At 67.2% G+C, this 56296-nt stretch carries 51 protein-coding genes and 1 other RNA gene (2 of these 52 running past the window's edge); 14 read left to right on the top strand and 38 right to left on the bottom strand.

What is annotated here, in order from left to right:
• Nucleotides 1-574, bottom strand: the 5' portion of a protein-coding gene (locus tag WT24_RS13595) for a hypothetical protein (RefSeq protein ID WP_060033985.1). 176 nt of this gene lie to the left of the window's left edge; only the first 574 of its 750 coding nucleotides appear in the window; it begins with the start codon at nucleotides 572-574; its stop codon lies beyond the left edge, outside the window.
• A gap of 160 nt (nucleotides 575-734) precedes the next feature.
• Here WT24_RS13595 and WT24_RS13590 point away from each other — a divergent pair, with 160 nt between their 5' ends.
• Nucleotides 735-3059, top strand: coding sequence for a Tex family protein (locus WT24_RS13590; RefSeq protein ID WP_060033982.1), 2325 nt, complete (start codon nucleotides 735-737; stop codon nucleotides 3057-3059).
• A gap of 112 nt (nucleotides 3060-3171) precedes the next feature.
• Here WT24_RS13590 and WT24_RS13585 read toward each other — a convergent pair whose 3' ends face one another.
• From WT24_RS13585 to ndk, 17 genes are all read right to left on the bottom strand, one after another.
• Entirely contained in the window at nucleotides 3172-5088 is a 1917-nt protein-coding gene (locus tag WT24_RS13585; protein WP_034207430.1) for a potassium transporter Kup, read from the bottom strand.
• Nucleotides 5089-5360: 272 nt separating this feature from the next.
• Nucleotides 5361-5957: a phosphoribosyltransferase gene (locus tag WT24_RS13580; RefSeq protein ID WP_006485899.1), complete on the bottom strand. Its 597-nt coding sequence runs from the start codon at nucleotides 5955-5957 to the stop codon at nucleotides 5361-5363.
• 7 nt (nucleotides 5958-5964) lie between these two features.
• Nucleotides 5965-7311 (bottom strand): adenylosuccinate synthase, encoded by a 1347-nt coding sequence (locus WT24_RS13575; RefSeq protein WP_059504911.1) that lies wholly within the window; start codon nucleotides 7309-7311, stop codon nucleotides 5965-5967.
• A 113-nt stretch (nucleotides 7312-7424) separates the two neighbouring features.
• Nucleotides 7425-8573, bottom strand: a complete 1149-nt coding sequence (locus WT24_RS13570; RefSeq protein ID WP_060033978.1) for an ATP phosphoribosyltransferase regulatory subunit — start codon at nucleotides 8571-8573, stop codon at nucleotides 7425-7427.
• A 111-nt stretch (nucleotides 8574-8684) separates the two neighbouring features.
• Complete coding sequence (locus tag WT24_RS13565) at nucleotides 8685-8876, bottom strand: DUF2065 domain-containing protein (protein WP_034207433.1); 192 nt, start codon at nucleotides 8874-8876, stop codon at nucleotides 8685-8687.
• A gap of 36 nt (nucleotides 8877-8912) precedes the next feature.
• Nucleotides 8913-9812, bottom strand: coding sequence for a protease modulator HflC (gene hflC / locus WT24_RS13560; RefSeq protein ID WP_060033975.1), 900 nt, complete (start codon nucleotides 9810-9812; stop codon nucleotides 8913-8915).
• A 15-nt stretch (nucleotides 9813-9827) separates the two neighbouring features.
• Complete coding sequence (gene hflK, locus WT24_RS13555; protein WP_060033972.1) at nucleotides 9828-11174, bottom strand: FtsH protease activity modulator HflK; 1347 nt, start codon at nucleotides 11172-11174, stop codon at nucleotides 9828-9830.
• Between the two features lie 47 nt (nucleotides 11175-11221).
• Nucleotides 11222-12394, bottom strand: coding sequence for a GTPase HflX (gene hflX / locus WT24_RS13550; protein ID WP_179949341.1), 1173 nt, complete (start codon nucleotides 12392-12394; stop codon nucleotides 11222-11224).
• A gap of 72 nt (nucleotides 12395-12466) precedes the next feature.
• A complete protein-coding gene (gene hfq, locus WT24_RS13545) occupies nucleotides 12467-12706 on the bottom strand; it encodes an RNA chaperone Hfq (RefSeq protein ID WP_006399927.1) in 240 nt (79 codons plus the stop codon).
• Nucleotides 12707-12847: 141 nt separating this feature from the next.
• Nucleotides 12848-14185: a ribosome biogenesis GTPase Der gene (der, locus tag WT24_RS13540; protein WP_060033969.1), complete on the bottom strand. Its 1338-nt coding sequence runs from the start codon at nucleotides 14183-14185 to the stop codon at nucleotides 12848-12850.
• Nucleotides 14186-14432: 247 nt separating this feature from the next.
• Nucleotides 14433-15578, bottom strand: a complete 1146-nt coding sequence (gene bamB, locus WT24_RS13535; protein WP_059504919.1) for an outer membrane protein assembly factor BamB — start codon at nucleotides 15576-15578, stop codon at nucleotides 14433-14435.
• Nucleotides 15579-15619: 41 nt separating this feature from the next.
• Nucleotides 15620-16249: a tetratricopeptide repeat protein gene (locus WT24_RS13530; protein ID WP_059504921.1), complete on the bottom strand. Its 630-nt coding sequence runs from the start codon at nucleotides 16247-16249 to the stop codon at nucleotides 15620-15622.
• A gap of 55 nt (nucleotides 16250-16304) precedes the next feature.
• A complete protein-coding gene (gene hisS, locus WT24_RS13525) occupies nucleotides 16305-17645 on the bottom strand; it encodes a histidine--tRNA ligase (protein ID WP_059790772.1) in 1341 nt (446 codons plus the stop codon).
• Between the two features lie 20 nt (nucleotides 17646-17665).
• Entirely contained in the window at nucleotides 17666-18970 is a 1305-nt protein-coding gene (gene ispG, locus WT24_RS13520) for a flavodoxin-dependent (E)-4-hydroxy-3-methylbut-2-enyl-diphosphate synthase (RefSeq protein ID WP_034207441.1), read from the bottom strand.
• A gap of 112 nt (nucleotides 18971-19082) precedes the next feature.
• Nucleotides 19083-20105 carry a helix-turn-helix domain-containing protein gene (locus WT24_RS13515; RefSeq protein WP_060033966.1) on the bottom strand — a complete coding sequence of 341 codons (1023 nt, stop codon included), beginning with the start codon at nucleotides 20103-20105 and terminating at the stop codon, nucleotides 19083-19085.
• A 163-nt stretch (nucleotides 20106-20268) separates the two neighbouring features.
• A complete protein-coding gene (gene rlmN / locus WT24_RS13510; RefSeq protein WP_059781063.1) occupies nucleotides 20269-21408 on the bottom strand; it encodes a 23S rRNA (adenine(2503)-C(2))-methyltransferase RlmN in 1140 nt (379 codons plus the stop codon).
• Between the two features lie 55 nt (nucleotides 21409-21463).
• Complete coding sequence (gene ndk / locus WT24_RS13505; RefSeq protein ID WP_040144283.1) at nucleotides 21464-21889, bottom strand: nucleoside-diphosphate kinase; 426 nt, start codon at nucleotides 21887-21889, stop codon at nucleotides 21464-21466.
• Between the two features lie 249 nt (nucleotides 21890-22138).
• On the opposite strand from ndk, the gene WT24_RS13500 reads away from it, so the two are divergent.
• Nucleotides 22139-22837 carry a Bax inhibitor-1/YccA family protein gene (locus WT24_RS13500; RefSeq protein ID WP_059790770.1) on the top strand — a complete coding sequence of 233 codons (699 nt, stop codon included), beginning with the start codon at nucleotides 22139-22141 and terminating at the stop codon, nucleotides 22835-22837.
• A gap of 63 nt (nucleotides 22838-22900) precedes the next feature.
• Here the strand turns inward: WT24_RS13500 and rlmD are convergent, their stop codons facing one another.
• Entirely contained in the window at nucleotides 22901-24424 is a 1524-nt protein-coding gene (gene rlmD / locus WT24_RS13495) for a 23S rRNA (uracil(1939)-C(5))-methyltransferase RlmD (RefSeq protein ID WP_373557228.1), read from the bottom strand.
• A gap of 96 nt (nucleotides 24425-24520) precedes the next feature.
• Here rlmD and WT24_RS13490 point away from each other — a divergent pair, with 96 nt between their 5' ends.
• Nucleotides 24521-25375 (top strand): endonuclease/exonuclease/phosphatase family protein, encoded by an 855-nt coding sequence (locus WT24_RS13490; RefSeq protein ID WP_060033963.1) that lies wholly within the window; start codon nucleotides 24521-24523, stop codon nucleotides 25373-25375.
• Nucleotides 25376-25406: 31 nt separating this feature from the next.
• Here the strand turns inward: WT24_RS13490 and WT24_RS13485 are convergent, their stop codons facing one another.
• The 10 genes from WT24_RS13485 to ffs all read right to left on the bottom strand — a co-directional run bounded on the left by WT24_RS13485 (nucleotide 25407) and on the right by ffs (nucleotide 34969).
• On the bottom strand, nucleotides 25407-26183 hold the full coding sequence (locus tag WT24_RS13485) for a 3'-5' exonuclease (RefSeq protein WP_060033960.1): 777 nt from the start codon (nucleotides 26181-26183) through the stop codon (nucleotides 25407-25409).
• 3 nt (nucleotides 26184-26186) lie between these two features.
• Complete coding sequence (gene rpoS, locus WT24_RS13480; RefSeq protein WP_060033957.1) at nucleotides 26187-27275, bottom strand: RNA polymerase sigma factor RpoS; 1089 nt, start codon at nucleotides 27273-27275, stop codon at nucleotides 26187-26189.
• An 11-nt stretch (nucleotides 27276-27286) separates the two neighbouring features.
• On the bottom strand, nucleotides 27287-28192 hold the full coding sequence (locus WT24_RS13475; protein ID WP_060033954.1) for a peptidoglycan DD-metalloendopeptidase family protein: 906 nt from the start codon (nucleotides 28190-28192) through the stop codon (nucleotides 27287-27289).
• A gap of 5 nt (nucleotides 28193-28197) precedes the next feature.
• Nucleotides 28198-29130: a protein-L-isoaspartate(D-aspartate) O-methyltransferase gene (locus tag WT24_RS13470; protein ID WP_059505033.1), complete on the bottom strand. Its 933-nt coding sequence runs from the start codon at nucleotides 29128-29130 to the stop codon at nucleotides 28198-28200.
• Nucleotides 29127-29888, bottom strand: coding sequence for a 5'/3'-nucleotidase SurE (gene surE, locus WT24_RS13465; protein ID WP_034207450.1), 762 nt, complete (start codon nucleotides 29886-29888; stop codon nucleotides 29127-29129). The genes WT24_RS13470 and surE overlap by 4 nt, the downstream gene beginning before the upstream one ends.
• Nucleotides 29889-30105: 217 nt before the next feature.
• Nucleotides 30106-31311 carry a CaiB/BaiF CoA-transferase family protein gene (locus WT24_RS13460; RefSeq protein ID WP_059504938.1) on the bottom strand — a complete coding sequence of 402 codons (1206 nt, stop codon included), beginning with the start codon at nucleotides 31309-31311 and terminating at the stop codon, nucleotides 30106-30108.
• 48 nt (nucleotides 31312-31359) lie between these two features.
• Nucleotides 31360-31956: a recombination mediator RecR gene (gene recR / locus WT24_RS13455; RefSeq protein ID WP_034207452.1), complete on the bottom strand. Its 597-nt coding sequence runs from the start codon at nucleotides 31954-31956 to the stop codon at nucleotides 31360-31362.
• Nucleotides 31957-31987: 31 nt separating this feature from the next.
• Nucleotides 31988-32314: a YbaB/EbfC family nucleoid-associated protein gene (locus WT24_RS13450; RefSeq protein ID WP_006482124.1), complete on the bottom strand. Its 327-nt coding sequence runs from the start codon at nucleotides 32312-32314 to the stop codon at nucleotides 31988-31990.
• Between the two features lie 95 nt (nucleotides 32315-32409).
• Nucleotides 32410-34743, bottom strand: coding sequence for a DNA polymerase III subunit gamma/tau (locus WT24_RS13445; protein WP_060033952.1), 2334 nt, complete (start codon nucleotides 34741-34743; stop codon nucleotides 32410-32412).
• A 127-nt stretch (nucleotides 34744-34870) separates the two neighbouring features.
• Nucleotides 34871-34969, bottom strand: an RNA gene (gene ffs, locus WT24_RS13440) — signal recognition particle sRNA small type.
• 387 nt (nucleotides 34970-35356) lie between these two features.
• Here ffs and trxA point away from each other — a divergent pair.
• From trxA to WT24_RS13400, 8 genes are all read left to right on the top strand, one after another.
• Entirely contained in the window at nucleotides 35357-35683 is a 327-nt protein-coding gene (gene trxA, locus WT24_RS13435) for a thioredoxin TrxA (protein WP_006402348.1), read from the top strand.
• 195 nt (nucleotides 35684-35878) lie between these two features.
• Nucleotides 35879-37141 carry a transcription termination factor Rho gene (gene rho, locus WT24_RS13430; protein WP_006478662.1) on the top strand — a complete coding sequence of 421 codons (1263 nt, stop codon included), beginning with the start codon at nucleotides 35879-35881 and terminating at the stop codon, nucleotides 37139-37141.
• Between the two features lie 127 nt (nucleotides 37142-37268).
• Entirely contained in the window at nucleotides 37269-37769 is a 501-nt protein-coding gene (locus tag WT24_RS13425) for a MerR family transcriptional regulator (protein WP_059504942.1), read from the top strand.
• Nucleotides 37766-39322, top strand: a complete 1557-nt coding sequence (locus WT24_RS13420; protein WP_060033948.1) for an MFS transporter — start codon at nucleotides 37766-37768, stop codon at nucleotides 39320-39322. The genes WT24_RS13425 and WT24_RS13420 overlap by 4 nt, the downstream gene beginning before the upstream one ends.
• 38 nt (nucleotides 39323-39360) lie before the next feature.
• On the top strand, nucleotides 39361-40194 hold the full coding sequence (locus tag WT24_RS13415) for a zinc-dependent peptidase (RefSeq protein ID WP_059504945.1): 834 nt from the start codon (nucleotides 39361-39363) through the stop codon (nucleotides 40192-40194).
• A 157-nt stretch (nucleotides 40195-40351) separates the two neighbouring features.
• Nucleotides 40352-40618 (top strand): type B 50S ribosomal protein L31, encoded by a 267-nt coding sequence (locus tag WT24_RS13410; protein ID WP_011549676.1) that lies wholly within the window; start codon nucleotides 40352-40354, stop codon nucleotides 40616-40618.
• A 143-nt stretch (nucleotides 40619-40761) separates the two neighbouring features.
• A complete protein-coding gene (locus WT24_RS13405) occupies nucleotides 40762-42594 on the top strand; it encodes a glycosyltransferase family 39 protein (protein ID WP_156441789.1) in 1833 nt (610 codons plus the stop codon).
• A gap of 2 nt (nucleotides 42595-42596) precedes the next feature.
• Nucleotides 42597-43952 (top strand): MATE family efflux transporter, encoded by a 1356-nt coding sequence (locus WT24_RS13400; RefSeq protein ID WP_060033941.1) that lies wholly within the window; start codon nucleotides 42597-42599, stop codon nucleotides 43950-43952.
• Between the two features lie 11 nt (nucleotides 43953-43963).
• Here the strand turns inward: WT24_RS13400 and lipA are convergent, their stop codons facing one another.
• The 6 genes from lipA to WT24_RS13370 form a co-directional block, all read right to left on the bottom strand.
• Entirely contained in the window at nucleotides 43964-44929 is a 966-nt protein-coding gene (lipA, locus tag WT24_RS13395; RefSeq protein ID WP_060033938.1) for a lipoyl synthase, read from the bottom strand.
• A gap of 2 nt (nucleotides 44930-44931) precedes the next feature.
• A complete protein-coding gene (locus tag WT24_RS13390; protein WP_060033935.1) occupies nucleotides 44932-46047 on the bottom strand; it encodes an acetoin dehydrogenase dihydrolipoyllysine-residue acetyltransferase subunit in 1116 nt (371 codons plus the stop codon).
• Nucleotides 46048-46051: 4 nt separating this feature from the next.
• Nucleotides 46052-47056, bottom strand: a complete 1005-nt coding sequence (locus WT24_RS13385) for an alpha-ketoacid dehydrogenase subunit beta (protein WP_060033932.1) — start codon at nucleotides 47054-47056, stop codon at nucleotides 46052-46054.
• Nucleotides 47057-47110: 54 nt separating this feature from the next.
• Nucleotides 47111-48094: a thiamine pyrophosphate-dependent dehydrogenase E1 component subunit alpha gene (locus WT24_RS13380; protein ID WP_060033929.1), complete on the bottom strand. Its 984-nt coding sequence runs from the start codon at nucleotides 48092-48094 to the stop codon at nucleotides 47111-47113.
• Nucleotides 48095-48171: 77 nt separating this feature from the next.
• Nucleotides 48172-48948 (bottom strand): SDR family NAD(P)-dependent oxidoreductase, encoded by a 777-nt coding sequence (locus WT24_RS13375; RefSeq protein ID WP_060033926.1) that lies wholly within the window; start codon nucleotides 48946-48948, stop codon nucleotides 48172-48174.
• A 54-nt stretch (nucleotides 48949-49002) separates the two neighbouring features.
• A complete protein-coding gene (locus WT24_RS13370) occupies nucleotides 49003-50061 on the bottom strand; it encodes an ATP-NAD kinase family protein (protein ID WP_059504961.1) in 1059 nt (352 codons plus the stop codon).
• 521 nt (nucleotides 50062-50582) lie between these two features.
• Between WT24_RS13370 and WT24_RS13360 the strand changes: the two genes are divergently transcribed.
• Complete coding sequence (locus WT24_RS13360; RefSeq protein ID WP_060033920.1) at nucleotides 50583-52502, top strand: sigma-54-dependent Fis family transcriptional regulator; 1920 nt, start codon at nucleotides 50583-50585, stop codon at nucleotides 52500-52502.
• 19 nt (nucleotides 52503-52521) lie between these two features.
• On the opposite strand, the gene WT24_RS13355 is transcribed toward WT24_RS13360, so the two are convergent.
• Together WT24_RS13355 and WT24_RS13350 are read right to left on the bottom strand one after the other, a co-directional pair.
• The gene (locus WT24_RS13355; RefSeq protein ID WP_060033917.1) at nucleotides 52522-52956 is read right to left on the bottom strand and encodes a carboxymuconolactone decarboxylase family protein; all 435 of its coding nucleotides are present in this window, start codon (nucleotides 52954-52956) and stop codon (nucleotides 52522-52524) included.
• A complete protein-coding gene (locus WT24_RS13350; protein WP_059504969.1) occupies nucleotides 52940-53401 on the bottom strand; it encodes a MerR family transcriptional regulator in 462 nt (153 codons plus the stop codon). Before WT24_RS13350 ends, WT24_RS13355 begins: the two co-directional genes overlap by 17 nt.
• A 275-nt stretch (nucleotides 53402-53676) precedes the next feature.
• Between WT24_RS13350 and WT24_RS13345 the strand changes: the two genes are divergently transcribed.
• Nucleotides 53677-54288: a helix-hairpin-helix domain-containing protein gene (locus WT24_RS13345; RefSeq protein ID WP_006496393.1), complete on the top strand. Its 612-nt coding sequence runs from the start codon at nucleotides 53677-53679 to the stop codon at nucleotides 54286-54288.
• A gap of 88 nt (nucleotides 54289-54376) precedes the next feature.
• Nucleotides 54377-54808: a YidB family protein gene (locus tag WT24_RS13340; RefSeq protein ID WP_059504971.1), complete on the top strand. Its 432-nt coding sequence runs from the start codon at nucleotides 54377-54379 to the stop codon at nucleotides 54806-54808.
• A 115-nt stretch (nucleotides 54809-54923) separates the two neighbouring features.
• Here the strand turns inward: WT24_RS13340 and clpB are convergent, their stop codons facing one another.
• Nucleotides 54924-56296, bottom strand: partial view of an ATP-dependent chaperone ClpB gene (clpB, locus tag WT24_RS13335; protein ID WP_059504973.1) — the 3' portion only. It continues 1225 nt past the right edge of the window; 1373 of the gene's 2598 nt are visible here — the last part of the coding sequence; its start codon lies off the right edge, out of view; its stop codon occupies nucleotides 54924-54926.

The raw sequence follows: 56296 nt of genomic DNA, 5'->3' as shown, positions 1-56296 counted from the left end.
AATCCGCCTGCTTCTGGTCGTATGCCTGCCTGTTCGCCGCGCGTTGCGGGCCTTCCGCGCCGCGCTGCGCCTGCTTCAGTGCATTCTGCTCCTGCTTGTCGCGGAATGCAGCCGCGTTCGCCGCGTCGGTCGCCGCCCGCTGCGGCGCTTCCGCCGCGTTCCGGGCCTGCTTCAGCGCCTGCTGCTGGTCGCGCTGCTGCGCCCGCACCGCGCGCTGCTCGTCGTTGAGCGCGAGCTGCTCCTGGCGAATGCTCGCGCGCTCCTCGCGCATCTGATCGCGCGCCTTGCCGAGACAGTGGTTGACGAAGAACTTGCTGTAACAATCGTGCTCCGCCACCGCATAACGATAATCGTTTTCCGCGGAGCGTTGATTGAGCACTTTTTGACGGGCGTCGAAATCCGGGGCGGCGGAGGCTGCAACGGGCGCGGACGCGGCAGCGTCCGGCGCGCTGGCGCCCTGGGCCTGCGCGAATGCGCCGGAAGGCCCGGCAGACAAAGCCGCGGCGAGCGCTGCGCCGAGCGCGACGAGAGAAATGCGGGAAGTTGGCAACGTCGTAGGAAAGCTGCGGGACATGTGTCAAATTCTATCACCCCCGGCTGGACGCTCCGCCATTTATGGCAAAATGCCCCGCTTCATTCACCCGCGGCCTCTGGCCCGGCGGGCCAGCCGGGCAGCCCGCCGCTCCGGGCCTGCCGGCCCGCGCCGCGATTTCAGCAGGCAGACCATCCACGACATGACGGAAACCGTAGCACTCAAGATCGTACAGCGCATCGCCACCGAACTGTCCGTCCAGCCGCGCCAGGTCGCGGCGGCCGTGCAACTCCTCGACGAAGGCTCGACCGTTCCGTTCATTGCCCGGTACCGCAAGGAAGTGACCGGCAACCTGGACGACACGCAGTTGCGCCAGCTCGAGGAACGCCTCCTGTACCTGCGCGAGCTCGAGGATCGCCGCGCCGCGATCCTGTCGAGCATCGACGAACAGGGCAAGCTGACCGACGAACTGCGTGCCGCGATCGACGCGGCCGACAGCAAGCAGGTGCTCGAGGACCTTTATCTGCCGTACAAGCCGAAGCGCCGCACGCGTGCGCAGATCGCCCGCGAGGCCGGCCTCGAGCCGCTCGCGCAGGCGCTGCTCGCGAATCCGCTGCTCGACCCGCAGACCGAGGCGGCCGCGTATGTCGATGCCGACAAGGGCGTCGCCGACGTGAAGGCCGCGCTCGACGGCGCGCGCGACATCCTGTCCGAACAGTTCGGCGAGACGGCGGAGTTGCTCGGCAAGCTGCGCGACTACCTGCACGCCCAGGGCGTCGTGTCGTCGGCGGTCGTGGAGGGCAAGGAAAACGAGGAAGGCGAGAAATTCCGCGACTATTACGACTACGCGGAAACGATCAAGACCGTGCCGTCGCACCGCGCGCTCGCGCTGTTCCGCGGCCGCAACGCGGGCGTGCTGACGATCAAGCTCGGCCTCGGCGAAGAGCTCGACGCGCAGGTGCCGCATCCCGGCGAGGCGATGATCGCGCGCCATTTCGGCATCGCGAACCAGAATCGCCCGGCCGACAAATGGCTGTCCGACGTCTGCCGCTGGTGCTGGCGCGTGAAGGTGCAGCCGCATATCGAAAACGAACTGCTCACGCAACTGCGCGAAACGGCCGAAACCGAAGCGATCCGCGTGTTCGCGCGCAACCTGAACGACCTGCTGCTGGCCGCACCGGCCGGCCCGAAGGCCGTGATCGGTCTCGACCCCGGCCTGCGCACCGGCGTGAAGGTCGCGGTCGTCGACCGCACCGGCAAGGTGCTCGCGACCGACACGATCTACCCGCACGAACCGCGCCGCGACTGGGACGGCTCGATCGCGAAACTCGCGCGCCTCGCCGCGCAGACGCGGGCCGAACTGATCAGCATCGGCAACGGCACCGCGTCGCGCGAAACCGACAAGCTCGCGAGCGAACTGATCGCGAAACACCCGGAGCTGCGGCTGCAGAAGATCGTCGTGTCGGAAGCCGGCGCGTCGGTCTACTCGGCGTCCGAGCTCGCCGCGAAGGAATTCCCGGAACTCGACGTGTCGCTGCGCGGCGCCGTGTCGATCGCCCGCCGCCTGCAGGACCCGCTCGCGGAGCTCGTGAAAATCGAGCCGAAGGCGATCGGCGTCGGCCAGTACCAGCACGACGTGAACCAGCGCGAACTTGCCCGCTCGCTCGACGCGGTCGTCGAGGATTGCGTGAACGCGGTCGGCGTCGACGCGAACACGGCGTCGGCCCCGCTGCTCGCCCGTGTGTCGGGCCTGAACGCGACGCTCGCGCGCAACATCGTCGACTATCGCGACGCGAACGGCCCGTTCCCGTCGCGCGAGCACCTGCGCAAGGTGCCGCGCCTCGGCGACAAGACCTTCGAACAGGCCGCCGGCTTCCTGCGCATCAATGGCGGCGAGAATCCGCTCGACCGCTCGTCGGTGCACCCGGAAGCGTATCCGGTCGTCGAACGGATGCTCGCGAAGATCAACAAGCGCATCGACGACGTGCTCGGCAACCGCGAGGCGCTAGCGGGCCTGTCGCCGATGGAATTCGTTGACGAACGTTTCGGCCTGCCGACCGTGCGCGACATCCTGGCCGAACTGGAAAAGCCGGGCCGCGATCCACGCCCGGAATTCAAGACGGCCACGTTCCGCGAAGGCGTCGAGAAGGTCTCGGATCTCGTGCCGGGCATGACGCTCGAAGGCGTCGTGACGAACGTCGCCGCATTCGGCGCGTTCGTGGATATCGGCGTGCACCAGGACGGCCTCGTCCACGTGTCCGCGATGTCGACGAAGTTCATCAAGGATCCGCACGAAGTCGTGAAGGCCGGCCAGGTCGTCAAGGTGAAGGTGATCGACGTCGACGTGAAGCGCCAGCGCATTGCGCTGACGATGCGCCTCGACGACGACGCGGCAGCACCCGGCACGTCGTCGCGCGGCGGCCAGGATCGCGGCAACGCGGGGCGCGGCGCAGCCCGTCCGCAGCGTACGCGCGAGCCGGAACCGGCCGGCGCGATGGCCGCGGCATTCGCGAAGCTGAAACGCTGAATCGAAAGCGTCGACGCACAAAAAAACCCGCCGAAAGGCGGGTTTTTTATTGCTTCGGCGAAGCGCGCAGCCCGATTCGGCATGGGCCGCATACGCGGCCCGCTCGCGCCCGTCAGATCTCGATCTTCGTCCCGAGCTCGACGACGCGATTCGCCGGAATCGAGAAGAAATCGGTCGGTTTCGCCGCGTTCTGATGCATCCACGCGAACACGCGCTCGCGCCAGATCGACATGCCGGGCAGATGCGTCGGCACGACCGTTTCGCGCGCGAGGAAGAACGACGTGTCCATCAGCTCGAACGTCATGTCGTGCGTGCGGCCGAATTCCTCGAGCACGGCCTTCACGTCCGGCGTCTCGTTAAAGCCGTACTCGGCCTTGACGATGTACAGTCCGCCGCCCGCATCACGCGAACTCAGGCGCCTGTCGTCGCGCACGTACGGAATGTCGCGCGTGACGAACGTCAGGAAAATGGTCCGCTCGTGCAGCACCTTGTTGTGCTTCAGGTTGTGCAGCAGGCTGACGGGCACGAGCTTGTCGTTGCCGGTCAGGTAGATCGCGGTGCCCGACACGCGGTGCGGCGGATGCGCGAGCAACCCCTGCAGGAACGGTTCGAGCGGAATACCGTCGGCCGCCGTGCGCTCCTTGACGATGTGACGCCCCTTGTACCAGGTCATCAGCAGGAAGAACAGCAGCGCGCCGATGCCGAGCGGCAACCAGCCGCCCTGCGCGACCTTCAGCAGGTTCGCGCCGAAAAAGCCGAGGTCGATCGCGAGGAACACCGCGATGATCGCGCCGACCAGCAGCCGGTTCCAGTTCCACACCTTCACCATCACGACGCACGCGAGCACGGTCGTGATCACCATCGTCGCCGTCACCGCGATACCGTACGCGGCCGCGAGGTTGTCCGAACTCTTGAAACCGACGACGATACAGAGGATCACGAACAGCAGCAGCCAGTTCACAACCGGCACGTAGATCTGGCCGATCGCGAGCTCGGACGTATGCAGCACCTTCATGCGCGGCACGTAGCCGAGCTGGATCGCCTGCGACGTCAGCGAATACGCGCCGGAGATCACGGCCTGCGACGCGATCACGGTCGCGACCGTCGACAGCACGACGAGCGGCAGCAGCCCCCATTCTGGCGCCAGCAGGAAGAACGGGTTTTCGATCGCTTTCGGATTCTGGATCAGCAGCGCGCCCTGGCCGAAGTAGTTCAGCACGAGCGACGGCATCACGAGCCCGTACGCGGCCAACCGGATCGGCTTTGCACCGAAGTGGCCCATGTCCGCGTAGAGCGCTTCCGCACCGGTCAGCACCAGCACGACCGAGCCAAGCACGACGTACGCCTGCAGCAGGTGGTCGGCCATGAACGACGCCGCGTAATACGGATTGATCGCCGCGATAATGCCCGGCACGCGAACGATGTGGTACACGCCGAGCGCCGCGATCACGACGAACCACAGCACCATGATCGGGCCGAACAGCTTGCCGACCAGCGCGGTTCCGTGCCGCTGGATCCAGAACAGCGCGATCAGGATCACGATCGTGATCGGCAGCACGAGATGGGACAGGTGCGGCGTCGCGATCTCGAGACCTTCGACGGCCGACATCACCGAGATCGCCGGCGTGATCACCGCGTCCCCGTAGAACATGCACGCGCCGAATATCCCGAGCGCCATCAGCGCGCCCGCGACACGGGTTTTCGAGTCGAGCGGCCGCAGCGACAGCGCCATCAGCGCGAGCACGCCGCCTTCGCCGTTGTTGTCCGCCCGCATCACGAACAGCAGGTACTTGACGCCGACCACCAGCACGATGGCCCAGAACAGCAGCGAGATCACGCCGAGAATCGACCCTTCGGTCAGCGGAATGCCGTGCGCGGGGCTGAACGCCTCCTTGAGCGAATACAGCGGACTGGTGCCGATGTCGCCGAACACGACGCCGATGGCTGCTATCGCTAGCGCCCGCATCGAGTGTTGTTGCGTCGAATGCGGCGCGTGTGCGGCGTCGGTCGCGTGAGTCGTGTCGTTCATATGAAGCGTAATAATCGGGTCCGGGTCGGACAAAACGAGCGCTATTCTACTCGCGCCCCCGTGAAACACCGCCCTGCCGTGTTGCCGTGGAGCCACGTGATCCACGCTGCGCATGCAATCCGGCGCGACCTGTGGCAGGGCTGCCATCATAGCCGGCGCCGCGCCGCCTGCCTATCGGGTCCGCGGCGCGGCCGCGCGGCGCCCCGGCGCGCCAATGAAAAACGGCGCCGCAAGCGGCGCCGTACAAGGCTTTCGTTCGATCGGCCGGCCGCTTACGCGCCCGAACCGTCGCGCTGCGCGCGACCGCGCTTGATCCACGCCTCGAGGTTGTGCGGCCGAACCGTATCCCATTCCTCGAACGGCTGATGAATCCACGGATTCGTCGGCAGGAACTGCGTGTGATAGTCGGGCTTAACCTTCGAGCAACCCTTGTACCAGAGCACCGCCGAACGCACGGCCGTCACGGACGGATAGCGCTCCTTCAGGTGCTCCTGCACGCGCGCGAGCGTGACGCCCGAATCGACGAGATCGTCGACCAGCAGCACGTTGCCCGCCAGGTTGCCGCGCGTCATCGTGATGTACTGCGCGATGTCGAGCTCGCCCTGCTCGGTGCCGGCCGCTTCCCGGTACGAACTCGTCGCGAGAATCGCGAGCGGCACGTCGTAGATGCGCGACAGCTGGTCGCCGACGCGCAGGCCGCCGCGCGCGAGGCACAGGATCTGGTCGAACTTCCAGCCCGAGGCGTGCACCTGGAGCGCGAGCAGCTCGATCAGCCGGTGGTACTCGTCCCAGCCTACCCACAGGTTCTTGTCGTCGTTGCGCGGATCGGTCATCAAGTCTGCCGCCGTCATCGTGATTTGCTGCGTCATCTGGGAATTACACCTTGAACGGATGGCGGAGCAGGATCGTTTCGTCGCGGTCCGGGCCCGTCGACACCATGTCGACCGGCACGCCAGCCACTTCCTGGACGCGGGCGAGGTATGCCTGCGCGTTCGCCGGCAGTGCGTCCCACGTATTGATCCCGACGGTGCTTTCCTTCCAGCCGGCGAACGTCTCGTACACCGGTTCGCAACGCGCGACATCGACCGCGCCGCGCGGCAGGATGTCGACGTCCTTGCCGTCGACCTGGTAGCCGACGCACAGCTTGACTTCGTCGAGGCCGTCGAGCACGTCGAGCTTCGTCATGCACAGGCCCGACACGCCGTTGATCTGGATCGAGCGGCGCAGCGCGGCCGCATCGAGCCAGCCGGTGCGGCGCGGACGGCCGGTGACCGAACCGAATTCCTTGCCGACGTTCGCGAGCGTGACGCCGATCTGGTCCTGACGCTGCGGGTTGTCCGCATCGTACAGTTCGCTCGGGAACGGACCCGAACCGACGCGCGTGCAATACGCCTTCGTGATGCCGAGGATGTAGTTGAGCTTCTGCGGACCGACGCCCGCGCCGGCCGATGCCGCACCTGCGACGCAGTTGCTCGACGTGACGAACGGATAGGTGCCGTGGTCGATGTCGAGCAGCGTGCCTTGCGCGCCTTCGAACAGCAGGTTCTGGCCCGCATTGTTCGCGTCGTACAGGCGGCGCGACACGTCGGCCACCATCGGCTTCAGGCGGTCGGCATAGCCGAGCATCGTGTCGAGCGTGGCCTGGAAATCGACGGCCGCGCCGCCCAGATACTGGGTCAGCACGAAATTGTGGAAATCGAGATTTTCGCGCAGGCGATCGGCGAAGGTCTTCGCATCGAACAGATCCTGCACGCGCAGCGCGCGGCGGCCGACCTTGTCTTCGTATGCAGGGCCGATGCCGCGGCCGGTCGTACCGATCTTGCCCGCGCCCTTGCGCGCTTCGCGCGCCTGGTCGATCGCGATGTGGTACGGCAGGATCAGCGTCGTGGCTTCGGAGATGAACAGGCGATCGCGCACGTTCACGCCGGCTTCTTCGAGCTCGCCGATTTCCTTGAACAGTGCTTCGGGGGACAGGACGACGCCGTTGCCGATGTAGCAGGCGACGCCTTCACGCATGATGCCCGACGGAATGAGGCGCAAGATCGTTTTCTTGCCGCCGATGATGAGGGTGTGGCCGGCGTTGTGACCGCCCTGGAAACGCACGACGCCCTGAGCGTGGTCCGTCAGCCAGTCGACGATCTTGCCCTTGCCTTCATCACCCCATTGCGTTCCCACGACGACGACATTGCGCCCGGGAGTCACGTTCACTGCGCTGGCAGACATGTTGATTCGTTAGCTGGTTAAAAACGTATTCTACCTATGTTCGCGGGCGATTCCGAATTTTTCCGTTTCGCTTCAACGATATGCACGCCGAAGCACGGCCCGCGAGCACCTCTTTATCGGGGTTCGACCACCCACGCGCCGTTGCGCTCGACGAGCGAACGATCGCACGCGAATTCGTCGAGCACGTGATCGTGGCCCGGCAGCGCCTGGATCACGACCTCGCCCGCATCGCGCAGCGCCGCGACGGCCGCGCCCAACGCATCGTCCTGCGCCCACGGCGCGAGGATCGCGGTGCCGCGCGCCTCGACCGGCGAGATTCGTGCGAGCTCGCGCAGGTCGAGCGAGAAGCCGGTCGCCGGACGAGCCCGGCCATAGGCCTGCCCCACGTGGTCGTAACGGCCGCCGCGCGCGATCGCGTTCGGCACGCCGTCGATGTATGCGCTGAACATCGCGCCGCTGTGATACGCGTAGCCGCGCAGGTCGGCCAGATCGATCGCGACTTCGACGCCCTTCGCCTGCGACGCGAGCTGCGCGAGATCGTCGAAAGCCCGTGTGATTTCAGGCAGTACCGGCAGGCGCGTACGCGCCTCGGCGAGCACGCTCGCGTCCCCGTAGAGGTTCGGCAGCGCGCGCAACGCGGCGCGCGTATCGGCGCCGAGATCGTCGGTGAGTTCGTTCAACAGCGGCACATCCTTGCCCGACAGCGCGTCGTACAGCGACTCGCCACGCTCGGCGGCCTGCGCGTCGCGCGCCAGCAGCGCCGCGAGCACGCCCGCGTGGCCGAGGTCGAGACGGATGCGCGACAGGCCCGCGAGATGCAGCGCGTCGAGCATCAGTTGCTGGATCTCGAGATCGGCTTCGAGCCCGGCGTGGCCGTAGATTTCGGCGCCGATCTGGATTTGTTCGCGCGTCGCGTGCAGGCCGCGCGGACGCGTATGCATCACGTGGCCCGCGTAGCAGAGACGCGTCACGCCCTGACGGTTCAACAGATGCGCGTCGATCCGCGCGACCTGCGGCGTGATGTCCGCGCGCAGGCCGAGCGTGCGGCCCGACAGCTGGTCGACCAGCTTGAAGGTGCGCAGGCGCAGATCGGCGCCGCCGCTCGTCAGCAGCGACTCGAGATACTCGAGCAACGGCGGCATCACCATTTCGTAGCCGTACGAACGGAAGCGGTCGAGCAGCCTGCGGCGCAGCTCCTCGATCTTGCGCGCTTCCGACGGCAGTACGTCGGCGATATTCTCGGGAAGTAACCAGGTCGACATCGGTACGGTCCTACGACGGGAAACGGCGCGACACGCGCGCCGCGAGTTGAATCGGAACTTCGAAATCGGGCGGAACGAACGGCGGATGCGCCGTCCGGATCGGGGCTACGGTCAGGTCGCGAGCAGCAGCAGCGCGAGCCCGAGCACCATCACGATCAGCCCGCCGATCCGGATATGATGCGGCGGCCGCTCGGCTATTCTACGAAACGTGTCGCGCCAGGCGACGGGAAACACAAAGGGGAACGCCCCCTCGATGATCAGCATCAGCGCTACTGCGAGCAACAACGAGCCAGCCAGGTCCATGCGAGCGACGGCGCCGCTCGACGCGGCGCCCCAAGGTCAATGTTTGCGGGGAGCGGGCGCCGCCGGTGCGGCACCGCCCGTCGGGCTGCGCATGAAGCGGAAGAACTCGCTGTCGGGATCGACGACGATGATGTCGTTGCGCTTGAACGTATTCCGGTAGGCCTGCAGGCTCGCGTAGAACTGATAGAACTGCGGATCGCGGCCGAACGCATCGGCGGCGATCGTCGCGGCCTTCGCGTCGCCCTCGCCCTTGATCGTCTGCGCGGACTTGTACGCGTTCGCGAGCACGGCCTGCTGCTCGCGTTCGGCGTCGGCCTTGATCTGCTCGACGTCGGCCGCGCCTTGCGCACGCACCTGGGCCGCCTGATCGCGCAACGCGCCGATCATCCGTTGATAGACGGCGTCCGTCTGCGCAGCCGGCAGGTCGACACGCGTGAGCTGGACGTCGACCACGTCGACGCCGAAACCGGCCGCGCTCGCCTTCGCCGCATCGCGAGCCGCATCGGCGATCGCGCGCTGGCCGCCGAGGGCGTCGTCGAGCGCGCGCTTGCCGAATGCATCGCCGAGCGCGCTCTTCAGCGTGCCGGACAGCCGTTCGCTCGCCGCCGCCGGGTCGCCGCCCGTCGCTGTGAAATATTTCATCGGGTCGCTGATCCGGTACTTCACCGCATACGCGACGAGCAGGTCGTGCTTGTCTTCGGTTGCCAGTTGCAGCGGATCGGACGACTCCAGCGATTGCAGGCGCGTGTCGATCAGCGTCGCCGTCTGCAGCGGCGGCGGCAGCTTGAAATGGACGCCGGGGCCCGCGAGCTCCGGCTGCGTGCCGTCGCGGCCCGACAGCACGGCCGTATGGCGCGGATCGACGGTGAGGACCGTCGACGATGCCGCGAAGGCAACGATCACGATTGCGACGACGAGCGCAATGATTCGGTTCATGTTCTGCGCTCCCCGTTACTTCGTATCGTCTTCACGCGACCGGCTGCGAAACGCGTCGCGCGATCGCAACACGTCGACACCTGGCGCGGTGGCGGCCGATGCGGCGCTCGCCGGCGCGGCTGCCGCTGCCGACGCCGCCGTGGCCGCCGGTGCCGACGCCGCATCGGCGGCGGACGCGCCGGCCGACGTCGCGGCGTTTTGCCGGCCCTGCTCGACGAGCTTGTCGAGCGGCAGGTACACGACGCTGTTGCCGCCCTTGTTGCCGACGAACACCTTCGTCGCGTTCGAATAGATTTCCTGCATCGTCTCGAGGTACATCCGCTCGCGAATGACCGCGGGCGCCTTCGAGTACTGCGCATAGACTTGCTTGAAGCGTTCCGCGTCGCCCTCGGCTTCCGTGACCACGCGATCGGCATACGCCTTCGCTTCGTCGACGAGCTTCGCCGCATCGCCCTGCGCCTTCGGCAGCAGGTCGCTCGCATACGCCTGCGCGGCGCGCTTCGCGGCCTCGCGCTCGTCGCGCGCCTTCGCGACTTCGGCGTAGGCGGCCTGGGTCTGCTCGGGCGCCGCGACGCTCTGCATCGTGACGGCCGTCACTTCGAGCCCCGACTGGTAGCGGTCGAGATCGCGCTGGATCGCGCTGGAAAGCTGCTCGCGCAGCGCATCGCGGTCCTGGTTCAGCATGTCGGCCGCACTGCGCGTGCCGACGATCGCGCGCACCGCGGCCTGCGCGGCCTGCGACACGCTGCGCTCGGGATCGACGCTGCGGAACAGGTAATCGGTGGCGGAACGGATCCGGTACTGGACGATGAAGCGCACGTCGACGATGTCGGCATCGCGCGTCAGCATCGCGGCTTCCTTCACGTTCGCGAGGCGCACGACGTTATTGCGGCCGATCTCGATCGAGCGGACCTGCGACGTGTCGACGATCTCGTGCGACGCAAACGGATACGGTGCGCGCCAGTGCACGCCCTGGCCGACCGTGCCCGACACCTTGCCGAGCTGCAGCACGACGCCCGTCTGGCCTTCCTGCACGACGAACAGCCCGCTGCCCGCATAAATCGCGACCAGCACGCCGATCACGATGCCGACGCCGACCCGTGCGGCCCGGCCATTGTCGGGACGGAAGCCGTTGCCGCCCTTGCCGCCGAACAGGCCGCTCAGGCGCCGGTTGAAATTGCGCCACATCTCGTCGAGATCGGGCGGACCGTCGCCGTCGCCGCCTGGCGGACGCTTCGATTCGTTCGCGCGGGGGCGGGATCCGTCCTTGCCATTGCCTTCGCCGCGTCCCCAGCGGGGATCGTTGATCGACAGCAAGGCGCGCATCCGCCGCCAGGTACTCCGCTCGTTGTATTCGTTCACCAGAGTTTGTTCACCAGATTGGACGCCGGCGAACCGGCCGGGACCGGTTAGCGCCCGTGTTCGGAAATCGTGTGGTCTTCGTGCGATTCAGCGGACGTGCCATCGAGCGCGTCGGGCAACGTCGCGCTGGAAAGGTGTTCCGCGGAGGCGATTTCGGCGATGGCGGCACGCAACGTATCGAGACCTTGACCGGTGCGCGCGCTCAAAAAGACGCGCGAAATATTACCATACTCGTCCCGCTCGACCGCGTCGCCGCGGGCCGCCAGCTCGGGCACGGCGTCGATCTTGTTGAACACCAGCACCTGCCGGATCGTGTCCGCGCCGATCTCGTGCAGCACGCCGTTGACCTGCTCGATCTGCTCGAGCCTGACCGCGCTCGACGCGTCGACCACATGCAGCAGCAGATCCGCATGGATCGTTTCCTCGAGGGTCGCGCGGAACGCCGCGACGAGCTGGTGAGGCAGCTCGCGGATGAACCCGACCGTATCGGACACGACGATCTGCCCGACTTCGTCGCCGAGGTACACGCGCCGCGACGTCGTATCGAGCGTCGCGAACAGCTGGTCGGCCGCGTACGCCTGCGCTTTCGTCAGCGCATTGAACAGCGTCGACTTGCCCGCGTTCGTGTAGCCGACGAGCGACACCGACATCGTGCCGCTGCGCGCGCGCTGCCGGCGCTGCGTGCTGTGCTGGCGGCGCAGCCGGTCGAGCCGCGACTTCAGCATCTTGATGCGTTCGCCGATCAGGCGGCGGTCGGTTTCGAGCTGGGTTTCGCCGGGGCCGCGCAGGCCGATACCGCCCTTTTGCCGCTCGAGGTGGGTCCATGCGCGAATGAGCCGGGTCGACAGGTATTGAAGCTGCGCGAGCTCGACCTGCAGCTTGCCTTCGTGGCTGCGGGCACGCTGCGCGAAGATGTCGAGGATGAGGCTCGTGCGGTCGACCACGCGCCTGTTAAGCGCCTGCTCCAGATTGCGTTGCTGGGCGGGCGCCAGCGCATGGTTGAAGATGACGATTTCGACGTTGTGCGCGTCGCACGCAAGCCGCAGTTCTTCGGCTTTGCCGCTGCCGATGAACATCTTGGCGTCGGGACTTGAGCGACGGCCCGTGAGGGTGACGGCGGGACGGGCCCCCGCGCTGGAGGCGAGAAGACTGAGTTCTTCGAGACTGGCTTCGAAATCGGTCTTGCCGAAATCGATGCCGACGAGCGCTGCGTTGATCAAATTATCGGGTGTCAAGATAAGGCGGCTGGCATCGGTCGCTCGCGGCGACCGGATGCCGGCCGCTGCAATTGGTTAGGACGAGGCTTCCGCGTCCGGGTGGAAATTCACCGGGCGCGCCGGCACGACCGTCGAGATGGCGTGCTTGTAAACCATCTGGGTCACCGTATTACGGAGCAACACGACGTACTGGTCGAACGATTCAATGTTCCCTTGAAGCTTGATGCCGTTGACGAGATAGATCGAAACGGGAACGTGCTCTTTGCGCAGTGCGTTCAAAAACGGGTCTTGTAACAATTGCCCTTTGTTGCTCATGGCGTACTCCATCTTTTTTTGCAGGTTGATCTGGATTGGCGGCGAAGAAAAAGAGATCCGGCGCCAATCGCTACACTATAGCCGATTTTGCCTGCCCCGCCCGGGCATAGGCCATGCGGCCTGGCCGTTGCGGGACATGCCTCAGCCCTTGTCCGCGTACGGGTTGTTCGACGAACGGAACTCTATGCGCAATGGAGTCCCGGTCAGCGAGAAAGTTTCGCGGAATCGGTTTTCGAGGTAGCGCTTGTAGGTTTCCGTCACCGCGTCGAGCGCGTTGCCGTGGATCACGATGATCGGCGGATTCTGGCCGCCCTGGTGCGCGTAGCGCAGCTTCGGACGCACCGGGCCGCGACGGCGCGGCTGCTGGAATTCGACGGCCTCGATCAGCGCGCGCGTGAGCTTCGGCGTCGGCAGCTTCGACATCGCCGCCACGTAGGCGTCGTCGACCGAGCGCATCAGCGCGCCGATACCCGTCTTCTTCGCGGCGGAAATGAAGTGCGATTTCGCGAAGTCGAGGAATTTCAGCTTGCGGGTCAAATCCGCTTTCGCGCGGTCGCGCGCGTGGTCGTCGAGGCCATCCCACTTGTTGACGCCGATCACGAGCGCGCGGCCCTGCTCGACGACGAAGCCGGCGATGTGCGCGTCCTGGTCGGAAATGTCCTGCTGCGCATCCAGCAGAAGAATGACGACGTTCGCGTCGGAAATCGACTGCAGCGTCTTCACGACCGAGAACTTCTCGATCGCCTCGAACACCTTGCCGCGGCGCCGCAGGCCGGCCGTGTCGATCAGCGTGTATTTCTTGCCGTTACGCTCGAAGTCGACGTAGATCGAATCGCGCGTCGTGCCCGGCATGTCGAACGCGATCACGCGGTCTTCGCCGATCAACGCGTTGACGAGCGTCGACTTGCCGACGTTCGGACGGCCGACGATCGCGATCTTGATGCCGCGCGACGGATCGTCCTCGTCCGCTTCCTCGGGCTGGCCCGCGTACGCGACTTCGAGCGCCTCGTTGATCATGTCGGTCACGCCGTCGCCGTGCGCGGCCGAGATCGCGCGCGGATCGCCGAGCCCGAGCTCGTAGAAATCCGTCGCGACCGCCGTGTACTTCATCCCCTCGGCCTTGTTGACGACCAGGAAGATCGGCCGGCCGGTCTTGCGCAGGTAGTCGGCGATCGACTTGTCCTGCGGCGCGAGCCCGTTGCGGCCGTCGACGATGAACACGACGACGTCGGCTTCCTCGACGGCCTGCCGCGTCTGGCGCGCCATTTCGTGCAGGATGCCGTCCTTCGCGACGGGCTCGAAGCCGCCGGTATCGACGACCAGGTACGGCCGCGCGCCGACGCGCCCTTCGCCGTAATGGCGATCGCGCGTGAGGCCCGGCAAGTCGGCGACCAGCGCATCGCGCGAGCGCGTGAGCCGGTTGAACAGCGTGGATTTCCCCACATTGGGGCGCCCAACGAGGGCAATGACCGGTTTCATCTGTGTTTTCTACGGTGAAGCGCAGCAGCGGGAGGCCCGCTGCTGCGGGCGGCTGCGCTGAATGAAAATATCACGAATTCGCGCCGCGCCGGATGCGCGCGCCCGGCGCGCGTTGCGCGCCGTCGTCTTTCGTCTCGAACTGCCTTTCAAATACCGAGCGGCCGGGAACACCGGCCGCTGTCAAGTCGCGTGGCCGCGGCGCGCGGGACCCGCCCGCCACGCCACGGCCACGCCGGTTTCCTGCGCGTCAGCGCGGGCGGAATCCGTACAGGCCGCCGTCCTTCGTCTGCACGACGAGCGTATTGCCCGCGAGGACCGGCGCCGCCGTAATCGCGCTGCCGTCGGTCTTCATCCGCGCGATGAAGCTGCCGTCCTCGCGCGACAGGAAGTGCACGAAACCCTTGTAATCGCCCATCACGACCGCATGCCCGAGCAGGTACGGCACGCCGACGTCGCGGCTCTTCAGCTTGTCGTTGCGCCAGAGCTGGTTGCCCGTGGCCGCGTCGTATGCGGTCACGACCGACCAGTCGTCGCCGCCGGCGACCACCGAATCGTCCTGCGCGAGGCCGCTGCGGCTCGAGAACGGCTTTTCCCACAGCGGACGGCCCGAGTTCGCATCGAAGCAGCCGAGCTGACCCTGGAACGTCACCGCGCAGGCTTGCGCACCCACGAGCGTCGGCGGGCCGCTGACGTCATTGATGCGCTCGACCTCGGTCACGCCCTTCGGGAACGACACCGGAGTCTGCCAGAACGGCTCGCCCGTCTGCAGGTTGATCGCGACGAGCCCGCCGCCCGGGAAGCCCGCCAGCACGGCCGCGTCGCCCGCGAACGTCATGCCGGCCGACACGCGCAGGTTCAGCGGCACCGCACGGTTGCGGTAGGCCCACTTCTGCTCGCCCGTCTGCGCGTTGAACGCGATCACCTGGCCGTCGATCGTGCGGACGATCACGAGACCGTTACCGACGAGCGGCGGCGAGAAGATCTCGCCCTGCACGCTGGTCTTCCACAGCTGCTTGCCGTCCGGGCCCAGCACGAACACGCCGCCCTTCAACGCACCGACCGCGGTCAGGTTGCCATCGCTGCCGACACCGGCCGACAGGTCCGAACCGACCTTCGAGCGCCAGAGCGTCTGGCCCGTCTTCGCGTCGATCTTCTCGACCGAACCGTTTTCGCCCGCCGCATAGACGGCGTCGCCCACGGCTACCGGCGAGAACAGGTAGCGCCCGCCCTTGCCGACGCTCGCCTTCCAGACCTGTTGCACGTCCAGGACGGGCTTGAACTCGGTGAGCGGCGTCGGCACGCGGCGCGCGTCCTTCGACGACGAGCAAGCCGCCAGAGCGAGGACAGCCGCCGCGCAGGCAACGGGCACAGCGTAACGTTTCAGCAAATTCATCGGTTAGCGAAGCAGAGTTAAGAGGTTGAGGGGACCGGGATTCAGCCGCCGAGCGCGTCCAGCTTGAACTGCACGAGCTGGCGCGCGGACTGGTCGTCCTTCGACAGGCCGTCGAGCGCGAGCTTGTAAGCGGCGCGCGCATCGTCGGTCTTGCCTTGCGCGGCCAGCAGATCGCCGCGGCGATCGGCCACGAGGCCCTTGAATGCATCGACCGGCGTACCCGACAGCAGCGCGAGGCCCGCATCGTACGCCTTCTCGTCGAGCAGCAGCGACGCGAGGCGCAGCTTCGCGATCTGCTTGTACTCGTCGTCCTTGGCGTGATCGACGGCCCATTGCAGCTGCGCCTTCGCGCCTGCCGCATCGCCGGCCGCGTACAGCGTCTTCGCGGCCGCAAGCGCCGTCATCTGCGCATACGGCGTGCTGCCGAACTTGTCCTCCATGTCGGCAGCCGCGCGGGCCATCGTTGCCTTGTCGTTCGCGGCGGCAGCCTTCTGGACTTGCTCGTACAGCCCGGACGCCTCGGCAGCCTGACGGCGCTGCCAGTAATTCCAGCCGTTGAAACCGGCCGCGACGACGAGCGCCGCGAGCACGATCCACGTGGTGAGGTTGCCCCAGCGGGCCCACCACGCCTTGAGATTTTCAATCGATTCTTGTTCGTCGTGATAACTCATCGGCGAGCGATTCCTTCCTGTTCAAGCTTTTCTTGTCGAGCGAATGCGAGCGCGATCAGTCGTCGCCGTCTTCGGCGGATGCAACCATCGCATTGATTAGGAATTCGGTCAAGCTTTCGACCGGTACGGTCTGCTGAACGTTCTTTTCCCCTTCCGCACCCGCGCCGCGCAACGCTTTCACGCCCACCGTGCCGTTCGCGACCTCTTCTTCGCCGAAGATCACCGCGAACGCGGCGCCGCTTGCATCGGCCCGCTTCATCTGCGACTTGAAACTCGCCGGCGCGCCGTCGGCGCTGCAGTGGAAGATCACGTCGAGGCCCGTGTCGCGCAGGCGTTCGGCCGCGATGAACGCCTGTTCGCGCGCGGTTTCGCCCTGATGCACCACATATACGTCGACGCCTTCCTGCTCGGGCGCCAGATCCTCTTCCTTCAACAGCTCGAGGATGCGCTCGATGCCCATCGCCCAGCCGCACGCGGCGGTCGGCTTGCCGCCGAGCTGCTCGATCAGCGGATCGTAGCGGCCGCCGGCCGCAACCGTGCCCTGCGCACCGAGCTTGTCGGTCACCCATTCGAACACGGTCAGGTTGTAGTAATCGAGGCCGCGCACGAGACGCGGGTTGATCTTGAACGGAATGTTGTTCGCGAGCAGCAGGCGCTGCAGCCCTTCGAAGTGCGCACGCGATTCGTCGCCGAGGAAGTCGATCAGCTTCGGCGCGTTCTGCGCGATTTCCTGCAGCGCGGGATTCTTCGTGTCGAGCACGCGCAGCGGGTTCGTATACAGGCGGCGCTTTGCGTCTTCGTCCAGCACGTCGACGTGCTGCTCGAGGTACTTGATCAGTTCGACGCGATGCGCAGCGCGCTCTTCGGCGAGACCGAGCGAGTTGATCTCGAGCTTGATGCCGGTCAGCCCGAGGTCGTCCCACAGGCGCTGGCACATCATGATGATCTCGGCATCCGCATCGGGGCCCGCAAAGCCGAGCGCCTCGACGCCGACCTGATGGAACTGCCGGTAGCGGCCGCGCTGCGGACGCTCGTGACGGAACATCGGGCCGATGTACCACAGGCGCTTCGGGCCGTCGTACAGCATGTTGTGCTCGATCGCCGCGCGCACGACGGCCGCGGTGTTCTCCGGACGCATCGTCAGGTGTTCGCCGTTCAGCGCGTCGGTAAAGCTGTACATCTCCTTCTCGACGATGTCGGTGACTTCGCCGATGCCGCGCGTGAAGAGCTGCGTGTGCTCGACGATCGGCGTGCGGATGTTCTGATAGCCGTACGCGCGCAGCAGCGATTTCACGGTAGCTTCGAAGAATTCCCACAGGCCGGCATCCTGCGGAAGGATGTCGTTCATGCCTTTGACGCCGGTGAGCTTCTCGATCTTGCGTTTCTGTTCAGTCATCGTTCGTGTGTGTGGACGAATTAGTTCAGGGCCTCGGTGCGGCCGTAATTGCGCGCGACGTAGTCGCTGACGATCTGCTGGAATTCCTCGGCGATCCGCTCGCCGCGCAGCGTCTTGACCTTCTCGCCGTCGATGAAGACGGGCGCGGCCGGGTTCTCGCCCGAACCCGGCAGGCTGATGCCGATGTTCGCGTGCTTCGATTCGCCCGGGCCGTTGACGATGCAGCCCATCACCGCGACGTTCATCTTCTCGACGCCCGGATATTCCTTGCGCCACACCGGCATCTGCTCGCGCAGATACGTCTGGATCTGCATCGCGAGTTCCTGGAACAGCGTGCTCGTCGTGCGGCCGCAGCCCGGGCACGCGATCACCATCGGCGCGAACGAGCGCAGGCCCATCGTCTGGAGGATTTCCTGGCCGACGATCACTTCGCCCGTGCGCGGCGCGCCCGGCTCCGGCGTCAGCGAAATGCGGATCGTGTCGCCGATCCCTTCCTGCAGCAGCACGCCGAGCGCCGCCGTCGACGCGACGATTCCCTTCGAGCCCATGCCGGCCTCGGTCAGCCCGAGATGCAGCGCGAAGCCGCAGCGGCGGCCGAGTTCGCGGTACACGGCGATCAGGTCCTGCACGCCACTGACCTTGCACGACAGCACGATGCGGTCGCGGCCGAGGCCAAGCTCCACCGCGCGTTCGGCCGAGCCGATCGCCGACTGGATCAGCGCCTCGTACATCACGCTCTGCGCGTCCCACGGCTGCGCGCGCGCACCGTTCTCGTCCATCATGCGTGCGAGCAGATCCTGGTCGAGGCTGCCCCAGTTCACGCCGATCCGCACCGGCTTGTCGTACTTCGCCGCAGCTTCGATCATCTGCGCGAACTGCGTGTCGCGCTTCGCGCCCTGACCGACGTTACCGGGGTTGATCCGGTACTTCGACAGCGACTCCGCGCAGCCCGGGTAGTCACGCAGCAGCAGGTGGCCGTTGTAGTGGAAATCGCCGACGAGCGGCACGGTCACGCCCATCCGGTCGAGCTGCTCGCGAATCGCCGGCACGGCGGCCGCGGCCTCCGGCGTGTTGACCGTGATGCGCACCAGTTCGGAGCCCGCGTTCGCGAGTTCCTTGATCTGGATCGCCGTGCCGATCGCATCGGCCGTGTCGGTATTCGTCATCGACTGCACGCGCACCGGCGCGTCGCCGCCGATCGTCACGAGTTGCCCGCCCCAGCGGACATCCACCGCATGCGATACACGGCGCGGCTGATGCCCGCCGAACACCGGTTCGGTTGAACAAATCTGACTGCTGCGTGGGGATTGAGCTTCGGATTGCATCGATAGATCCATTTACGCGGAATGCGCCGCAACGCGGCGCATGAATTGAAAAAGCGCCGTGCCCTCACGGCCTGCCGATATCGACGGCAGGCCTTCGCCACGGCGCTTGACGTCAGGGCAACGTGAACCGCGCCACGTTACCCCGCGCTGCCGAATATTTTGCCGGATCGACCGGTTTTCCGTCGAACGCAACCGCGTCGAGACCGGCCTTGTTGCCGATCGTGACCTTGAACGGCCCGTCACCGGCAACCTGCTTCGTTTCGCCGGCACGCACCAGCGCCGAGAACAGCTCCTTGCCGTTCTTGTCTCGCACGCTGAACCAGCAATCCTGCTTGACCTTCAGTTCGACCATCGACTGGCCTGCCGCCACCACGACGCTCGCCGGCTGGGCTGGCGTGGCCGTGCTTGCCGCCGCCGCTGCCGCCACCGGCTGCGATGCGGCAGCCGTCGCGACCGGGGCCGCAGGCGCCGGAACAGCCGACGCAATCGGCTGCGCCGGGGCAGCCGATGCCGATGCGGCAGCCGGGGCCGGAACCTCATTCGCCACCGCCGCCGACGCGCCGGTCGCGGCCGCTTCTTCGGCAGACGACGATGCCGCCGCCGCGCTCGCGGCCGACGCATGTTCGGCGTCGCCGCCCTTCAAGCGTGCGAGCAGACTCGACGAATCGCCGCCAGTGTGCCACATCAGTACGGCGACCACCGCGACGATGACGATCCCCGTTCCCCACAGCCACGGATGGTGGCGCGACGAGCCGCCCAGCGGAATCGACACGCGGCCGCGCGGCAGATCCGTGCCCGACGACGCAGGCATCGACAGGTCGACTTCCGGCACCCCGCGCTCGCGGCGCAACGCCTGCGCGAACGGTTCCGGATCGACGCCGAGCATCTTCGCGTAGCTGCGCACGACCCCGAGCGCGAACGTCACGCCGGGCAAATGGCTGATGTCGCCGGCCTCGAGCGCCCGGAGCTTTTGCGGTGCGACCTTGAGTCGCGCCGACACGTCGTCGACCGACCAGCCCTTCGCCTCCCGAAGCTGCGCCAGCCGGCTGCCGACCGCCGCCAGCGATTCCAGTCCCGCCGGTGCCGGCTTCGCGGCATTCGTCTCTGCGCCGTTAGACGGCTGCGGCTCACTCATCCTTGTCCTCGCGTCGATTCTTCTTCACTGGCGGCTGCCGCCGGCTCCCGCCGGCCGGCATCCGCAACGGTTCATACCATGCGCGGCGCCGAGGCGCCGCGACCGATCGCTATTCGCGTGTTGCACCGCCAAAGGGTTCGGGCACCCCGGCCAGGCGCCCCCGTCAAACTGCCCGAACTTCGATGATTTTTCCTGCTGCGCCCGTTCGTTCCGCAAGGCGCGTACGATCCTTCACCGCGCCGGCCAGTTGCCCGCACGCGGCGTCGATGTCGTCGCCGCGCGTCTTGCGCACGGTCGTGACGACACCCGCGTCGATGAGGACCTGCGCGAAACGCTTGATCTGCTCCGGCTTCGAGCGGATGAGGCCCGACTCCGGAAACGGATTGAACGGGATCAAGTTGAACTTGCACGGCACGTCGCGCGTGACGGCCAGCAGTTCGCGCGCATGCGCTTCGGTGTCGTTGACGCCGTCGAGCATGCAGTATTCGAACGTGATGAAGTCGCGCGGCGCGACTTGCAGATAGCGCTGGCACGCAGCCATCAGCTCGCGAAGCGGATACTTCTTGTTGAGCGGCACCAGCTCGTCGCGCAGCGCATCGTTCGGCGCATGCAGCGAAACGGCCAGCGCGACCGGCAACTCGGCGCCGAGGCGGTCCATCATCGGCACCACGCCGGACGTCGACAGCGTGACGCGACGGCGCGACAGGCCATATGCGTTGTCGTCGAGCATCAACCGCATCGCGGGCACGACCGCGCTGTAATTCAGGAGCGGCTCGCCCATGCCCATCATCACCACGTTGGTAACGACCCGTTCGGCCTTGCCGTTCGGACCGGGCGCGCGGCCCAGCGACGCTCGCAATGCAAATTCGGCCATCCGGAGCTGGCCGATGATTTCGGCTGTCGACAGGTTGCGGGAGAAGCCCTGCTTGCCCGTCGAACAAAAGCGGCAGTTCACCGCGCACCCGGCCTGCGACGACACGCACAGCGTGCCGCGCGTCTCTTCCGGGATGAACACGGTTTCGACCGCATTGCCGTTTCCGACGTCGATCAGCCACTTGCGCGTGCCGTCGGTGGAAACGTGATCGCTGACGATGTCCGGCATCACGATCGATGCGCGGCCCTTGAGCTTCTCCCTCAGGGACTTCGCGAGATCGGTCATGCCGTCGAAATCGCCGGCGTTGTACTGGTGGATCCAGCGCTGCAACTGCTTGGCGCGGAACGGCTTCTCGCCCAGGCTGCCGCAGTACGCGACAAGACCCTCGGCGTCGAAGTCGAGAAGATTGACGGAAGTTTCGCTCGTCATGATGTGCTGCCTTGCCGCGTGCGCTGAATCCTGCCTACTTGCTGTCAGCCAGGGCTTAACGCGAGTAAACGTTCATTTCCGGGAAGAAGAACGCGATTTCGACCGCTGCCGTTTCCGCAGCGTCCGAGCCGTGCACGGCGTTCGCGTCGATGCTGTCGGCGAAGTCGGCGCGGATCGTGCCCTTTTCCGCCTTCTTCGGATCCGTTGCGCCCATCAGGTCGCGGTTCTTCAGGATCGCGCCTTCACCTTCCAGAACCTGGATCATCACCGGGCCCGAGATCATGAAATCGACGAGATCCTTGAAGAACGGACGTGCTGCGTGAACTGCGTAGAACTTCTCTGCGTCGGCACGCGACAGGTGCGCCATGCGCGCTGCGACGATCTTCAGGCCGGCGCCTTCGAAACGGCTGTAGATCTGGCCGATCACGTTCTTTGCCACCGCATCCGGCTTGATGATCGACAGGGTGCGCTCGATTGCCATAAAAACTCCAAAAAATTAAGAAGTTACAGGTTCAAATGAATCCGCTATTGTAGCACGATCCCGTGTATCATTGCGATTGAACCCTTACACGAATGAAAGGTTCAGAATCCATATGTTTTGTGCCGCCGATCCATTGAAACCTCGCGGCACGGAACGTATCTTAGCCATAGCTGCCCCGGTTTGCTGCGCCGCACATCGCGCGCGCCGAACCGGCCCCGGACGCCCACGCGTTCAATGTTAGGAGAAACCATGAACGACTATCCGTACAATTTCGGCCGCGGCGACTCCGTCAGCACCGCCGCGGTTCGCAACCGCGTACTGCGGAACACGTACTGGCTGCTCGCGCTGTCGATGGTGCCGACCGTGCTGGGCGCCTGGGTCGGCGTCGCGACGGGCTTCTCACTGTTCGCGGCCACGAGCCCGATGATGAGCCTGCTCGCGTTCTTCGCGATCGCGTTCGGCTTCATGTTCGCGATCGAGCGGACCAAAAACAGCGCGGCCGGCGTGTTCGTGCTGCTCGGCTTCACGTTCTTCATGGGCCTGATGCTGTCGCGGCTGCTGAGCTTCATCCTCGGCTTCTCGAACGGCCCGTCGCTGATCATGCTCGCGTTCGGCGGCACCGGCATCATCTTCGCCGCGATGGCGACGATCGCCACCGTCAGCAAGCGCGACTTCTCCGGGCTCGGCAAGTGGCTGTTCATGGGCGTGATCGTGATCCTGCTCGCCTCGGTCGCGAACATCTTCCTGCAACTGCCGGCGCTGATGCTCACCGTGTCGGTGCTCGCGATCGCGATCTTCTCGGCCTACATGCTGTTCGACGTCCAGCGCGTCGTGAACGGCGGCGAGACGAACTACATCTCGGCCACGCTCGCGATCTACCTCGACCTGTACAACGTGTTCACGAACCTGCTCGCACTGCTCGGCATCTTCGGCGGCAACCGCAACTGACGTTCGCGGCGCACCATGAAAAAACCGGCCCGCGGGCCGGTTTTTTTACGTCCGCCGCCCGGCTCAGTCGCGCTCGAACAGCGCGATCGATTCGACGTGCGACGTATTCGGGAACATGTTCACGACCCCGGCACCCTTCAGCCGGTAACCGGCCTCGTGCACGAGCAGGCCCGCATCGCGCGCGAGCGTCGACGGATTGCACGACACATAGACGATGCGCTTCGGCAGCGGGCCTGCGCCACTCTGCGCGATCTCGGCCAACGCCTTCGACACCGCGAGCGCGCCTTCGCGCGGCGGGTCGATCAGGAACTTGTCGAATGCGCCGAGTGCGCGGAGGTCGTCGCCCGTCACTTCGAACAGGTTCCGGCATGCGAACGTCGTGTGGCCGTCGACGCCGTTCTCGCGTGCGTTCGCCAGCGCGCGCGTGGTCAGCGTGTCGCTGCCCTCGATGCCCATTACCTCACGCGACAGCCGCGCGAGCGGCAGCGTGAAGTTGCCGATCCCGCAGAACAGGTCGAGCACGCGATCGTCGCGCGACGGCGCGAGCAGGCGCAGCGCCCGCCCCACCAGCACGCGGTTGATCTGGTGGTTCACCTGCGTGAAGTCGGTCGGCTTGAACGGCATGCGGATGCCGAATTCCGGCAACGTGTAATCGAGCGAGACGTCGAGCGGATAGAACGGCGTCACCGTGTCGGGCCCCTTCGGCTGCAGCCAGAACTGCACGTGGTGCTCGTCCGCGAACGCGCGCAGCAGCGCTTCGTCGTCCGCGTTGATCGGCTCCAGCACGCGCAGCACGAGTGCGGTGACTGCCGAGCCGACCGCGAGTTCGATCTGCGGCATCCGGTCGCGAATCGACAGCCCTTCGACGAGCCGGCGCAGCGGCACGAGCATTGCCGACACGTGCGGCGGCAGCACTTCGCAGCTCGTCATGTCGGCGACGTAGCTGCTCTTCTTCTCGTGGAAGCCGACCAGCACACCGCCCTTCTTCGCCACGTTGCGCACGGTCAGGCGCGCACGGTAGCGATAGCCCCACGACGGACCGTGGATCGGCGCGAACATCGTTTCCGCACGCAGCTTCGCCAGATGCCACAAATTGTCTTCGAGCACGCGCTGCTTGACCGCCACCTGCGCGCGCATGTCGAGATGCTGCATCGAGCAGCCGCCGCAGGTGCCGAAGAATTTGCACTTCGGCTGCGTGCGCATCACGCTCGGGCGCAGAATGTCGACTACCGTCGCCTGCTCGTAGCTCGGCTTGCGGCGATAGCTCGAATAGGTCACGCGCTCGCCCGGCAGCGCGCCTTCGACGAAGATCACCTTGCCCGGCTGACCGTCCTCGGTCATCGTGCGGCCGACACCGCGCGCTTCCATGTCGAGCGATTCGATCTCGAGAACCGGGGCAGGCCCGGGCGCGACGGGCGCGTTTTTCGATTTGCGCGCAGAAGTGGGGACGGCTTCGGACACCAGCTTTTCCTGACAAACGTTGAAGAAGGCGAGATTGTAGACGACGAAGGCTCCCGTCGCGTGCTTTGGATGAGGCAGGCGTCGAACTTGCGCACAGACAGCCCTGTGGTGCGCCCGCGCCGCCATGCATGCGGCTTCGGGATGCACGTGCGGCGAGCGGAGCCGCAAACCGGCCGGGGCAACGCCCAAACCCCGACATTCCGCCCAACAGGAGATTCGACCATGCGATTGATCGACTGGAACATCCAATGGGGTCGGGACGCGGACGGCGTCGTCGATCTTTCCCGTACCGTCTCGACCATCCGCCAGCTCGGCGATTTCGACGTGCTGTGCCTGCAGGAAGTCACGCGCGGCTTCGACGCACTGCCCGGCCGGCCACGCACCGACCAGTTCGCCGAACTCGCGGCGCTGCTGCCCGGCTATACGATCGTCGACGCCATCGGCGCGGACCTGCCGGCCGTCCGGCCGGACGCACCGCGCCGCCAGTTCGGCAATGCGATCGCGACGCGACTGCCGGTCGGGCGCGTGCTGCGCCGATCGCTGCCGTGGCCGGCCGACGCCGGCGCGCCGTCGATGCCGCGCGTCGCGCTCGATATCGAATTACACGCGCCCTTCGGGCCGTTGCGCGTGGTCACCACGCATCTGGAGTATTACTCGGCGCGCCAGCGGCTTGCACAGGTCGATGCGTTGCGCGACCGGCATCGCGAGGCTTGCGCGCACGCGAACCAACCCGCTCCCGCCGAAACCGCCGAGGGGCCATTCAGCGCGACCGGGCAACCGCGCGATGCGATCGTCTGCGGCGATTTCAACAGCGCCTTCGACGGCGAGGCGTACCGGCGCTTCCTGGAGCCGATCGCCGACGCGCCGGGTTTCGTCGACGCGTGGGTCGCACGGCATCCCGGTCGTACGCCGCCGCCGACGGCCGGCGTCTACGATACGGCGCAATGGTCGGACGGGCCACTCGCGTGCGATTTCGTGTTCGTGACCGACACACTGTTGCCGCGCGTCATCGGCTGCGAGATCGACGGCGACGTACGCGCGTCCGATCACCAGCCGGTGCTGCTCGAACTGGCCTGATCGCACCGATTGCGGGCATGAGCCGCCCGCGCTACGCGTCGAAACCCGCCAGGTATTCGACCCAGTGCGCGGCCGGTTCCTGCGCAAGCGCGTTCTTCACGAGCAGGATCTCGTCCGCGTACTCGCTCGGCGTCAGACCGCCGCGCATCAACTGGAACCGGCAATACAGCAGGTAGGTGTTGACGACGTCGGTTTCGCAATAGTTGCGGATTTCGTCGATCCGCCCGTCCTGGAACGCCGGCCATACCTGGCTGCCGTCCATCCCGAGCTTGCCCGGAAAGCCGCACAGCTTCGCGAGCGCATCGAGCGGCGCGTTGGCGCGCGCCTGATACATCGCGAGCACATCCATCAGGTCGGTATGCCGCGAGTGATAGCGCGAGATATAGTTGTTCCACTTGAATTCGCGGTCGTCCTCGCCGAGATCCCAGTAGCGGGTGGCGGGAATGCCGTGCACGAGCGCGCGGTAATGGAGGACCGGCAGATCGAAACCGCCGCCGTTCCACGATACGAGCTGCGGCGTGTATTTCTCGATCACGCGGTAGAACGACTGGATCAGCGTGGCTTCGTTGTCCTGCGGCGTCCCGAGGGAGCGCACGCGAAAACCGTTGTTGTCGCGGAACACGCACGAGATCGCCGCGATCCGCTGCAGGTGGTGCGGCAGGAAATCGCTGCCGGTCTTCTCGCGACGTGCGGCGAATGCGTGTTCAGCCACTGCTGCATCGTCGAGCGTCGCGGGCAGGTCTTCCAGACAGCGAATGCCGTCGACATCGGGAATCGTCTCGATGTCAAAAACAAGAATCGGAGTCATCGGTTACAGAACGGCGTCCTTGCGCACGCCGTTGGAGGCGAAGAACCGCTTGAGGCGCACCAGCGCTTCCTGCTGGATCTGCCGCACGCGCTCGCGCGTGAGCCCCATCTCGTCGGCCAGCTCCTCGAGCGTCGCCGGTTCGATGTGGTTCAGCCCGAAGCGGCGCTCGATCACGTGCCGGTGCTTGTCGGACAGCCGTGACAGCCATGCACGCGTCAACGTTTCGAGCTCGCGGTGCTGCACCTCCGCGTCGGGCGACTGGCTCTGGTCGTCGGGCAGCAGGTCGAGCAGGCTGCTCGCGGGATCGAGGTCGAGCGGCGCGTCGAGCGACGCCGTGTGTTCGTTGAGTGCGAGGATATCGGTGACTTCCTCGGCGGTCTTGCCGGTGAGATAAGCGATGTCGTCGATGCTGGCTTCGCGGCGCTCGGCCGCCTCGCCCGTCGACATCGAATTCTTTTCGAGGTGGCGCTTCGCGCGCAGCACCTGATTCAGTTCGCGGATCACGTGCACGGGCAGGCGCACCGTGCGCGCCTGGTTCATGATCGCGCGCTCGATGCTCTGCCGGATCCACCACGTCGCGTAGGTCGAGAAACGGAAACCGCGCGTCGGGTCGAATTTCTCGATCGCGTGCATGAGGCCGAGGTTGCCTTCCTCGATCAGGTCGAGCAGCGGCACGCCGCGGTTCAGATACCCCTTCGCGATACTCACGACGAGACGCAGGTTGCGCTCGATCATCACCTGCCGCGCCTCGAATTCGCCGGCCTTCGCGAGGCGCGAATAGCGCTGCTCTTCCTCGACGGTCAGCAACGGCTTCACGCTGATGCGGTTCAGGTAATGCTGGATCGTATCGGCCGTGAGCTCGGCCTGCAGCAGCGTGCGGAAATCGTCGACGTCGGGCGCTACTTCCGGGCGGCCTTCGCGCTCGTCGTCGCCACCGTCCGCATCGCCGTCGCGTACATCGAGATCACGTTCGTTTTCCGCGACGTCATCTTCGTCGTCCGTCGAAGCAGCTACTCGCCCCACCGATGCTTGCGTGGCACGACTGATCTTCTCAGACTCGGCTTGCGGCTCGTGGCGCTTCGATTTCGGCATGGTCGTCTCGGTTATTGAGGCGGCAAATACTTCAGCGGATCGACAGGCTTACCCTGCCGGCGAACCTCGAAATGCAGCATCACGCGGTCGGCATCGCTGTTACCCATCTCGGCGATCTTCTGCCCCTTCGTTACCGCGTCCCCCTCTTTTACCATCAAAGCGCGATTGTGTGCATACGCCGTGAGGTAAGTTGCATCGTGTTTGATGATAATGAGGTTGCCGTAGCCGCGCAGACCGTTGCCGGAGTAAACGACGCGGCCGTCTGCCGCCGCCTTCACGGCCTCGCCGGCCGTCCCGCCGATATTGACTCCCTTGTTCTTCGCATCGTCGAACCCGTTCAGCACGGGTCCGCGCGCGGGCCATGCGAACGTCACGGGGCCGCTCGGCGCGGCCGCCGTATCGCTCGAGCCAGTGGCCGCAGCCGGCGGCGTGGCGGCGAGTGCGGACGACGTGCCCGCGGCCGGCGTGGCCGGACCGCTGCTCAGCGGTGCGGTCGCGACCGTGCCACCGGCGATCGGCGCGGTGGCCGGCGCGCCCGCAGCCGGTACGCCCGCGACCGCGGCGCCGCCTGGCGGCGCCACGCGCAGCAACTGATCGACTTCGATCTGGTTCGGGTTCGCCAGATTGTTCCACGACGCGATGTCGCGATAGTTCTGCCCGTTCTCGAGCGCAATCCGGTACAGCGTGTCACCCGGCTTCACGCGATAGAAGCCCGGCGGCGGCGGGCCGAGCGGCACCGCGGGCTGTGCGGCGGCGGTCGTGCCGAGCGACCCGGAGCGGTCGACGACGGGCGCGTTGTCGAGCCGCGTCGCACAGGCGGCCAGTAGCGTGGAGAACGCAGCCACACAGATCGCGCGCTGGGCGAGCGTGAGCGGTTCCCTGGATCGGTTGTTTTGCATCGCGCGCAACATACTCATCGGTTTCAAATCACTCCGGATTTTAAAGGGACAAAGAAAACGCGATCAAGCCGGGACTCTCGCCATTGCGCGTGCGCGACGCGCTCGACGAGCGTGAGCACCTGGTGCTGCCCGCTCTGTGCGCCGACAGGCGCGACGAGCCGCCCGCCGATCGCGAGCTGCTCGAGCAGCGCCTGCGGCACGTCGAGCCCCGCAGCCGCGATCACGATCGCGTCGAACGGGGCCGCGGACGGCAGGCCGACACGCCCGTCGCCGTAGTGCAGACGGATGTTCGGCACGCGCAGCGGCCGCAGGTTCAGCTTCGCGCGCTCGTAAAGCGGCTTGATGCGTTCAATCGAATACACGTCGCGTGCCACGTGGCTCAGCACGGCGGCCTGATAGCCGCAACCGGTGCCGATCTCGAGCACGCGCTCGAGCGTGCGGCCGGCCATCGCGAGCTCGATCATGCGCGCGACGACCGACGGCTTTGAAATGGTCTGCTGGTGGCCGATCGGCAACGCCGAATCCTCGTAGGCCTGCGTCGCGAGGCCGGGATCCACGAACATGTGGCGCGGCACCGCTGCCATCGCGTCCAGCACGCGCGCATCGGTCACGCCGTTCGCGCGCAGGCGTTCGACCATCCGCTCGCGCACACGTTCCGACGTGAGCGCGAACGCGCCGGCCGGCGCGACGCTCGGCGCCGCCGGCTTCGGCAGCGCCGGCTTCAGCACGGTCGGCTTCGGTGCGGTCGCCGGCTTCGCGGCGGCGACACCCGGCAGCGGCGCCCGCACGGCGGCCGGCTTCACCGCAACGGGTTTCAGCACGGCCGCGGGTTTGTCGGCGGCCTTCGACATCGCGCCCGCCGCCTGGCGTTCACCGGCCCGACCTTCCGACTTGCGTGGCGCTCGCTTGAGATCTTCGAGCGCGAGCGGGAACCGCTTCGCGCGCTCGCCGCTCATGAAGCCCGCCCTCCGGCGCGCGCCCATTCGCGCGTCGCGGGCAGCATCTGCGTATGCGTGAGATCGAGCTGCAGCGGCGTGATCGACACGAAACCGTTTGCGACGGCATGGAAATCGGTGCCCTCGCTGGCGTCGAGCGCCTCGCCCGCGGCACCGATCCAGTAAATCGGCTCACCGCGCGGGTCGGTCTGGCGAATCACCGGCTGCGACGGATGACGCTTGCCGAGGCGCGTGACTTGCCAGCCCTTCAGTTGGTCGTACGGCAGGTTCGGAATATTGACGTTCAGCAGCGGCTGGCCGGGCAGCGGGTGCGCGAGGTAGTGCGCGACGATTTCCGCGGCGACGCGCGCGGCGTCGGCCAGGTGGGCCCAGCCCTTGTCGACCAGCGAGAACGCGATCGCCGGCACACCGAACATGATGCCTTCGGTGGCGGCTGCAACTGTCCCCGAATAGAGCGTGTCTTCGCCCATGTTCTGGCCGTTGTTGATGCCCGACACGACGATATCCGGCCTCGCATCGGCCATCCCGGTCAGCGCGACGTGCACCGAATCGGTCGGCGTGCCGTTCACGTAGAAGAAACCCGTACCCGCTGCGCGCTGCACCGACAGCGGCCGCGACAACGTGAGGGAATTCGACGCGCCGCTGCAGTTCTGCTCGGGCGCGATCACCGTAAGCTCGGCCAGCGGCTGCAACGCTTCGCTGAGCGCGGCGAGACCGGGGGCGAGATAGCCGTCGTCGTTGCTGAGTAGGATTCGCATCCGGCGATTGTAACCGAGGAAAGATGGCGCGAGAGCGACAGTCCGGCCACCGTGGACGGGCGGGTATACGCATGGGCACGCGATGCGCCGCCGCACTGCGCGGCGGCGTTCTGCACACCGGGGAAAACGCCGGGCCGCCCGCTTTTCCGCGCGGAGAAAATCTCCTCGCGGATACCATCGCCGAGAAGCCCGGCGCGAAGCGCCAGGCCGGGTGCGCTCAGATCGCGCCCGCCTCGCGCAGTGCGGCAATCGCCTGCGCGTCGTAGCCGAGGCCGCGCAGCACCTCGTCGGTGTGCTCGCCGAGCGCGGGCCCGAGCCAGCGCGTTTCGCCCGGCGTGTCGGACAGCTTCGGCGTGATGTTCGGCAGCGGAATGTCGGTGCCGTCGGCCAGCTTGAAATGCTGGATCATCTGGCGCGCGACGAACTGCGGATCGGTGAACATGTCGGCGGCGCTGTAGATGCGCCCGGCCGGCACGTCGGCCGCGTTGAGCACGGCGAGCGCCTCGTCGATCGTGCGCGGCGCGAGCCACGCGGCGATCGCGTCGTCGATTTCCTGCGTGCGCGGCACCCGCCCGTCGTTTTGCGCGAGCGCGGGATCGTCGGCGAGGTCGTCGCGCTCGATCGCCTTCATCAGCCGCTTGAAGATCGGATCGCTGTTGCCGCCGATCACGATGCTGCCGTCGCGGCATGCATACGTATTCGACGGCACGATGCCCGGCAGCGATGCGCCGGTGCGCTCGCGCACCATCCCGTACACGCCGTACTCGGGCACCACGCTTTCCATCATGTTGAAGACGGCTTCATACAGTGCAACGTCGACCACCTGCCCCGCGCCGCCGTTGACCTTGCGGTGATGGAGCGCCATCAGCGCGCCGATCACGCCGTGCAGCGCGGCGATCGAATCGCCGATCGAGATGCCGATGCGCGGCGGCGGCAGATCCGGATAGCCGGTGATGTGGCGCAGCCCGCCCATCGATTCGGCGATCGCGCCGAAGCCGGGCCGGTCGCGGTACGGACCCGTCTGCCCGTAGCCGGACAGGCGCACCATCACGAGGCCCGGATTGTCGGCCGACAGCACGTCGTAGCCGAGCCCGAGCTTTTCGAGCAGGCCCGGACGGAAGTTCTCGATCACGATGTCGGCCTCGCTCGCGAGCTGCCGCGCAATCGCCTTGCCGGCGTCGGCTTTCAGATTGAGCGTGACCGATTTCTTGTTGCGCGCCTGGACGGACCACCACAGCGACGTGCCGCCCTGCTCCGGATGGAGTTTGCGCCACTTGCGCAGCGGGTCGCCGCCGTTCGGATCCTCGATCTTGATCACTTCCGCGCCGAATTCGGCGAACAGCCGCGACGCGAACGGCCCCGCGATCAGCGTTCCGAATTCGAGCACTTTGACGCCCGCGAGCGGGCCCTGGCTGACGCTCATGTGTCTCCCTGGCATGAGGAACGGCGCTGCCGGCAGGCGGCGCCCGGCTTACATCGTGCGGCGGTCGAGCATCGCGCGGGCGATGGTGCCCGCGTCGACGTACTCGAGCTCGCCGCCCACCGGCACGCCGCGCGCGAGGCGCGTGACCGCCAGCCCGCGCGCCTTGAGCGTCTGGCCGAGGTAGTGGGCGGTGGCTTCGCCTTCGTTCGTGAAGTTGGTCGCGAGCACGACCTCCTTGACGACGCCGTCGGACGCGCGCCGCACGAGGCGGTCGAAATGGATTTCCTTCGGGCCGATTCCGTCGAGCGGGCTCAGTCGCCCCATCAGCACGAAATACAGCCCGCGGTAGGTCATCGTCTGCTCCAGCATGATCTGGTCAGCAGGCGTCTCGACGACGCACAGCAGCGTCGGATCGCGCTCCTCGTCGCTGCAGACCTCGCAGATCCGCGCTTCGGTGAACGTGTTGCACTTCTCGCAGTGCTGCAGGTGCTCGGTCGCGAACAGCAGCGAGCGGCCGAGCCGCTCGGCACCCTCACGGTCGTGCTGCATCAGGTGAACCGCCATGCGCTGCGCGGATTTCGGCCCGACGCCGGGCAGCACGCGCAACGCTTCGACGAGCGCGGACAAGGCGGACGGCTGTTTCATACGGCGGCAAACAGTGACAAGGACGCTGCGCTCAGAACGGCAGCTTGAAGCCCGGGGGCAGCGGCAGGCCCGACGTCATCCCGCTCATCTTTTCCTGCGACGTTGCTTCGGCCTTGCGCACCGCGTCGTTGAACGCGGCGGCGACGAGATCCTCGAGCATGTCCTTGTCGTCCGCGAGCAGGCTCGGGTCGATCGACACGCGGCGCACTTCGTTGCGGCACGTCATCGTCACCTTGACGAGGCCGGCGCCCGACTGCCCTTCGACTTCGATGAGCGCAAGCTGCTCCTGCATCTTCTTCATGTTTTCCTGCATTTGCTGCGCTTGCTTCATCAGTCCGGCGAGGTTGCCTTTCAACATGGGAATACTCCTTCTGGATCGTGTGAAAACCGGCACGCGGCGCGTGCCGGCCAATGTGTGCGGGGCGTGATTGTGCCTGTCGACGGGCGCTCGGTTCAATGCAGCGTCGGCGGCGCGCCGTCCGGCGCCGAATCGGCGAGCGGGCGCACCGAGCCGTCGACGATGCGCGCACCGAACTCGCGCACGAGCTGCTGGACGAACGGATCGCCGTGAATCTCCTGCTCGGCTTCGCGCTGGCGCGCCGCGCGGGCGGCCGCATCGAGCGCCGCCGCCGTGCGCCGCGCAGGCCCGACCTCGACGCTCACCTCGACCGGCTTGCCGAGCGCATCGGCCAATGCCGCCTTCAACTTCGCCACCTGCGCGGCGTCCGCATACTGCGGCACCGGCACGGACAATTTCAATGCCGTCGCATCGACGGCCGTCAGCTCGCTGTTGAACGCGAGCTGATACGCGACACCCTTCAGCGGCAGCCGCGCGGCCAGCGCCGGCCATTCGCCGTCGAAGCCGATCGGATCGAGCGCGATCGCCGGCGGCAACGGGCGCGAGTCGATCGGCGCGGCCGGACGCGCGTCCGCCGGCTTCGGCGTCACGCGCACATCGTCGGGACCGCTGTCGAATGCCGGCACGAAGCCGTCGTCGGAACCGCCGAACATCTCGTCGGCGCTGAGCGGTACGTAGTCGTCGGGCGGGATGTCTTCCCAAGGCGGCGACGGCTGACGCGAATCGGCTGCCTGCGGCGCACGCGCAACGGCACGCGGCGTCGGCACCTGGACAGCCGGACGCGGCGCGGCCGGCTTGTCGACAGCCGGCTGGGCTGCCGCCGGCTTGGCGGCAGCGCCTGCGCGGCCGCGGTCCGACGACACGCGCATCCCTGCATTGCGCAGCACGTCGAGCGCGGCGGCGGCACCGCCCGCGCGTGCCGTCGACCGCGCGGCGGCGGGCTCGGGCGATGCGGCGCGCGGCGCCGGTTCGCCCGCTGGAGCCGGTTCGTCGTTTCGCTGCACGGCGGCAACGGCAGGCGGCTCGGGTTCCTTACGCGCGGGAGGCGGCATGTCGCCTGCGGGCGCCGCCTTCGCTTCCGGCTGCGGCGGCTCGATAGCTGGTGCGTCGGACGCTACCGGTGCCGCCGACTCTGCCGGTGCTGCCGATGCTGCCGACTCTGCCGATGACGGGATGGCAGCCGGCTGGGCGGCCGGCGCCGCGGCGGGCGGCCGTGCTGCGGCAGCGGGCGCGGCCGATACCGGCTTCGCCGCAGCGGCGGGTGCCGCGGCTGCACGCGGCGTCGGCGCCGGCACCGCACGCGGCGGCACGGACGGCTGGCCGCCCGGCGCACTGCCGGCGCCAACGGCCGGCTCGAACGCGAGCATGCGCAGCAGCGTCATCGTGAAACCGGCGTATTCGTCCGGCGCCAGGCCGAGTTCGGCGCGCCCGACGGTCGCGATCTGATAGAACAATTGAACCTGTTCGGGGCTCAGCGTCTGCGCAAAACGACGCAGGTCGGCCGCTTCCGGCCATTCGTCGAGCACCGAGCCCGGCGCGAACTGCGCCCATGCGATCCGGTGCAGCAGGCTCGCGAGATCCTGCAGCGCGGTCGAGAACGACAGGCTGCGCAGCGACATCTCGTCGGCGATCGCGAGGATTTCCGGGCCGCTGCCGGCCGCGAGCGCGTCGAGCAGGCGCACCATGTAAGTCTGGTCGAGCGCGCCGAGCATGCCCGACACCGCCGACTCGGTCACCTCGTTCGCCGAATAGGCGATCGCCTGGTCGGTCAGCGACAGCGCGTCGCGCATGCTGCCCTGCGCGGCGCGCGCGAGCAGGCGCAGCGCCTGCGGCTCGAACGCGATCCGCTCTTCGCCGAGGATCCGCTCGAGATGCGACACGATGTGCCCGGCCGGCATCTGCTTCAGGTTGAACTGCAGGCAGCGCGACAGCACGGTGACAGGGATTTTCTGCGGATCGGTCGTCGCGAGGATGAACTTGACGTGCGGCGGCGGCTCTTCGAGCGTCTTCAGCATCGCGTTGAACGCGTGGTTCGTCAGCATGTGCACTTCGTCGATCATGTAGACCTTGAAGCGCGCATCGACGGGCGCGTACACCGCACGCTCGAGCAACGCGGCCATCTCGTCGACACCGCGGTTGCTCGCCGCGTCCATCTCGACGTAATCGACGAAACGGCCCTCGTCGATCTCGCGACAGGCGCGACACACGCCGCACGGTTGCGACGTGACGCCGGTTTCACAGTTGAGCGCCTTCGCGAAGATCCGCGACAGCGTCGTCTTGCCGACGCCGCGGGTTCCGGTAAACAGATAGGCGTGATGGAGACGCCCGCCGTCGAGCGCGTGCGTGAGCGCCCTGACGACGTGCTCCTGGCCGACGAGCGAAGCGAAATCCTTCGGACGCCACTTGCGTGCGAGAACTTGATAGGTCATCGGGAAATTGTATCAGTAACGCTGCGTCGCGCCGACACGCGAAACGGTGCGGAACACGGGCAAGGCGCAGGTCGAACGGAGTGTGACGCAGAAATAAAAAACGCCCTGCGAACGGGGCGAGAAGGAAGGTGACGAGCCCAACCCTCGGCACTGGCGGAAAACGATTGTGGCTGCTTCGTTCCCGACCTGACCAGGTTCACCGCCCCACCATGCGAGGAGGCCCGTCACGGCATATTCTATCACTGCTTCCGGACGAATGCGACCGTTTGTTCGCATCCATGCGAATGTCGCCGGACAAACCGGCACGTCGTTCGATCGGACACGTTGAATGCGGCGCGCCCCTTGTAATTCGCGGACCGGCCTCCACCTGCATGGCACAACGGTCGAACGTCGCGTCGTACCCCTACTCGCGTAGCGGCTACTATCGCCGCCCGCAGCAGATAGCAATTTAGGCTAATATGACGCCCGAACGACCCGCGAGCCGCGGCATGCAGCGCTTACGCCCCCTTTCCGGAAGGCGGAGTGACCTGCCGCAGCGGCCGGCAGCCTACGGCGGCCGGTACGCCGCAACGCGCAAGCAGGCAGTCCCCGAACCGTAAGAGGTATTGACCCAATGAGCGAACAGATCAAACACATCAGCGACGCATCGTTCGAACAGGACGTCGTCAAGTCCGACAAGCCCGTACTCGTCGATTTCTGGGCCGAATGGTGCGGCCCGTGCAAGATGATCGCCCCGATCCTCGACGAAGTCGCGAAGGACTACGGCGACAAGCTGCAGATCGCGAAGATCAACGTCGACGACAACCAGGCCACGCCCGCGAAATTCGGCGTGCGCGGCATCCCGACGCTGATCCTGTTCAAGAACGGCGCGGCCGCCGCGCAGAAGGTCGGCGCGCTGTCGAAGTCGCAGCTCACCGCATTCCTGGACAGCCACCTGTAATACCGGCAGTTCCGCGGACGTGTTGTCAGTCGGCAACACGTCCGTCGTCAAGCCGCCGATCGCTCGCTCAAGCGCGAATCGGCCTATGCTAGAATTAAAAAACGTCGGCAAGACGCATTTAAGTCTCTGAGCGCCTCCGCTCGCCCTCCTCCCTTATTTTCTTTCGTCGCTTCTCCTCCCTGGCGGGTTCTCCGTATGCATTTATCCGAGCTCAAGTCTCTGCACGTGTCCGAACTGATCGAAATGGCCAATGGCCTGGAGATCGAAAACGCGAACCGCCTGCGCAAGCAGGAGTTGATGTTCGCCATTCTCAAAAAGCGCGCCAAGACGGGAGAGACGATCTTCGGCGACGGCACGCTCGAAGTGCTGCCGGACGGCTTCGGCTTCCTGCGCTCGCCGGAAATGTCGTACCTCGCGAGCACCGACGACATCTACATCAGCCCGTCGCAGATCCGTCGCTTCAACCTGCACACCGGCGACACCATCGAAGGTGAAGTCCGTACGCCGAAGGACGGCGAGCGCTACTTCGCGCTGGTGAAGGTCGACAAAGTCAACGGGCAGCCGCCCGAGGCCTCGAAACACAAGATCATGTTCGAGAACCTCACGCCGCTGCATCCGAACAAGCCGCTGTCGCTCGAGCGCGAAATGCGCGGCGAAGAGAACGTCACCGGCCGCATCATCGACATGATCGCGCCGATCGGCAAGGGCCAGCGCGGCCTGCTCGTCGCGTCGCCGAAGTCGGGCAAGACCGTGATGCTCCAGCACATCGCGCACGCGATCAAGCAGAACCACCCGGACGTGATCCTGTTCGTGCTGCTGATCGACGAGCGCCCGGAAGAAGTGACCGAAATGCAGCGCTCGGTCGCCGGCGAAGTGATCGCGTCGACGTTCGACGAACCGGCAACGCGTCACGTCCAGGTCGCCGAAATGGTGATCGAGAAGGCCAAGCGGCTCGTCGAAATGAAGCATGACGTCGTGATCCTGCTCGACTCGATCACGCGTCTCGCGCGTGCGTACAACACCGTGATTCCGGCGTCGGGCAAGGTGCTGACGGGCGGTGTCGACGCGAACGCGCTGCAGCGTCCGAAGCGCTTCTTCGGCGCCGCGCGCAACATCGAGGAAGGCGGCTCGCTGACGATCATCGGCACCGCGCTGATCGAAACCGGCAGCCGCATGGACGACGTGATCTACGAAGAGTTCAAGGGCACCGGCAACATGGAAGTGCACCTCGAGCGCCGCCTCGCGGAAAAGCGCGTGTATCCGTCGATCAACCTGAACAAGTCGGGCACGCGCCGCGAGGAAATGCTGATCAAGCCCGAGATCCTTCAGAAGATCTGGGTGCTGCGCAAGTTCATCCACGACATGGACGAAGTCGAGGCCATGGAATTCCTGCTCGACAAGATCCGCCAGACGAAGAGCAACTCCGAGTTCTTCGACCTGATGCGCCGCGGCGGCTGATCGCCCCCGCTCTGCGACACGGCCGCCCGCGCATCCTTGCCGGCGGCCGTTTTTCGATCCAAACCTGAACGTGAACGTACAGGTTCATCTATAATCGCGTCATTGTCCCGCCGAATCTCCCTGACCGATGCCGAACGATGCCTCCACCCCGCTATTGACCGTCAGCGACGCCGCCTCGCGGCTCGGCGTCACGCCGCGCACGCTCAAATATTACGAAGAGCGCGGGCTCGTTACGCCGTCGCGCAGCGAAGGCCGCTACCGCCTTTACGACGAAGCCGACCTCGAGCGCTTCGCGCGCATCCTGCGGTTGCGTGCGCTCGGCTTCTCGCTGCACGGCATCACCGAAATGCTGAAGCGCCCGCTGGAAGAAACAGGAGACGGCCGGCGCCGCTATTCGGAGGCGTCGCTGCGCGAGATCCGCGCCGGCCTCGCCGGGCAGATCGAGACGCTGGACCGGCGGATCGCGGCCGTTCAGCGCGAGCTGAAGGAGGCCGTCGCGCTGCGCAAGGAGTTGCAACACGACATCGACTACGTCGAACGGCGCCTCGCCGGCGAAAACGCCGACGCGCTGATCGCGCAGCGGCAGGCCGAAGCCGGCACGCGGCGCGCACGCAAGGATCGCGAATGAACGCGGTGCCCGGCCGGCCGCCGCTGTGGAGCCGCGCGAACCTGCGCGGAGACCTGTTCCCGTGGGCCCTCGCGCTCGTCACCGGCATCGACTACTTCGACAACGCCGTCTTCTCGTTCTTCGCGAGCTACATCGCGGGCGGCATCAACGCGTCGCCCGACGAACTCGTCTGGTCGTCGAGCGCCTACGCGGTCGCGGCCGTGCTCGGCATCCTGCAGCAGCAATGGTGGGTCGACCGGCTCGGCCATCGCCGCTACGTCGCGGGATGCATGCTGATGTTCTCGCTCGGCGCGATCGCGGCGGCGCTGGCCGACACGTCGCTGGCGCTCGCGTTCGCGCGCGGCTTCCAGGGCTATTTCATCGGCCCGATGATGGGCGCGTGCCGGATCCTGATCCAGATCAGCTTCAAGCCTCAGGAACGGCCGCCCGCGACGCGTGCGTTCCTGATCATGATCCTGCTCGGCAGCGCGCTCGCACCGATCGTCGGCGGGCTGCTGGTCGCGCATTCGACGTGGCGCGCCCTGTTCGCGTGCACGGCGCCGGCCGGCATCGCGTTCGCGATCCTCGCGTTGCTCACGCTGCCCGATTCGGGCCGCACGCCGGACGACGAACGCGGTTCCGGACACTTCTGGCCGTACGTGGTGTTCGCGCTCGCGCAAGGCGCGCTGCAGATCGTGCTGCAGCAGGTGCATTACCAGCTCTACAGCGGCTCGCCGATGCTGATCGTGCTGACGATCGCGGGGCTCGGCGCGCTCGCGTGGTTCGCATATCACCAGTGGCATCATCCGACACCGCTCGTGCGGCTGCATGCGTTTCGCGAGCGGACGTTCCAGATCGGGCTGCTGCTCTACATGTTCTATTACTACGAGACGACGGGCTTCAGTTACCTGACGTCGCGGTTCCTCGAGGGCGGGCTCGGCTACCCGGTCGAGAACGCCGGGCGCCTGGTGGGCACGATGTCGCTGATCTCGGCCACCGCGCTGTTCGCCTACCTGCGCTACGCGAAACTCGTCACGCACAAGAAGTGGTTCGTCGTGCCGGGGTTCGCGATCGCCGTCACGGCCGCGCTGTGGATGACGCGGATGACGCCGCAGGTCGGCGAAGCCGCGCTGATCGTCCCGCTGCTGCTGCGCGGGTTGCTGCTGCTGTTCATCGTGCTGCCGGTCGCGAACCTCACGTTCCGGATTTTCGCGATCGACGAATACACGCACGGCTACCGGCTGAAGAACATCGTGCGGCAACTGACGATCTCGTTCGCGACGTCATCGGTGATCATCGTCGAGCAGCACCGGCTGGCCGTGCACCAGACACGGCTCGTCGAGCGCGCGAACGCGTTCGATCCGCTGTTCCAGCAGACCGTCGATGCGCTGACGCGCGGCTTTGCGGCCGCCGGCCATGCACCGAACGATGCGCACGGCCTCGCGATCGCGTCGATCGCGCGGATGGTGGCGCAACAGGCGTCGTTCCTCACGTCGCTCGACGGCTTTTACTTCCTCGCGGGCGTGGCGCTCGTCGGCGGCCTCTTCGCGGCATGGCAAAAACAGATCGATTGAGTTAAAAGACAGGCTTTGGATTTTCGTCCGCAGCCTCCATGCTTTCGAAACTGACCCGCTGGTTCGACGACCGCCGCCGCGACCGCGCGCTGCGCAGCCACCCGATTCCCGACGCGCTGTGGCACGAAACCGTCGAGCGCCTGCCGTTCCTCGCGACCTTGTCGCCCGACGCGCTCGGCCGGCTGCGCGAGCTGACGAGCCTGTTCGTCGCGAAAAAATCGTTTTCGACCGCGCACGGGCTCGAACTGACCGACGCGATGATCGTCGCGATCGCCGCGCAGGCCTGCCTGCCCGTGCTGAATCTCGACCTGTCGCTGTACGACGGCTGGGTCGGCGTCGTCGTGTATCCGGGCGAATTCGTGATCCGCAAGACCGTGCAGGACGAGGACGGCGTCGTCCACGAGGTCGAGCAGGATGCGAGCGGCGAGGCTTGGGAAGGCGGCCCCGTGATCTTGTCGTGGGAAGACGCGCAGATGACGGACGGCCGGGACGCGTACAACGTCGTGATCCACGAGTTCGCGCACAAGATCGACATGGTCAACGGCGCGGCCGACGGCTATCCGCCCCTTTTTCGCCGCTGGCATGCGCCGCATCTCGACGCACAGGCATGGGCCGACGTGTTCGAGCACGCGTACGACCAGTTCTGCGCGCGCGTCGACGCGGTGCCGGACCGCGCGTGGGCACGCTTCGAGCGGGACTCGCTGATCGATCCCTATGCGGCCGATCACCCGTCGGAATTCTTTGCGGTGTGCAGCGAGGCGCTGTTCGTGCGGCCGAAAGCGTTCGAGTCCGAATTTCCGGAGCTGTACCGGTTGCTCGCGCGCTACTACCGGCAGGATCCGGCCGGCACCGGCGCACTCGACGCGCCATGAAAATTATTCGTCAACCGTCTGATTTTCTGGCATAATCGCCGTTTTTCGACCTTAGGCAAGTGGCTCGCGCCGGGCTTGACGGCGGCCGAATCGCTCCCATCGGGGCGGCTCGACACGGCAAGCGGCGGGTTGGCTACCGCTATCACCAAGGAAAATCATGAAACCTGGCATTCACCCGGACTACCGCGAAGTCGTCTTCCAAGACATGTCGAACGGCTTCAAGTTCATTACGCGCTCGACGATCCAGACGCGTGAAACCATCGAACACGAAGGCAAGACCTACCCGCTCGCCAAGATCGAAGTGTCGTCGGAATCGCACTCGTTCTACACGGGTCAGCAAAAGATCATGGACACGGCAGGCCGTGTCGAGAAGTTCAAGAACAAGTTCGGCGCACGCGCGAACGGCAAGGCTGCAGCAAAGTAAGCTTTGCACCGATCCGGTGGTTGCAACGCACCGGTACCGCACGAAAGGGCAGCCCAGGCTGCCCTTTTTTGTCTCTGCTCGCCCGGCAGGCGCCACCCCGCGCCCGGGCAACGACCTGACGCACAACAGCGGGCGCGACTACAATGCCGGATGCTCGAAACCGGCTCGACCGCGCGCGACCGCGCCGGCCGCCCGCCCATAACAAATCGCTCATCTGCATGAAGCCTGTCGTCCGTCTCACCGCCTCCGCCACGCGTGCGCTGCCGCGCTGGCTGCTGCTCACGCTCTGCTTCGTCTACGCGGCGTTCGGCCTGTTCGGCCGCGACCCGTGGAAAAACGAGGATGCGGCGGGCTTCGGCGTGATGTGGACGATGGCCAAGGGCGGCTGGCACGACTGGCTGCTGCCGAACCTGGTCGGCAAGTTCATCACGACCGACGGGCCGCTCGGCTACTGGCTCGGCGCGCTGTCGATCCGCGGCCTCGGCCCGTGGGTCGACGCGAGCAACGCGTCGCGCGTCGACACCGGCGTGCTGTTCTGCGTCGCGTGCGCGTTCGTCTGGTACGCGGCCTACCTCCTCGGCCGGCGCGCCGAGGTTCAACCGTTCAAATATGCATTCGGCGGCGAACCCGAGCCGCGCGACTACGGCCGTACGCTCGCGGACGGCGCGCTGCTGGTGCTCGTCGCCTGCTTCGGCCTCGCGGAACGCGGGCACGAAACGACGCCGCAGCTTGCGCAGTTCGCGTGGATCGCAATGCTCGTCTACGGGATCGTGCGTGGCATCGACAAGCCGCTCCAAGGCGCACTGTGGTGGGGCCTCGCGATCGGCCTCGTCGCGCTGTCCGGCAACCCGGTGCTGGTCGTCGCGCTGCTCGCGGGCACGGCCGCGCTGTGGCTCGTGACGCCCGAGATGCGCAACCTGCGCCTGCCGCTGGTCGGCGTGCCGCTCGCGGCCGCGATCTTCGCGCTCTGGCCGCTCGCCGCCTTCGTCACGGCGCCGGACGACGCCGCGTGGTTCTTCAACCAGTGGATCCACGGCAGCCTGATGCGCTTTTCGGGCCCGCCGACGGCCGTGCTCGGCTATGCGGCGAAGAACCTGCCGCTGTTCACGTGGCCCGCGTGGCCGCTCGCGATCTGGGCGTGGTGGAGCTGGGCCGGCATGCGCCGTCGCGCGCACATCGCGATTCCGCTGTCGGTCGCCGTGCCGCTCGTCGCGCTCGTGATCCTGCAAAGCCAGCAATCGAACCGCATGTACATGCTGCTGCTGCCGCCGCTCGCGGTGCTCGCGACGTTCGCGCTGCCGACCCTCAAGCGCGGCGCGATCAACGCGATCGACTGGTTCGCCGTGCTGAGCTTCACGATCCTCGGCACCTTCGTGTGGCTCGTGTGGCTCGCGTCGCTCACCGGCTTCCCGCATCCGCTCGCACGCAACCTCGCGCGCCTCGTGCCCGGCTACGAGCCGCATTTCAAGATCCTGTCGTTCGTCTGCGCGATGATCGTCACCGTGTGCTGGTGCTTCCTCGTGCGCTGGCGCGTCTCGCGACAGCCGAAGGTGCTGTGGCGCAGCGTCGTGCTGTCGAGCGCGGGCACCACGCTGATGTGGGTGCTGCTGATGACGCTGTGGCTGCCGATCGTCAACTACGGCCGCACCTATCGCGACGTCGCGCAACAGATCGCCGTACACCTGCCGTCCGACTACGAATGCATTTCGCCGGTGCGGCTCGGCGACGCGCAGATCGCGACTTTCGCGTACTTCGGCAACATGCACTTCGATTTCTCCGGCGACTGCGACGTGATCCTGCGCCAGGACCGCGCCGACTTCGGCGAGCCGAGCGCGATGTCGCAATACGTGTGGCGTCTCGTCTGGGAAGGCCGCCGCGTCGCCGACCGCGACGAGCGCTTCCGCCTGTACGAGCGCATCGAGCGGCCGAAGACGCCCGTCAAGCGGCGTCCGCCGCGCCGCCAGGCGGCCGATTGACGATGCTCGGCGACATCCGCCGAATCGTCGGTCTCGCATGGCCGGTGCTGGTCGGCCAGCTCGCGATCATCGCGTTCGGCGTGATCGACACCGCGATGGTCGGCCGCTACTCGGCCGTCGATCTCGCCGCGCTCGGGCTCGGCTCGTCGATCTACGTATCGATCTACATCGGCCTGACCGGCATCCTGTCCGCGCTGCAGCCGATCACCGGGCAACTGTACGGCGCGCGGCGCTATGCCGAGATCGGCGAGGAGGTGCGCCAGGCGCTGTGGCTCGCGCTGCTGCTCTCGATTCCGGGCTTCCTGCTGCTGCATTTTCCCGAGCCGCTGCTGCGCGTCGCGCACGCACCCGCAGCGCTGCACGACCGCACCGTCGACTACCTGCGCATCCTGTCGTATGGGCTGCCCGCCAGCCTCGTCTTCCGCATCTACAACGCGCTGACCAACGCGGCCGGCAAGCCGCGGCTCGCGATGATCCTGCAGATCGGCGCGCTGCTGCTCAAGTTTCCGCTGAACGTGTGGTTCATCTTCGGCGGCTTCGGCGTACCGGCGCTCGGCGGCCCCGGCTGCGGGCTCGCCAGCACGCTGATCAACTGGGCGCTCGCGCTGATCGGCTACGCGCTGCTCGCGAAGCTCGACGTGTTCGCGCCGCTCGCGATCTTCTCGCGCTTCTGCTGGCCCGTGTGGGCGCGCCAGAAGGCGATCCTGAAGCTCGGCGTGCCGATGGGCCTGTCGTACCTGATCGAGGTCACGTCGTACACGTGCATGGCGCTGTTCATCGCGCAGTTCGGCACGACGACGCTCGCCGGTCACCAGATCGCCGGCAACATCGGCGCGGTGCTGTACATGACGCCGCTGTCGATCGGCGTGGCGGCGTCGACGCTCGTCGCGCGCGCGCTCGGCGCCGGACGCGCCGAGGAAGCCCGGCTGCTCGGCCGGCACAGCGTGATGTTCGCGTGCGGCGTGGCGGCCGCCTACGGCGTGCTCGTGTTCGCGCTGCGCCCGCTGATCATCGGCGGCTATACGCCGAACCCGGCCGTCGCCGAGGCCGCGATGCCGCTCGTCGCGATCGTCGCGTGCTACCACGTGTTCGATGCGCTGCAGGTCACGTCGGCGTTCGTGCTGCGCGCATACAAGGTGGCGGTCGTGCCGACCGTGATCTATGCGGTCGCGCTGTGGGGCGTCGGACTCAGCGGCGGCTACGTGCTCGGCTTCGACGTCGGCGGCATCGCGCCCGCGTGGCTGACCGGCGCGCGCGGCTTCTGGTTCGCGAACACGGTCAGCCTGATGCTGGCGGGCGCAGGGCTCGTGCTGTACCTGCGCCGCGTCGGCCGCGCGCACGCCACCGCCGCGGCCTGACGCGCGGCGCGCTACGCGTCCTCCAGCACGTCGGCCGCGTGATACGACGACCGCACGAGCGGACCGGCGACGACTTCCCTGAAACCGAGCGCGAGCGCCTCGTCGCGCCAGGCGGCGAAGGCATCCGGACTCACGTAGCGCCGCACCGGCAAATGGTGCGCCGACGGCGCGAGATACTGGCCGAGCGTCAGCACGTCGACCTCGTGCGCGCGCAGGTCGCGCAGCGTGTCGCGCACCTCGTCGTCGCGTTCGCCGAGCCCGAGCATCAATCCCGATTTCGTCACGAGCGTCGGCCGCGCGGCCTTCGCCTGCGCGAGCAGTTCGAGCGAGCCGCGATAGTCGGCACCCGGCCGCGCCGCGCGGTACAGCGACGGCACCGTCTCGATGTTGTGATTGAACACGTCGGGCCACGCCGACGACAACGCGTCGAGCGCACGGGCCACGCGGCCGCGGAAGTCCGGCGTCAGCACCTCGACGCCGATGCCCGGCACGCTCGCGCGCACCGCCGCGATGCACGCGGCGAAATGCGCGGCGCCTCCGTCGCGCAAGTCGTCGCGGTCGACCGACGTGATCACGACGTAGCGCAACCCGAGCGCCGTCGCCGCATCGGCCAGCCTCGCGGGCTCGTCGGGATCGAGCGGCTCGGGACGGCCGTGCGCGACATCGCAGAACGGGCACCGCCGCGTACACAGCCCGCCCATGATCATGAAGGTCGCGGTGCGCTGCGCAAAGCATTCGCCGATGTTCGGACACATCGCCTCCTCGCAGACGGAATGCAGCCGATGCTCGCGCAGCACGGCGGCCATGTCGGCCACCGCCGCGCTCATCATCGGCCGTGCGCGCAGCCACGGCGGCTTCGGCAAGACCGCGCCGGCCGCGGGCTCGACGCGCACCGGAATGCGCGCGAGCTTGTCGCGACTTCGCGCGCCGGGCTGGCCGAGCGCCGTGAGACTGGATCGTTCGAGCGCGGCGGCCATCGTCAGTCTCCGAGGAACGCGACGATCAGGCGGTTCACGTCGGCGGCCGCCTCCATCTGCACCATGTGGCCGCTGCCGGCGATCACCTCGGCGCGCACGCCGTCCGGCAAACCCTGCGCATGCTGCGCGGGAATCACCTGATCGCGCTCGCCCCAGATCACGAGCGTGCGCGGCGCAAGCGTCGCGAGCCGGTCGCGGAACACGCGCCGCTGCGCGGCGCCGTCGAACGCGGCATGCGCGATTTTCTCGAGCGCGGCCTGCACGCCTTCGAGCCGCTTGTACTTGACGAGATCCTCGACGAGCTGCCGCGTGACCAGCGCGTTGTCCGCGAACAGCGCGCCGAGGTGCGGCTTCAGCGTGTTGCGGCTGTTGCCGGCGACGAAGCCGTCGATGTACGCGCGATTGATGTCGGTGCCGAGCCCCGCGCTCGCGATCAGCGTGAGCGATGCGACGCGTTGCGGCGCACGCTCGGCCGCCGCCATCGCAACCGCGCCGCCCATCGAATGGCCGATCAGATGCGCGCGCTCGATGTGCTGCGCATCGAGCAGCGCGAGCACCGCGTCGGCCAGTTCGTCGAGGCTGCCGGTCTCGACCGCCTTGCCCGACTCGCCGTGGCCGGGCAGATCGAGCGCCCACACCGGCCGGTGCGCGGCGAGATCCGCGTGATTGAACAGCCAGTTGTTCAGGTCGCCGCCGAAGCCGTGGATCAGCACGGCCGGCGTGCCCGCACCGTCGCCCAGCTTCAGGAAGCGGATCGTGCGGCCGCCGATCTGCGCCTTCTCCGGCTGCGGGCCGGCCGCCTCGTCGGCAGCCGCGCTCGGCACGAAATCGCGCTGGAAGTCGGCGATCGCCGCATCGATGTCGGCGTCGCTCGCATCGGCGGCCGCGACGACGCCGAGCAGCGCGCCGACGGGTAGCGTCTCGCCTTCCTGTGCGACCTGCCGGCGCAGCGTGCCGTCGAACGCGCACTCGACGCCCGACGAGATCTTGTCGGTCTCGACGTCGAGCACCTCGTCGCCCTTCGCCACGCGTTCGCCGATCGCCTTCAGCCAGCCGTTGACCTGCCCCTGCTCCATCGACAGCCCCCACTTGGGCATCGTGATCATGTGAATCGACATCGTGTCAGCTCCTCGTCTTCAGGACCGCCTGCGCAATCGCATCGGCGGACGGGATATACAGGTCTTCCAGCACGCCGGCGAACGGCGCGGGCGTATGCGGCGCCGTGACGAGCCCGATCGGCGCCTTCAGCGAGCGGAACGCGCGCTGCGCGACGAACGCGGCGATGTCGGTCGCGATCGAGCAGCGCGGGTTCGCTTCGTCGACGACCACCACGCGCCCGGTACGCTCGGCGCTCTCGAGAATCGTTTCCTCGTCGAGCGGAGACGTCGTGCGCAGGTCGATCACGTCGCACTGGATGCCGTCCTTCGCGAGCGTCGCGGCCGCGTCCATCGCGAGATGCACCATCCGGCCGTACGTGACGATCGTCGCGTCGTCGCCGTCGCGCATCACGTTCGCCTCGCCGAACGGAATCGCATAGGATTCCTCCGGGACATCGCCCTCGCGCGTATAGAGCAGCTTGTGTTCGAGGAAGATCACGGGATCGTTGTCGCGGATCGCCTGGATCAGCAGCCCCTTCGCGTCGTACGGCGTCGACGGGCACACGACCTTCAACCCCGGGATGTGCGTGAACAGCGACGTGAGCATCTGCGAGTGCTGCGCGGCCGCGCGCAGGCCGGCGCCGTACATCGCGCGGATCACGACCGGCGTCACGGCCTTGCCGCCGAACATGTAGCGGAATTTCGCGGCCTGGTTGAAGATCTGGTCGAAGCACACGCCCATGAAATCGACGAACATCAGTTCCGCGACGGGCCGCATCCCGCACGCGGCCGCGCCGACCGCCGCGCCGATGTAGCCGCCCTCCGACAGCGGCGTATCGAGCACGCGGCCCGGAAACTTGTGGAACAGCCCCTTCGTCACGCCGAGCACGCCGCCCCATGCGTCGTCCTCGCCCGGCGCGCCCGCGCCGCCCGCGTTGTCCTCGCCCATCACGATCACGCTGTCGTCGCGCGCCATTTCCTGCGCGAGCGCCTCGTTGATCGCCTGCGAATAAGTGATCTTCCTTGCCATGTCTGTCTCCTGGAATGTTCGTTTCGCCGTGCCGGCCGCCGGGTCAACCCGCGCTCACGGATACGACACGTAGACGTCGGCGAGCAGGTCGGCGGCATCCGGCAGCGGCGCCGCCTTCGCCTGCGCGACCGCGTCGTCGATCAGCGCCTTGACCTGGGCGTCGATCGCGCGCAGGTCGGCGGCGGTCAGCGCTTCGGCACGCACGACGCGCGTTTCGAAATGCTTCAGGCAGTCCTTCTCGTCGCGCAGCTTCTGCACTTCGCCCGGTGCGCGGTAGGTTTGCGCATCGCCCTCGAAGTGACCGAAATAGCGTGTGAACTTCACCTCGACGAGCGTCGGGCCGCCGCCGTTGCGCGCACGCTCGACGGCTTCGCCCAGCGCCTCGTGCACCGCGAAGAAGTCGAAGCCGTCGACGATCACGCCCGGCATCCCGAACCCGTTCGCCCGATCGGCGATGTTGTCGGTCGCAACCGACCAGCTCGACGACGTCGCTTCCGCATAGCCATTGTTTTCGGCGACGAAGATCGCGGGCAGCCGCCACACCGACGCGAGGTTCATCGATTCGAAGATCACGCCCTGGTTCGACGCGCCGTCGCCGAAGAAGCACACGCCCACGCCGCCCGTCTTCTTGTGCTTGGCCGCGAGCGCCGCGCCGCACACGAGCGGGCCGCCTGCGCCGACGATCCCGTTCGCGCCGAGCATCCCCATCGACAGATCGGCGATGTGCATCGAGCCGCCCTTGCCGTGGCAGACGCCCGTCTTCTTGCCGTAGATTTCGGCCATCATCCCGTGCACGTCGACGCCCTTCGCGATGCAATGGCCGTGGCCGCGGTGCGTGGTGGCCACGTAGTCGTCGAGGCCGAGGTGCAGCATCGTGCCGACGGCGGACGCCTCCTCGCCCGCGTACAGGTGAACGAAGCCGGGGATCTCGCCGGTCGCGAATTCGACGTGCAGGCGTTCCTCGAATTCGCGGATCGTGCGCATCAGCCGGTAGGCGTCCAGCAGCTTGTCCCTGCTGAGCTGTGTCGAAGCGGTCATGTGTGTCTCCTGGGTAGGTCTGACTGCGAATGCCGCCCCGGCCATGCCGCGGCGGCGGATTGCACGGTTTGCGGCCGTCAGTGGAACGTGAAGCCGCCGTCGACGTTCACGGCCTGGCCCGTCACGTTGTCCATCGTCGCGAAGAACAGCGCGAGCCGGCCCATGTCTTCCGGCGTCTGCGCGCGGCCCTGCGGAATCAGCGTCAACTGGTGCCGCTGCCACGATTCCTCGACCGATTCGCCGTCGGTCTTCCATGCGTCGGACAGCCGGTCCCACATGTAGGTACGGACGATGCCGGGGCAGATCGCGTTGACGGTCACGCCGTCGCGCGCGAGCTCCTTCGCCAGCGCGTTGGTGAAGCCGACGACCGCGAATTTCGATGCGCTGTAATGCGCGAGATTCGGAAAGCCTTCCTTGCCCGCAATCGACGCGACGTTGATGATCCGGCCGCGGCCCTGCGCCTTCAGATGCGCGAGCGCCGCGCGGCACCCGAGGAACGTGCCCTTCGCGTTCACGTCCATCACGAAATCCCAGTCGCGCTCGGTCAGTTCGGCGACCGGACGAATGCTGATCACGCCTGCGCAGTTCACGAGAATGTCGAGCCCGCCGAGCTCGGCGAGCGCCTGTGCGACCATCGCGTCGACCTGCTCGACCTGCGTGACGTCGACTTTCGCGACCGCCACCCGGCGACCGAGCGCGCGCACCTCGCGCGCGGTGGAATCGAGCGCGTCGTCGAGCAGATCGGCCAGCAGGATGTCGGCGCCGGCACCGGCGAGCGTCAGCGCGATGCCGCGGCCGATGCCGCGCGCGCCGCCCGTGACGATGGCGACCTGTCCTTCGAGAGGGGCTGTCATGGCGATGTCTCCTTGATGATCGTGACGGATGCCGAAATACCGTTGCGCCGGTCGTCAGTCGTGCCGCACACCTGCGTCGCGCAGCAGTTGCCGCGACGATGCGTAGCGCAGCGTGCGGCCGACGTCGACCGTCAACGGCCCGCGCCAATCGAGCGAAATCTCGTAGCGATCGCCGCGTGCGACCTCGATCTCGCGCTCGCCGTCGAACGCGAGCGTGCCGCGCTCGAACGGAATCGCGTGCCACGCGCCCGGTTCGAGCCGCTCGCAACTGCGCATCACGACACGGTCGACGCGCCCCGGCGCGATCGGCGCGACGAGCGGTGTGCCGGCCGCGTTGCCGGCTTGCGCGAAGCGCATCGCGAGCCCGTGCGGCGCGCTGCGTTCGAGCGGCGCCCATGCGCCGCCGAGCGCGGACAGGCCGATGCCGTCCGGTTCCGCGAACGTCAGGTAGAGCGAGTCGATGTCGTCGGGGCCGGAGATCGCGCGTGCGCCGATGAAGCGCTGCCGCGCGGCGCACACGTCGACGAGCGCGATCTCCTCGCGCCCCGGCTGTTCGCCCGCGACGCAGCGCACGACGAGCCGCTTGTTGCGCACGAACGCGACCTCGGCCGGCACCGCGCCGCTCGCGGCGAGCCCTGCCGCGACGCCGGCGACGGTCGCCTCGCGATGTTCGGGAAACGCGTTGTTGGTGCCGGTGGACAGCGCGACGAGCGGCGTCGCGCCGCAATGCGCGGCCACCGCGCGATGGGTGCCGTCGCCGCCGAGCACGACGATCAGCGACACCTCCATCCGGTGCAGATAGGCAGCGCCGGCCTGCGTGTCGGCGACGGTATCGGTGATCGGCAGGTCGACGAAGTCGACCTCGGGCCAGCGCTCGTGCGGCGCGACTGCACGATGCGTGTCGATCGCGCGCAGCAGCAGCGTCGCGATGCCCGTGCGGTCGCGCAGCGTCAGCACGCGCTCGACGCCCATCGCACCGAGGCCGGCCAGCAGGCGCACGATCATGTTCGCCTTCTCCGCGGTCGGAAACACGGATGCATGCGTCGTGAGGCGGCGGATGTCGCGCCCCGACGCGGGGTTCGCGATCACGCCGACGGTAACGGGCGTCGTCACGGGTTTGTCTCCATCCAGTCTGCAGGGCCCGCGCGTTGGCGCGCGCCGGCTCCGCCTGTTTCGTCCGCCGCCATCGACGGGCGGCGGATCGTCGTCGCCGATGCGATCGCGCCGGCTTGCCCTTATCTCTGCAAGCAGCGTGCCATCGTGCGTGCGATGGCCGCGAAACCCGCGTCTGCACTGGCGCAGCGGGCCTGCACGGGTTCGGAATGCGCGACCGTGACGACGCGGCGCGCATCGAATTCGCCGGGACGTCTCACGTCGTCGATACGGCGAACGCGATCGTCGCGGCGCCCGCGCATGCGCGTCGTTCCGCCGCAAACCCAGCGTTCGCGCGGCGTCGCGCAGGCGACGTCCCGCCGCACGCCGCGCATTCGGTTGTCTCAACGGCGCGAGACACGTTGCGATACCGGTGAGACGACCGTCTCACGCACATCGCGTGCTGCGATGCAATGTGATCCGCCGGACCGGATGTGCTACAAGAACAGCGACATCCCCGCCGTACGGAACCGGAGCCGACCATGCCCTACGCCGTCCCCCAGGCCCAGCACGCCGACCGTGTACTTGGCGCGCTCGCCGGACGCCTGCCCGCGCCGGCGGATTCCGCGCGCCTCGTGTCGTCGTGGCAGCGGTCGCTGGAGCGCTACCGTCTCGACCCCGCTTCGTCGATCGGCCCGCGCGTGCTGACCGCGGCGGAGCTGCGCGAAGTACGCGACAAGGAAGAAGCCTTCCTGCGCGCGTCGGGCCAGTGCCTGACGCGGCTGCACGACATGATCCGCGTCGCCGACTACTGCGTGATGCTGACCGACGCGCACGGCGTGACGATCGACTATCGGATCGACCGCGAACGCCGCAACGACTTCCGTCACGCGGGGCTGCACATCGGCTCGTGCTGGTCGGAAAGCGAGGAAGGCACCTGCGGTGTCGCGAGCGTGCTGACCGATCTCGCGCCGATCACCGTGCACAAGACCGATCACTTTCGTGCGGCGTTCACGACGCTCACGTGCAGCGCGGCGCCGATCTTCTCGCCGGGCGGCGAACTGATCGGCGTGCTCGACGCGTCGGCCGTGCACTCGCCGGACGGCCGCGACAGCCAGCGCCTCGTCTACCAGCTCGTGCGGCAGAGCGCGGCGCTGATCGAGGACGGCTACTTCGTGCACAGCACCGCGCAGCACTGGATATTGTTCGGGCATCCGAACCGTCACTACGTCGAGGCGCAGCCCGAGTGGCTGATCGCGTTCGACGAATGCGGCAACATCGTCGCCGCGAACCGGCAGGCGCGCGACGCGCTGCCGGCGCTACGCGAGCCGCGCCATATCGACGAGATCTTCGATGCGACCGAAATGCCGCTGCGCGACGCCGCACGGCTCGATGCGATCGTCGCGCTGCGGCTGCGCGCGACCGGCGCCCCGCTCTACGCGCGGCTGCGTGCGCCGCTACGGCGCGCCGGCCGCGAACCCGGCGCGGCATCGCGCCGCCCGGGCACCGCCGCGCCGCGTCACGTCGGCGCGCTGACGCCGTTCCTGAACAGCAGCGACCCGCGCATCGCGCAACAGGCGGAACTCGCGCTGCGGGTCGCGAGCAAGCGGCTGCCGATCCTCGTGCTCGGCGAAACCGGCGCGGGCAAGGAAGTGTTCGCCCGCGCGATCCACGACGCCGGCGCACGGCGCGCGCGGCCGTTCGTCGCCGTCAACTGCGGCGCGCTGCCGGAAGCGCTGATCGAGAGCGAACTGTTCGGTTATGCGGCCGGCGCGTTCACCGGCGCACGCAAGCACGGTGCGCGCGGCAAGATCGCGCTCGCCGACGGCGGGACGCTGTTTCTCGATGAAATCGGCGACATGCCGCTCGCGCTGCAGACGCGTCTGTTGCGCGTACTGGCCGACGGCGAGGTCGTGCCGCTGGGCAGCGATACGCCCGTGCGCGTCGACCTCGACGTGATCTGCGCGACCCACCGCGATCTCGCGCGGATGGTGGCCGACGGCACGTTCCGCGAAGACCTGTACTACCGGTTGAGCGGTGCGACGTTCGACCTGCCGCCGTTGCGCGAACGCACGGACGTGCGCGACGTGATCGCCGCCGTATTCGCCGAGGAAGCGCAGGCGACCGGCCACGTGCTCACGCTCGACGCGACGCTCGCCGAACAGCTCGCCGCGTATCCATGGCCGGGCAACGTGCGGCAACTGCGTAACGTGCTGCGCTATGCATGCGCGGTGTGCGACGCCGCACGCGTGACGCGGCGCGACCTGCCGGCCGATCTGGCCGCGCAACTCGACGGCGCCCCGACGGGCGCGCTGCCCGATGGCGAACGCGGCCGCATCGTCGCCGCGCTCACAGCGCATCGCTGGCGGCCCGACGCGACCGCCCGCGCGCTCGGCATGTCGCGCGCGACGCTGTATCGGCGCATCGCGAAGTACCGGATCGTCGCGCCGCACCGCGCGTGACGCACCGGCGCACGCTCCGTCAGGCGGGCTGCCCGGCCGCTTCGTTCGCGTCGTCCGCCACGCCGGCCGCTTCGTCGCGCCGCGTGAACACCTCGTGCGCGGCGAACAGCGCGTTGAGCGCGGCCGGCATCCCCGCATACACGGCCATCTGCATGAACACCTCGACGATCTCGTCGCGCGTGCAGCCGACGTTCAGCGCGGCCTCGATATGCACCTTCAATTGCGGCTGCGCGTTGCCGAGCGCGGCCAGCGCCGCGATCGTCGCGATTTCGCGCGCCTTCAGGTCGAGCTGCGGCCGGCTGTAAATGTCGCCGAAGCTGAATTCGACCAGCAGCCGCCCGAAGTCCGGCGCGATCGGCGCAAGCGCCGCGATCACGCGTTCGCCCACTTCGCCGTCGATTTCCTTGAGTTTGTTCCAGCCGCGCGTGTAGCGATCCTCAACGAGTCGTTCCATCGTGTCCGTCCTGTTCCGATAAAGAGTGAGAAGGATTCGCCCGTCGTTCCGTTTCCCGTGCCTGCGCCTCGTAGTACGCGATCTTGTCGCCGATCGCATCGAGGTTCGCCTGCAGCTCCGCGATATGCGCGCGCACCGCGTCGCGATGCGCGACCAGCAAGTCGCGCCGCGCGCCGAACGTCGACTCGCCCTGCTCGCGCAGCACCGCGAACGCCTGGATCTGCGCGATCGGCATGCCGGTCGCCTTCAGGCGCATCACGAAGGCCAGCCCGGCAAGGTCGGCCGGTGCATAGAGCCGGTGCCCGGCCGCCGTGCGCGAAATCGCACGCAGCAGGCCGGCCTGCTCGTAATACCGCAACGTATGCGTCGACACGCCCGTCAGTTCGGCGACTTGCCCGATCGTCAGCGGACCGGCGGCGGTGGGTTGGGATACGGTTTTCGACATGGCAGGAACAAGGTTAGGAGTTAGAGTTCACTCTAAGTCAAGCGTTGTCGAACGGCCAGCGTCGCGACAACCGGCGACACCGTAAAGAATGGTCAAAATCGGCGTATGGCATCGGTTTCGGCCTTTACACCACCGCAAGCCTTCAGCAAGATTCGGTCAGCTTGTCTTAAAAAGGGCACGCATTTGTCCTATGCTTAACGGCGACGCCCGGCCACCTCGCGCCCCGTCGTCCGTTGCAACAGCCATTCATCCGTCAGAACCAGGGAGCCTTTGCCATGCTGAAAAAGCTGCTGATGCTGTTCGTCGCGCTATCGCTGTCGCTCGCCGCCGGCCTTGCCGCAGCCGTCGAAGTCAACACGGCCGACCAGGCCGCGCTCGAATCCGTGAAGGGTCTCGGGCCCGTGAAGTCGAAGGCGATCATCGACGAACGCACCAAGAACGGCCCGTTCAAGGACGCCGACGATCTCGCAAACCGCGTGAAGGGCCTCGGCACGAAGTCGGTCGGGCATCTCGAGGAAAACGGCCTGACGATCGGCGGCGCGTCGACGCCACCGAAGGGCGTGAAGCTGTCGAAGCCGGCCGCGACGACGTCCGCGACCACGTCGACCACGACGTCGGCGGGCACCGCATCGACGTCCACGACCGCGACGGCCGGCACGACGACCGCGGCGCCCGCGCCGACGGCGAGCGCACCGGAAGCGGCCGCCAAGCCGGCCAAGACCAAGCGCGCATCGAAGAAGGAAAAGGCGGCAGCGGCTGCCGCGGCATCCGCCGACGCGGGTGCGAGCGCACCGGCGGCCGCGTCGTCCACGAAGGCGACGAAGGGTTCGAAGAAGAAGAGCAAGAAGGACAAGGCAGCCTCCGCCGCCGCGGCGTCGGGCGCCTGATGTGCGCCGCGCGCACGACGGCGTGCGCGCGGCATTCGTTCAACGGGCGCCGTCGTCACGGCGCCCTTTTCAGTAAAGGTGAAGAACCATGGGTCTCCTCGACATCGTTGGCGGTCTGATCGGCGGCCAGGCCGGCGGCAACTCGCAAAGCGCGCTGATCGCGACCGCGCTCGAATTCATCAACAACCAGCCGGGCGGCCTGAACGGGCTGATCGAGAAGTTCAAGGCCGGCGGCGCCGGCGACGTGATCGGTTCGTGGGTCGGCAACGGCGAAAACCAGCCGATCTCGCCGGACACGCTGCAGAACGTACTGGGCTCGGACGTCGTCGGCTCGCTCGCGAGCAAGGTCGGCATCGATCCGGCGCAGGCCTCGTCGATCCTCGCGCAGGTGCTGCCGCACGTCGTCAACGGCGCGACGCCGAACGGCGAAGTGCCGGCCGGCGGCCAGGTCGACACGTCGAACGTGCTCAGCACGCTCACGCAGCTCGCCGGCATGTTCGGCGGCAACAAGCAGGCCTGAGCGCCCGCCGCGACCGGGCGGCCCGTTCGGCCGCTCCATAAGCAAACACCCCGCCGAGGCGGGGTGTTCGTTTTTGCGCCCGGTGCGAACCGGGCGCGCTGCCGACGGCAGGCGATCAGTGAACGACGCGGTCGAACACGAACTGGCCGTCGTTGACGTCGACCGGGATCACGTCCTTCGGGCCGAAGCGGCCGGCGAGGATCAGCTTCGCGACCGGGTTCTCGATCTCCTGCTGGATCGCGCGCTTCAGCGGCCGGGCGCCGAACAGCGGATCGTAGCCGACCTTCCCGATCTGTTCGAGCGCCGCGGGCGACACGTCGAGCGCCATGTCGAGCTTCGCGAGCCGGTCGTGCAGGCGCGCGAGCTGGATCTTCGCGATCGACTCGATGTTGCTGCGGTCGAGCGCATGGAACACGACGACGTCGTCGATCCGGTTCAGGAACTCGGGACGGAAGTGCTGCTTCACCTCGAGCCACACGGCGTCCTTGATCTCTTCCTGCGGCGCCCCCGTCATGGCCTGAATCACCTGCGAGCCGAGGTTCGACGTCATCACGATCACCGTGTTCTTGAAGTCGACCGTACGCCCCTGCCCGTCGGTCATGCGGCCGTCGTCGAGCACCTGCAGCAGCACGTTGAACACGTCCGGATGCGCCTTCTCGATCTCGTCGAGCAGGATCACGCTGTACGGCTTGCGACGCACGGCTTCGGTCAGGTAGCCGCCTTCCTCGTAGCCGACATAGCCCGGCGGCGCGCCGATCAGCCGCGCGACGCTGTGCTTCTCCATGAATTCGCTCATGTCGATGCGAATCAGGTGCTCTTCCGAATCGAACAGGAACGACGCCAGCGCCTTGCACAGCTCGGTCTTGCCGACTCCCGTCGGGCCGAGGAACAGGAACGAGCCGTACGGACGGTTCGGATCGGCGAGACCCGCGCGCGAACGACGGATCGCATCGGCCACCGCGCTGATCGCCTCGTCCTGGCCGACCACGCGCTCGTGCAGCTTTTCCTCGATGTGCAGCAGCTTCTCGCGCTCGCCCTGCATCATCCGCGACACGGGAATGCCCGTCGAACGCGACACCACTTCCGCGATTTCCTCGGCGCCGACCTGCGTGCGCAGCAGGCGCGGGCGGGTCGGGTTGTGCTGCTCCTGCTCTTCGGCCTGCGTGACCTGCTTCAGTTGCGACTCGAGCTGCGGCAGCTTGCCGTACTGCAGCTCGGCGACCTTCTCCAGCTTGCCTTCACGCTGCAGGCGCGCGATGTCCGCCCGCACCTTCTCGATCTCTTCCTTGAGCTGCGCGCTGCCCTGCACCGCGGCTTTCTCGGCGGTCCAGATCTCCTCCAGGTCCGCATATTCGCGGCCGAGGCGATCGATCTCTTCCTCGATCAGTTGCAGGCGCTTCTGCGACGCTTCGTCCTGCTCCTTCTTCACGGCTTCGCGCTCGATCTTCAGCTGGATCAGACGACGGTCGAGCTTGTCCATCTCTTCGG

It is taken from the genome of Burkholderia sp. MSMB1078WGS, from assembly GCF_001528895.1.
GTDB lineage: Bacteria > Pseudomonadota > Gammaproteobacteria > Burkholderiales > Burkholderiaceae > Burkholderia.
Note: the sequence above shows the minus strand (reverse complement) of the source record. Positions and strands in the feature narration are given on the sequence as shown.

Coding starts and splice junctions, on each gene's coding strand:
- WT24_RS13470 (WP_059505033.1), bottom strand. CDS start 29,130: ATGAGCGGCGAGCGCGCGAAGCGGTTCCCGCTCGCGCTCGAAGATCTC.
- WT24_RS13530 (WP_059504921.1), bottom strand. CDS start 16,249: ATGAGTTATCACGACGAACAAGAATCGATTGAAAATCTCAAGGCGTGG.
- WT24_RS13445 (WP_060033952.1), bottom strand. CDS start 34,743: ATGACCTATCAAGTTCTCGCACGCAAGTGGCGTCCGAAGGATTTCGCT.
- WT24_RS13385 (WP_060033932.1), bottom strand. CDS start 47,056: ATGGCAAGGAAGATCACTTATTCGCAGGCGATCAACGAGGCGCTCGCG.
- bamB (WP_059504919.1), bottom strand. CDS start 15,578: ATGAATTTGCTGAAACGTTACGCTGTGCCCGTTGCCTGCGCGGCGGCT.
- WT24_RS13360 (WP_060033920.1), top strand. CDS start 50,583: ATGCCCTACGCCGTCCCCCAGGCCCAGCACGCCGACCGTGTACTTGGC.
- WT24_RS13565 (WP_034207433.1), bottom strand. CDS start 8,876: ATGGACCTGGCTGGCTCGTTGTTGCTCGCAGTAGCGCTGATGCTGATC.
- WT24_RS13475 (WP_060033954.1), bottom strand. CDS start 28,192: ATGAGTATGTTGCGCGCGATGCAAAACAACCGATCCAGGGAACCGCTC.
- WT24_RS13500 (WP_059790770.1), top strand. CDS start 22,139: ATGAACGACTATCCGTACAATTTCGGCCGCGGCGACTCCGTCAGCACC.
- recR (WP_034207452.1), bottom strand. CDS start 31,956: ATGAAACAGCCGTCCGCCTTGTCCGCGCTCGTCGAAGCGTTGCGCGTG.
- WT24_RS13580 (WP_006485899.1), bottom strand. CDS start 5,957: ATGACGCAGCAAATCACGATGACGGCGGCAGACTTGATGACCGATCCG.
- ispG (WP_034207441.1), bottom strand. CDS start 18,970: ATGCAATCCGAAGCTCAATCCCCACGCAGCAGTCAGATTTGTTCAACC.
- WT24_RS13490 (WP_060033963.1), top strand. CDS start 24,521: ATGCGATTGATCGACTGGAACATCCAATGGGGTCGGGACGCGGACGGC.
- WT24_RS13415 (WP_059504945.1), top strand. CDS start 39,361: ATGCTTTCGAAACTGACCCGCTGGTTCGACGACCGCCGCCGCGACCGC.
- WT24_RS13585 (WP_034207430.1), bottom strand. CDS start 5,088: ATGAACGACACGACTCACGCGACCGACGCCGCACACGCGCCGCATTCG.
- rho (WP_006478662.1), top strand. CDS start 35,879: ATGCATTTATCCGAGCTCAAGTCTCTGCACGTGTCCGAACTGATCGAA.
- hflC (WP_060033975.1), bottom strand. CDS start 9,812: ATGAACCGAATCATTGCGCTCGTCGTCGCAATCGTGATCGTTGCCTTC.
- WT24_RS13400 (WP_060033941.1), top strand. CDS start 42,597: ATGCTCGGCGACATCCGCCGAATCGTCGGTCTCGCATGGCCGGTGCTG.
- WT24_RS13390 (WP_060033935.1), bottom strand. CDS start 46,047: ATGTCGATTCACATGATCACGATGCCCAAGTGGGGGCTGTCGATGGAG.
- WT24_RS13515 (WP_060033966.1), bottom strand. CDS start 20,105: ATGAGTGAGCCGCAGCCGTCTAACGGCGCAGAGACGAATGCCGCGAAG.
- trxA (WP_006402348.1), top strand. CDS start 35,357: ATGAGCGAACAGATCAAACACATCAGCGACGCATCGTTCGAACAGGAC.
- WT24_RS13590 (WP_060033982.1), top strand. CDS start 735: ATGACGGAAACCGTAGCACTCAAGATCGTACAGCGCATCGCCACCGAA.
- WT24_RS13345 (WP_006496393.1), top strand. CDS start 53,677: ATGCTGAAAAAGCTGCTGATGCTGTTCGTCGCGCTATCGCTGTCGCTC.
- WT24_RS13485 (WP_060033960.1), bottom strand. CDS start 26,183: ATGACTCCGATTCTTGTTTTTGACATCGAGACGATTCCCGATGTCGAC.
- rlmD (WP_373557228.1), bottom strand. CDS start 24,424: ATGGCGGCGCGGGCGCACCACAGGGCTGTCTGTGCGCAAGTTCGACGC.
- WT24_RS13460 (WP_059504938.1), bottom strand. CDS start 31,311: ATGAGCGTCAGCCAGGGCCCGCTCGCGGGCGTCAAAGTGCTCGAATTC.
- surE (WP_034207450.1), bottom strand. CDS start 29,888: ATGCGAATCCTACTCAGCAACGACGACGGCTATCTCGCCCCCGGTCTC.
- WT24_RS13410 (WP_011549676.1), top strand. CDS start 40,352: ATGAAACCTGGCATTCACCCGGACTACCGCGAAGTCGTCTTCCAAGAC.
- WT24_RS13350 (WP_059504969.1), bottom strand. CDS start 53,401: ATGTCGAAAACCGTATCCCAACCCACCGCCGCCGGTCCGCTGACGATC.
- hfq (WP_006399927.1), bottom strand. CDS start 12,706: ATGAGCAACAAAGGGCAATTGTTACAAGACCCGTTTTTGAACGCACTG.
- lipA (WP_060033938.1), bottom strand. CDS start 44,929: ATGGCCGCCGCGCTCGAACGATCCAGTCTCACGGCGCTCGGCCAGCCC.
- WT24_RS13340 (WP_059504971.1), top strand. CDS start 54,377: ATGGGTCTCCTCGACATCGTTGGCGGTCTGATCGGCGGCCAGGCCGGC.
- WT24_RS13575 (WP_059504911.1), bottom strand. CDS start 7,311: ATGTCTGCCAGCGCAGTGAACGTGACTCCCGGGCGCAATGTCGTCGTC.
- hisS (WP_059790772.1), bottom strand. CDS start 17,645: ATGACTGAACAGAAACGCAAGATCGAGAAGCTCACCGGCGTCAAAGGC.
- WT24_RS13380 (WP_060033929.1), bottom strand. CDS start 48,094: ATGACCGCTTCGACACAGCTCAGCAGGGACAAGCTGCTGGACGCCTAC.
- WT24_RS13375 (WP_060033926.1), bottom strand. CDS start 48,948: ATGACAGCCCCTCTCGAAGGACAGGTCGCCATCGTCACGGGCGGCGCG.
- WT24_RS13570 (WP_060033978.1), bottom strand. CDS start 8,573: ATGTCGACCTGGTTACTTCCCGAGAATATCGCCGACGTACTGCCGTCG.
- WT24_RS13450 (WP_006482124.1), bottom strand. CDS start 32,314: ATGTTGAAAGGCAACCTCGCCGGACTGATGAAGCAAGCGCAGCAAATG.
- WT24_RS13425 (WP_059504942.1), top strand. CDS start 37,269: ATGCCGAACGATGCCTCCACCCCGCTATTGACCGTCAGCGACGCCGCC.
- rlmN (WP_059781063.1), bottom strand. CDS start 21,408: ATGACGAGCGAAACTTCCGTCAATCTTCTCGACTTCGACGCCGAGGGT.
- WT24_RS13405 (WP_156441789.1), top strand. CDS start 40,762: ATGCCGGATGCTCGAAACCGGCTCGACCGCGCGCGACCGCGCCGGCCG.
- ndk (WP_040144283.1), bottom strand. CDS start 21,889: ATGGCAATCGAGCGCACCCTGTCGATCATCAAGCCGGATGCGGTGGCA.
- WT24_RS13355 (WP_060033917.1), bottom strand. CDS start 52,956: ATGGAACGACTCGTTGAGGATCGCTACACGCGCGGCTGGAACAAACTC.
- rpoS (WP_060033957.1), bottom strand. CDS start 27,275: ATGCCGAAATCGAAGCGCCACGAGCCGCAAGCCGAGTCTGAGAAGATC.
- WT24_RS13420 (WP_060033948.1), top strand. CDS start 37,766: ATGAACGCGGTGCCCGGCCGGCCGCCGCTGTGGAGCCGCGCGAACCTG.
- der (WP_060033969.1), bottom strand. CDS start 14,185: ATGAAACCGGTCATTGCCCTCGTTGGGCGCCCCAATGTGGGGAAATCC.